This is a genomic window from Prevotella sp. P5-92 (assembly GCF_002251245.1).
Lineage (GTDB): Bacteria > Bacteroidota > Bacteroidia > Bacteroidales > Bacteroidaceae > Prevotella.
The window spans coordinates 1-57,671 of record NZ_NPJG01000023.1 but is presented as its reverse complement, the minus strand read 5'-3'; the positions used below and the strand labels follow the sequence as shown (position 1 = coordinate 57,671).

Annotated in this window: 34 protein-coding genes and 5 tRNA genes (1 of these 39 running past the window's edge); 27 read left to right on the top strand and 12 right to left on the bottom strand. The window is 49.8% G+C overall.

The genetic code is table 11. The features are described 5' to 3' along the window. The 3 genes from CIK99_RS02870 to CIK99_RS02860 form a co-directional block, all read right to left on the bottom strand. Positions 1 to 1,047: the 5' portion of a rhamnogalacturonan lyase gene (locus CIK99_RS02870; RefSeq protein WP_094379570.1), read on the bottom strand. Its footprint begins 882 nt before the window's first position; the window shows 1,047 of its 1,929 coding nt (coding positions 1-1,047); its start codon is at positions 1,045 to 1,047; the stop codon falls past the left edge of the window. A gap of 148 nt (positions 1,048 to 1,195) precedes the next feature. Next, the gene (locus CIK99_RS02865; RefSeq protein ID WP_254047701.1) at positions 1,196 to 4,102 is read right to left on the bottom strand and encodes a sugar-binding domain-containing protein; all 2,907 of its coding nucleotides are present in this window, start codon (positions 4,100 to 4,102) and stop codon (positions 1,196 to 1,198) included. Between the two features lie 200 nt (positions 4,103 to 4,302). Then, positions 4,303 to 5,166: a carboxypeptidase-like regulatory domain-containing protein gene (locus CIK99_RS02860; RefSeq protein ID WP_254047700.1), complete on the bottom strand. Its 864-nt coding sequence runs from the start codon at positions 5,164 to 5,166 to the stop codon at positions 4,303 to 4,305. 1,295 nt (positions 5,167 to 6,461) lie between these two features. Here CIK99_RS02860 and CIK99_RS15980 point away from each other — a divergent pair. From CIK99_RS15980 to CIK99_RS02750, 23 genes are all read left to right on the top strand, one after another. Beyond that, positions 6,462 to 6,692 carry an AAA family ATPase gene (locus CIK99_RS15980; RefSeq protein ID WP_371590822.1) on the top strand — a complete coding sequence of 77 codons (231 nt, stop codon included), beginning with the start codon at positions 6,462 to 6,464 and terminating at the stop codon, positions 6,690 to 6,692. Then, positions 6,689 to 8,053 carry an AAA family ATPase gene (locus tag CIK99_RS02855; RefSeq protein WP_371590821.1) on the top strand — a complete coding sequence of 455 codons (1,365 nt, stop codon included), beginning with the start codon at positions 6,689 to 6,691 and terminating at the stop codon, positions 8,051 to 8,053. Before CIK99_RS15980 ends, CIK99_RS02855 begins: the two co-directional genes overlap by 4 nt. A gap of 423 nt (positions 8,054 to 8,476) precedes the next feature. Next, a complete protein-coding gene (locus CIK99_RS02850) occupies positions 8,477 to 10,267 on the top strand; it encodes an aminopeptidase P family protein (protein ID WP_094379564.1) in 1,791 nt (596 codons plus the stop codon). Between the two features lie 181 nt (positions 10,268 to 10,448). Continuing rightward, entirely contained in the window at positions 10,449 to 10,640 is a 192-nt protein-coding gene (gene rpsU / locus CIK99_RS02845; protein ID WP_094379562.1) for a 30S ribosomal protein S21, read from the top strand. Positions 10,641 to 10,716: 76 nt separating this feature from the next. Continuing rightward, positions 10,717 to 11,598: a tyrosine recombinase XerC gene (gene xerC, locus CIK99_RS02840; RefSeq protein ID WP_094379559.1), complete on the top strand. Its 882-nt coding sequence runs from the start codon at positions 10,717 to 10,719 to the stop codon at positions 11,596 to 11,598. Positions 11,599 to 11,620: 22 nt separating this feature from the next. Then, positions 11,621 to 11,920: a ribosome hibernation-promoting factor, HPF/YfiA family gene (gene hpf, locus CIK99_RS02835; RefSeq protein WP_094379556.1), complete on the top strand. Its 300-nt coding sequence runs from the start codon at positions 11,621 to 11,623 to the stop codon at positions 11,918 to 11,920. Between the two features lie 102 nt (positions 11,921 to 12,022). Further along, positions 12,023 to 12,096: transfer RNA gene (locus tag CIK99_RS02830), tRNA-Thr, on the top strand. A 15-nt stretch (positions 12,097 to 12,111) separates the two neighbouring features. After that, positions 12,112 to 12,194, top strand: a tRNA-Tyr gene (locus CIK99_RS02825). Between the two features lie 49 nt (positions 12,195 to 12,243). Continuing rightward, a tRNA-Gly gene (locus CIK99_RS02820) sits at positions 12,244 to 12,316 on the top strand. 8 nt (positions 12,317 to 12,324) lie between these two features. Next, a tRNA-Thr gene (locus CIK99_RS02815) sits at positions 12,325 to 12,396 on the top strand. A gap of 57 nt (positions 12,397 to 12,453) precedes the next feature. Continuing rightward, complete coding sequence (tuf, locus tag CIK99_RS02810) at positions 12,454 to 13,647, top strand: elongation factor Tu (protein WP_094379554.1); 1,194 nt, start codon at positions 12,454 to 12,456, stop codon at positions 13,645 to 13,647. A 50-nt stretch (positions 13,648 to 13,697) separates the two neighbouring features. Beyond that, positions 13,698 to 13,770 (top strand) — tRNA-Trp (locus CIK99_RS02805). A gap of 15 nt (positions 13,771 to 13,785) precedes the next feature. Next, positions 13,786 to 13,977 (top strand): preprotein translocase subunit SecE, encoded by a 192-nt coding sequence (gene secE / locus CIK99_RS02800; protein WP_094379551.1) that lies wholly within the window; start codon positions 13,786 to 13,788, stop codon positions 13,975 to 13,977. Between the two features lie 12 nt (positions 13,978 to 13,989). Further along, entirely contained in the window at positions 13,990 to 14,535 is a 546-nt protein-coding gene (gene nusG / locus CIK99_RS02795) for a transcription termination/antitermination protein NusG (RefSeq protein ID WP_094379549.1), read from the top strand. 91 nt (positions 14,536 to 14,626) lie between these two features. Continuing rightward, the gene (gene rplK / locus CIK99_RS02790) at positions 14,627 to 15,067 is read left to right on the top strand and encodes a 50S ribosomal protein L11 (RefSeq protein WP_094379547.1); all 441 of its coding nucleotides are present in this window, start codon (positions 14,627 to 14,629) and stop codon (positions 15,065 to 15,067) included. A gap of 20 nt (positions 15,068 to 15,087) precedes the next feature. Beyond that, positions 15,088 to 15,780, top strand: a complete 693-nt coding sequence (gene rplA / locus CIK99_RS02785; RefSeq protein ID WP_094379545.1) for a 50S ribosomal protein L1 — start codon at positions 15,088 to 15,090, stop codon at positions 15,778 to 15,780. A gap of 20 nt (positions 15,781 to 15,800) precedes the next feature. Then, positions 15,801 to 16,319, top strand: a complete 519-nt coding sequence (gene rplJ / locus CIK99_RS02780; protein ID WP_094379543.1) for a 50S ribosomal protein L10 — start codon at positions 15,801 to 15,803, stop codon at positions 16,317 to 16,319. A gap of 51 nt (positions 16,320 to 16,370) precedes the next feature. Continuing rightward, the gene (gene rplL, locus CIK99_RS02775) at positions 16,371 to 16,748 is read left to right on the top strand and encodes a 50S ribosomal protein L7/L12 (RefSeq protein ID WP_094379541.1); all 378 of its coding nucleotides are present in this window, start codon (positions 16,371 to 16,373) and stop codon (positions 16,746 to 16,748) included. 165 nt (positions 16,749 to 16,913) lie between these two features. Beyond that, on the top strand, positions 16,914 to 20,726 hold the full coding sequence (gene rpoB / locus CIK99_RS02770) for a DNA-directed RNA polymerase subunit beta (RefSeq protein ID WP_094379539.1): 3,813 nt from the start codon (positions 16,914 to 16,916) through the stop codon (positions 20,724 to 20,726). 42 nt (positions 20,727 to 20,768) lie between these two features. Beyond that, a complete protein-coding gene (rpoC, locus tag CIK99_RS02765; protein ID WP_094379537.1) occupies positions 20,769 to 25,100 on the top strand; it encodes a DNA-directed RNA polymerase subunit beta' in 4,332 nt (1,443 codons plus the stop codon). Positions 25,101 to 25,244: 144 nt separating this feature from the next. Then, positions 25,245 to 25,559, top strand: coding sequence for a DUF3467 domain-containing protein (locus CIK99_RS02760; RefSeq protein ID WP_094379535.1), 315 nt, complete (start codon positions 25,245 to 25,247; stop codon positions 25,557 to 25,559). Positions 25,560 to 25,577: 18 nt separating this feature from the next. Next, positions 25,578 to 25,913 (top strand): 30S ribosome-binding factor RbfA, encoded by a 336-nt coding sequence (rbfA, locus tag CIK99_RS02755; RefSeq protein WP_094379533.1) that lies wholly within the window; start codon positions 25,578 to 25,580, stop codon positions 25,911 to 25,913. Further along, positions 25,910 to 27,136 (top strand): FtsX-like permease family protein, encoded by a 1,227-nt coding sequence (locus CIK99_RS02750; protein ID WP_094379531.1) that lies wholly within the window; start codon positions 25,910 to 25,912, stop codon positions 27,134 to 27,136. The genes rbfA and CIK99_RS02750 overlap by 4 nt, the downstream gene beginning before the upstream one ends. 65 nt (positions 27,137 to 27,201) lie before the next feature. On the opposite strand, the gene rhaD is transcribed toward CIK99_RS02750, so the two are convergent. Next, positions 27,202 to 28,011, bottom strand: coding sequence for a rhamnulose-1-phosphate aldolase (rhaD, locus tag CIK99_RS02745; protein ID WP_094379529.1), 810 nt, complete (start codon positions 28,009 to 28,011; stop codon positions 27,202 to 27,204). A gap of 239 nt (positions 28,012 to 28,250) precedes the next feature. On the opposite strand from rhaD, the gene CIK99_RS02740 reads away from it, so the two are divergent. The 3 genes from CIK99_RS02740 (at position 28,251) to CIK99_RS02730 (ending at position 33,333) form a co-directional block, all read left to right on the top strand. Further along, the gene (locus tag CIK99_RS02740; protein WP_094379664.1) at positions 28,251 to 30,809 is read left to right on the top strand and encodes a glycosyl hydrolase; all 2,559 of its coding nucleotides are present in this window, start codon (positions 28,251 to 28,253) and stop codon (positions 30,807 to 30,809) included. Positions 30,810 to 30,858: 49 nt separating this feature from the next. Further along, entirely contained in the window at positions 30,859 to 31,968 is a 1,110-nt protein-coding gene (locus tag CIK99_RS02735; RefSeq protein WP_094379662.1) for a glycoside hydrolase family 88 protein, read from the top strand. A 75-nt stretch (positions 31,969 to 32,043) separates the two neighbouring features. Next, positions 32,044 to 33,333, top strand: coding sequence for a glycoside hydrolase family 28 protein (locus CIK99_RS02730; protein ID WP_371590826.1), 1,290 nt, complete (start codon positions 32,044 to 32,046; stop codon positions 33,331 to 33,333). On the opposite strand, the gene CIK99_RS02725 is transcribed toward CIK99_RS02730, so the two are convergent. After that, positions 33,314 to 34,192, bottom strand: coding sequence for an AraC family transcriptional regulator (locus CIK99_RS02725; RefSeq protein ID WP_094379525.1), 879 nt, complete (start codon positions 34,190 to 34,192; stop codon positions 33,314 to 33,316). The two genes, CIK99_RS02730 and CIK99_RS02725, sit on opposite strands and share 20 nt — an antisense overlap. Before the next feature lie 270 nt (positions 34,193 to 34,462). Continuing rightward, the gene (locus tag CIK99_RS02720; protein ID WP_094379523.1) at positions 34,463 to 39,061 is read right to left on the bottom strand and encodes an autotransporter-associated beta strand repeat-containing protein; all 4,599 of its coding nucleotides are present in this window, start codon (positions 39,059 to 39,061) and stop codon (positions 34,463 to 34,465) included. An 854-nt stretch (positions 39,062 to 39,915) separates the two neighbouring features. On the opposite strand from CIK99_RS02720, the gene CIK99_RS02715 reads away from it, so the two are divergent. Further along, positions 39,916 to 41,511, top strand: a complete 1,596-nt coding sequence (locus tag CIK99_RS02715; protein ID WP_094379521.1) for an ATP-binding protein — start codon at positions 39,916 to 39,918, stop codon at positions 41,509 to 41,511. A gap of 76 nt (positions 41,512 to 41,587) precedes the next feature. Here CIK99_RS02715 and CIK99_RS02710 read toward each other — a convergent pair whose 3' ends face one another. The 6 genes from CIK99_RS02710 to CIK99_RS02685 form a co-directional block, all read right to left on the bottom strand. Then, a complete protein-coding gene (locus CIK99_RS02710) occupies positions 41,588 to 44,566 on the bottom strand; it encodes a glycoside hydrolase family 2 protein (protein WP_094379519.1) in 2,979 nt (992 codons plus the stop codon). Positions 44,567 to 44,888: 322 nt separating this feature from the next. Further along, positions 44,889 to 47,045: a hypothetical protein gene (locus CIK99_RS02705; protein ID WP_144007876.1), complete on the bottom strand. Its 2,157-nt coding sequence runs from the start codon at positions 47,043 to 47,045 to the stop codon at positions 44,889 to 44,891. A 118-nt stretch (positions 47,046 to 47,163) separates the two neighbouring features. Then, positions 47,164 to 48,990, bottom strand: coding sequence for a RagB/SusD family nutrient uptake outer membrane protein (locus tag CIK99_RS02700; protein ID WP_094379515.1), 1,827 nt, complete (start codon positions 48,988 to 48,990; stop codon positions 47,164 to 47,166). A gap of 18 nt (positions 48,991 to 49,008) precedes the next feature. Continuing rightward, positions 49,009 to 51,879, bottom strand: coding sequence for a SusC/RagA family TonB-linked outer membrane protein (locus tag CIK99_RS02695; protein WP_094379660.1), 2,871 nt, complete (start codon positions 51,877 to 51,879; stop codon positions 49,009 to 49,011). Positions 51,880 to 51,901: 22 nt separating this feature from the next. After that, positions 51,902 to 54,196, bottom strand: a complete 2,295-nt coding sequence (locus CIK99_RS02690) for a RagB/SusD family nutrient uptake outer membrane protein (protein WP_094379512.1) — start codon at positions 54,194 to 54,196, stop codon at positions 51,902 to 51,904. A 37-nt stretch (positions 54,197 to 54,233) separates the two neighbouring features. Beyond that, positions 54,234 to 57,551, bottom strand: coding sequence for a SusC/RagA family TonB-linked outer membrane protein (locus tag CIK99_RS02685; protein WP_371590819.1), 3,318 nt, complete (start codon positions 57,549 to 57,551; stop codon positions 54,234 to 54,236). Positions 57,552 to 57,671 lie beyond the last annotated feature (120 nt).

Sequence of the window (57,671 nt, the reverse complement as noted above, 5' to 3'; positions counted from 1 at the left end):
GGCGTGGAGCCATCGTGTTGAGAGATGCTTTCCGTCGAAATCTACTGCCCAGAGATACGACCTGGTATAATACCCGCGACACATCACGGCGCTGGGGTTCTTATCCATTCCGGCGAGGTAAGCCACACAGGCAAGATAGCGCTCGCCACGGTTGCCTTCCACCATCTTGTCGCCCCATCCGGCATACTCCGCACTGCCGCCGACACCATAGCCACGGTTAGGGTTATACCACACTGTATGTATGGCATCGCCCGTGAGTCCATTGAACACAGTCAACAGTTCTTCGCCGCTCTGTATGCGTCCCCGCTTGTTGCGGTGGTCGGCATGGTTGTCTATCTGTCTGATAGCCTCATCGTCGGCTACCTCGCTCACGTATCGACGTAAGGCGTCGAGCGAGCCAGGTGCAGTCTTGCAGATGAGTTCAGCGCGGCCGTCGCCATCGAAGTCATAGACAAGGAACTGTGTGTAATGTGCTCCAGCGCGGATATTCCGTCCGAGGTCGATGCGCCACAGCTGCGTGCCGTCGAGGCGGTAACAGTCGAGGATCACGTTGCCGGTGTATCCGTCGTGGGAATTGTCGTGCGCGTTGGTCGGTTCCCATTTCAGTATCAGCTCGTAGTCGCCGTCACCATCCACGTCTCCCACGCTACAGTCGTTAGGCGTGTAGGCATATTGTCGTCCGTCGGGGGTGACGCCTCCTTCCGGCCGACTGACTGGCATACGGAGGAAGAGGTCGTCCCATGGTGTGACCTTAGCTGATGCCGTCTCCCTCTTTCCCTTGGAGCGTGTCACTATCTGGTAGAAGCTGTCTTTCTTTCCGCCCTTGTCGGTATAGTTTGTGAGCTTTATACCTGAGGCAACAATCTGGGCGTCTCTCACCACGTCGAACACGGTATTGGCATCGTCGGTGGCGAGCATGCGCCAACTGACGAAGTTGCCTCCCTCTTGTGCAGGCAAGACAACCACGCCTCTTGAGAGTGTCTCTTGTGCCCCGGCAACCAATAATGCTGCCAATAAGAGCTGTATGGTGATAATAAGTCGTTTCATCGGTTTTGTCTATTAGATGCAATTGTCAATATTTTCGGCTGCAAAATTACACTTTTCCAACAGAAAATGACTATAATAATTGACATTTCTCTTTTGAATTGTGGTCATGGCAGGCGTAATATGCGTTCGTCTCACAGGTGAGCCGAGGTCATTTCACCAGTTTGGGCTTTAGTTCGTCGGGCGAGTCGTTGGTAAACATGTTCACTTCGCCTGCCACCTTGGTGAAGAGGTCGGCGACACGTGCGATATCTATCTCGTGTGCCGGAGCGAAGCGGTCAGACTGCATGTAACTCAGTATCGACTGCCTCATCTGGCGTGCGGCATGACGGGTGTCGAGGCCAGAGGAGAGATCCATGGTGGTCATCACCAGACGGCCCTTTCCCACCCTTGCTTCGAAGAGCATGCCTATCTTGCGTGACACAAACCACGTGTCGATGCTCTGCACCGTGGGCTGGAAGTCGGCGGGGAAGTCTGTGAACTGCATCACCTGTGCCTTGTTGACCAATTCCCACCACTGCAGATCGCTGTGATAGTCGGTGGGGAAAAGGGCAAGCATGGGATGACGGTCGTCGATGAGCAGTCCGGTGGTGTGCGGCGGACGCATCTTAAACCACGAAGTGTTCCAAAACACGGGCAGGAACTGCTGCTTCACCTCCTTGCCATAGCTCACCTTGCCTGCTGCTAACAGTAGCACCTTGCCTCCCTTAAGGAGCTTGCGACGAGCTTTGCTATCGAGTGTATCGGTGACATAGACGTCGCCCTCGTCGGCCAACAGATGCTGTGGATAGACCCAGAAGTCCCAGTGGTTACGGGCTTCGGTACCAGGTACGGTGACGGAAAGAGTATATTTCCCGGCACGGCTTATCCCGTGGAGCGGCACAGTGATGGAGCCCACAGAGAGAAGTCCCTCCTTCTTGCCGCCTTCGACGGCGATGCTACCGCCCACTCCGTGTAGGTCGTTTCCGCTGACGCTCCATTCCACTCTCTGATTCGTGCAAGGTTCCTTGGCAAACCATGAGAGCATCAGGTCGGCACGGAAGGTCTCGCTATTGTCGTATGTGAACTTGCTGATCTTTGCCAATGGCACGATGTCAGAACAAAACTCGCGGAACTCGGGTGCGGTGACATATCCCTTGTCGTCATAAAACACGTCGGTAAGTCCTACGAGAGCCGTTCCCTGTCCGCTGTAGTCGTTGAGGGCAAGGAGTTGGAATCCAGCGTAGTCGGGCGTGCGGAGATGGCGTTCCAACTCGTATTTGTAGCATAGTGCCTGCAACTTTCCTGAGGCGAGGAGGAAGTCGGAGGCACGGCTCGCCATGCCGTTACTGGCAAGCAGGTCGCGGAAGATCTCGAAGTTATAGGGCTTGTTGACGCCAGTGTATTTCGGCATCTCGGCGAAGTTGGGGAACACACACCATTGTCCTGTCTCATGACTGACAAAGGGGATGGTGATGGCCGTGCCCGGCATGTCCTTGCCGTTATAGGTATTGATCTTTGCAGAGAAGTCGGTCATGGCTTCGGGTTGTCGCTTTGTCCATGTGTCGAGACCACGTGCACCAGCCTTCACGGCAAACTGCGTCTTGGGTTGCCATGCCCATCCGCCGCCGACAGAGAATCCGGCATAGAGATGACGTGGGTCGTGACGCTCCATCACGGGCATCTTCTCGTTGCACCACTTTACCCAGTTGCCTGCCGGCTCGTTGCCGAAAGCGAAGAAGCAGAACGATGGATGATTGCCATAGGTGTCGGTGATGCTGATACTCTCGTCGAGGAGGTATTGGTCCACATACTCGCCCCTGCCGAGTTTCACGCCGTGGTTGGGCCACGACGGTCCTTCTGGCTGAAGGTAAATGCCCATGAGGTCGGCGGCTATGAAGGCTGCCTCTGGAGGACAATAAGAATGGAAACGCACGTGGTTGAGTCCCCACTCCTTGCACTTCCCGAACACACGTCGCCACGAGTTGACATCCGTGGGAGGATAGCCGGTGAGAGGGAAGCAGCAGTTTTCCACCGTTCCGCGCAGCTGCACGAGGCGGTCGTTGACATAAAACATCTTCCCTCTTATCTCTATCTTCCTCATGCCGAAATCAGTGGTGGAGGAATATGTTGTGCCGTCGGTTGCTACATCTACCGTGAGGCGGTATAACTGAGGCGAATACTCGTCCCAAAGCAGCATGCCGTCGCCCATGTCTATAGGAATTACAGTGGCGGTGGTGTCTATCACCACGGTCTGACGCGGCGCCGTCACCACATGGCTACGGCTGCTGTTGAATGCCTCTGCCCGCAAGGTGACGACGGCCTGTCTGCCCGCCAATGCCTTGTCGAACATCACCTTCGCCACAGCTTTCCTCTTATCTACGTCGGGAAAGACCTTCACTTGGCAGATGGCATTATACTCCTGTAGTTCGATGCGTCCCACCATTCCGTTCCAGTCGCCCTGTGTCTGGTCTGACACGGAGTGTGAGTCTTGTCCGACGTTGGCCACCATGGGGTCGTTGTCAACACAAACGGTGATGGTGTTATCGCCTGGTCGCAACACATTGTCGAGGGCATACACGTGTGGCACTGAGAGCGAGTTTTGTGTGCCAATGCGCTGGCCGTTTACCCACACCTCGGTAGAGATATGCGGACGTTCGAGAAAGAGGCGGTATCTGGCAGCCGCTCCTTCGGGCAGAGTGACGACACGCTCATACCATGCCTTACCGACATAGTGCTTGACAGGCGTGAGGAAAAACGGGAACTTGGCTGTTTGTCCCTCCCTGCGGTATTTCTCCATATAGGGATTATGATAGAAGCTGGAGTCGTAGATTGCTCCCACCCAACGGGTCTTAGTGTCGGGAGCGTTGCCCTTCATGCGCTGTGGCATCGAACCGGGCAGCTGTATCATGTCGGTCATCGACTTGTCGGTGCCGAAGCGCCATTGTCCGCTGAGGTCAATATGCCTTGGCAATGCTTTTGCCTCGCCACGCGATTCCCTTGCAGGAGCACTTGCAGGTTGTGCCATCGACAATGCCGAGCACAATAGAGCCATTAATATGGTGATGTTTCTCTTCATACAAAGTTATGCTATTTGAGTGGCTTTCATTATTTGGGTGGAAAATTTGACTTCATGTCGCAATTCGGGTGCAAAGGTACAAACAAAAGGACAGAAAACACTTAGCTTTCTGTCCTTTCTACTATCATATTTGGCTTTGTCTATTGCCAGATAAAAAATATTTCTCTTCCTGTTTTGTCTTTATCAAGGAGTCAACACCTTTATCTCACTACCCTGGTAAATTCTGGCCTCTGGTCCTTTGCCACGGTGACGTAAACCTGTGCCGACACGACGGTGCCTTCTCTCGACTGTGAGTTTACGGTGAAGAGATATTCAGTAGTGTCGCCAATGGTGCGCTTGCCAGCGCTGACGGGAGTGCCAATGGGCATGGGATAGTCGCCACACGCCTTGTCGAAGTTGCCGATGCACATGGACGAAAGCGACGAGAAGATGCCTCCGCCCAGGACGGAGATATCTGAGAAGTGATTAGGATTGGGTATCTCCATGTCTTCAAGGTGCCATGCCAGCAGATGCGGGGCATTGCCATGAATGGAGATACCATTGGTAGCACCTCCTGATGCCACTCCGGCGAAGGCCGTGGCAAGACGAGCGGGGTCGTCGAAGCCGCCTGCATACCGGCTGGTCTCTTCCACGCTGAACATTCTTCCTCCCGTAAGCACCATTCGGTTGAGCGCCTTCTCTTTCGTCACCTTCGGACGTATAACGAGGTTGCCCAGTTCCTTCACCGCCTCGCTGAGCAATATATCGACATACGTCTCCTTGGCTGAGGTGACGAGCAGTTCGTTCATCTCCACCGTCTCATATCCCACATACTGGCATCTGAGGTTATGTCTGCCCACAGGCACATCGCCTATCGAGAACCTTCCGACGCTATCGCTGATAGCCTTCAGCAGGGGATTGTCTGTAAGTATTATGGTAGCGTAGGCTACTGGTTCGTGGTTGATAGCATCCCTTACTGTTCCTCTCAGAGTCTGCGATGCTTTTTGTGCGCATACATTGACAGAAGCTGTCATTACCATCACTGTCAACATGAGTCTTAAAACTGTGTTTCTTAATACAATCATTACCTTTTTCATCTGTTTATTGTTACTGTTCATCTTGTTTTGGGGTACAAAGTTACACTTCTTTTCCCAGCCGCCCTCCTTTCCGCACCTATTTCTTTTCTTTCTGGGACACATAGCTCAAGGGCGTGACGAATGGCAACTAAATGTGACGAACGGCAACCCAAATGTGACGAACGGAAGTCATGACATGGTAACCATAGAACAGCATCCCGAAACTGACTTAGACTAGAAAAAGTGGTTCTTCTGCAATTTAGTTGAAGAGCACATGTTCAAGTATGAGTTTATTCTTCGACAGATTGATACGTCGATTATTATTACTATTGCGCAAAAATTAACATATTCGCACAATGGAAGGAATAAGAAAGCATCATCGTTCACTTGTCAACTGAATACCCTATTCAGTTGACAAGTGATTGCCTTATTCAGTTGACAACTGATTGCCCTATTCAGTTGACAACTGATTGCCCTATTCAGTTGACGACTGATTACCCTATTCAGTTAGCAACTGATTACCTGACTTATACTGGAACATGCGCTCTTAAACTAAATTGCAGAAGAACCACCTTTTTCAGTTGAGGTCACATACTTGCTGAAGTCGATGGCAAATATAGAGATTATTTCTTATACCACAAAATATTTCAGAGGGAAAATGTAAAAAATATTCTTTTTTTCTATAACAACCGTTTAATTATCAAACCCCAAAACATACCGCCACCTTATTACATATATGCGTACGAGATTCAATCATTACCTTTTTCATCTATTTTATAATTACTGTTCGTCCTGTTTTCGGGGTGCAAAGTTACACTTCTGTTCCCAGCCGCCCTCCTTTCCGCACCTATTTCTTTTCTTTCTGGGACACAAAGTCTATGGGCGTGACGAACGGCAACCAAAATGTGACGAATGGAAGTCATGACATGGTAACTACTTAGCATGCTAATTAATATTCTCCTTATGATTAGTTTTGGTGTTAGAGATTACACAAAGAATACTCTTGATTATAGGCAGATACTGACTCAAAAAAAAGGAGAGGGGTGCTATTTCGATAAGATAAAGTAAATATGCGGCAAGTTTTATGTGAGTCAATACCAAAGTCGGTGTAAGTCTGATGAAAAATGCCCCAATTATTTTTGTATTTTAGGTGTTATACTAATGTTTCGCATTAATTCTGAAACTGCAAAGGAAATCTAAAGGAAAATGGCAAATTATCTGGATATTAGTTGTTTTTTGCCGTATTTATTTTGTATTATCTTCATTATTTATTAACTTTGCCCACGAAAAGAATGGTTAAGCGTATGAAGTACCCTATAGGAATACAAGATTTCGCACAGATTATCCAGGACGGATATGTATATGTGGATAAGACGGACTTGGTGTATAAACTCGCCACGGAAGGAAAGATTTACTTTCTGAGTCGCCCAAGGCGATTCGGAAAGAGCTTGCTTTTATCCACACTCAAATACTATTTCCAAGGAAGGAAAGACCTGTTCAAGGGACTTGCCATCGATAGGCTCGAGACCAAATGAGCGGAATATCCTGTATCCATATCGACTTCAACGGAGGAAACTACGACAAGGATGGTGAACTCGAAAAACGCATACAAGGATATGTTGAGACTTGGGAGAACCAATGGGGCAAAGACCCTATAAACAAGGAAATGGGCGCAAGACTTGCCTATGTATTTAATCAAGCTCACGAAAAGTCTGGACGACGTGCCGTGGTACTTATTGACGAATACGACAAACCGCTACTCGACGTGATTGACACAGGCTATACAGGACTGCTAAATGGCAAGGAAACAAAGCTGGAGGATATACATCGTGGTATATTAAAAGGTCTTTACAGTATATTCAAACTTGCCGATGAGGACTTGCAGTTTGTGATGCTTACTGGTGTCACCAAGTTCTCGCAGGTGAGCGTATTCAGCGGTTTCAACCAGCCGGATGATATCAGTATGAACCGACGTTATGAGGCCTTGTGCGGAATCACAATAGAAGAACTTCTCACCGTCTTTGACTCATCTATCAGAGAGCTGGCCGACGACCTCGGCCTGAGCTATGACGAAACAGTGGGGCTCCTAAAGAAGAAATACGACGGCTATCACTTCGGAGAGAAAATGATTGACATCTTCAATCCATTCAGCATCCTCAACTGCTTCAACAACCTTCAGATGCGCAACTTCTGGTTTGCCTCAGGCACTCCATCCTATCTCATCCGACTACTTGCCCATTGCAACGAGAATATCAATGAACTTGTGGGCAAATACTACGATGCATCACAGTTCATTGACTACAAGGCTGATATGGAAAAGCCGCTAACGATGATTTATCAGAGCGGTTATCTCACTATTAAGGATTACAACAAGAGGCTTTCAACATACCTGCTTGACTTCCCGAATGAAGAGGTACGCAATGGATTTATCGACGCTTTAGCTTCAGGATATTTTCAAGGAAGTAATTCGCCGACATCTTGGGTCATAGATGTTACTACATCTTTAGACAATGGCGACACCGCGCGATTCGAGAAGCTGATGACCTCGCTTCTCTCCTCCGTCGCCTACCGCTTCCAGCTCAAGCAGGACCCGATAGAGTGCGAGCGATATTTCCAATACACGTTCTATCTCATCGTCAAGATGCTCGGTTTCTATTGCACCGTAGCAGAAAAAGAGACGAGCGAAGGGCGCATAGACTGCGTGGTGGAGTGTCAGAGCTACGTCTATATCATCGAGTTCAAGCTCAACGGCTCTGCCAAGGCTGCCCTCAAGCAAATTGAGGACAAGGGCTGTGCCAAGCCCTATGCCACCGACAACCGCAAACTGATTGCCATCGGGATCAACTTCTCGTCGGAGAAAGGAACAATCGACGGATTTCTGCCGAAGGAGCTATAAATAATCATAGAACAAACACAATAATTGGCAGAGTGATAGGACGTAACGATCTTATGGCTGACACATATTAATTGGCACTATGTAGTTTATCTATTCATGTTGACTACTTATCGTCTTATCTATAAAACAGTTTTCCAAGTTAATTAACTCGAGTTTCGGAAGTAATATTTGAACCACAGAGTTTAGGAGATTGAGAGATTTCAAATTCTTAAGAGTTTGAATGCCTTTGGCATTTAGAGTCCATAGAGGGCTGCGCATGACAACAGCAGCATGATTTCTTTTATCCGCACGTTATATAAAGATATCTGCGTCTATATACCACTTTTGTTAATAATCAATAACAGGAGAAATAAAAAGACGAATTAGTTTTGGCATGAGACAATTATTTACTACTTTTGCCATGAAAACTAAGAATTGAACTATATGAACAATATTACAGACAGACTCAACGCACTGAGACAACTGATGAAAGACGAAAGCATCGACGCCTTCATCTTTCCAAGCACCGACCCACACAACGGAGAATATGTGCCCGACCACTGGAAGGGACGCGAATATATTAGCGGATTCAACGGATCTGCCGGCACTGCCGTGGTGACCATGGAAGACGCCGCACTATGGACCGACTCACGCTACTTCATTGCAGCCGAGGAACAGCTGAAAGGCACCGGCTTCAGACTGATGAAACTGAAGACCGAAGGCACACCGACCATAGCCGAATGGCTCGGACAGAAACTCGCCGCCATAGACGGAGCCGTGGTGGGACTCGACGGAATGGTGAACTCGGTGAACACCGTGGAGAGCCTTGCCGACGAACTGACAAAGCAAGGAGGCATCACCATAAGAACCAACCTCGACCCACTGAAAACCATCTGGACCGACCGGCCAGAAGTGCCAGAAGACAGAGTAGAGATACACCCCATGAAATATGCCGGAGAAAACGCCGAGAGCAAGATAAGAAGAATAAGGGAAGAACTGAAAAGACAACATGCAGTGGGAATGCTGATGTCGGCTCTCGACGACATAGCATGGACACTGAACATGCGCGGCACCGACGTACATTGCAACCCCGTGTTCGTGGCGTACCTCCTCATAGACGAAGACGACACCACACTCTTTGTCAACCCCGAAAAGCTCGACACGGAGACACGCGGATACCTGAAGACCATAGGTGTGAAAACCGCCGACTACGAACAGGTAGAACAAGGACTGAAGAAATACAAAGGCTACAACATACTGTTAGACCCCGACGAAACCTCATACACTCTATATAAAGCATACGGCGAACGGCCCAAGGTGATGCTTCCATCGCCAGTGCCAGCGATGAAAGCCGTGAAAAACGAGACCGAGATAGAGGGATACCGAAGCGCCATGCTCAAAGACGGAGTGGCAATGGTACAGTTCCTAAGATGGCTGAAACCCGCAGTGGAAAAAGGTGGAGTCACCGAGATTTCGGCCGACGAGAAACTCACCGCCCTCAGGGCACAGCAACCACTCTTCCGCGACATCTCGTTCGACACCATAGCCGGATATGGAGAACACGGGGCAATAGTACACTACGAGGCCACACCCGACACCGACATCGAACTGAAGCCCGAGGGACTACTGCTGCTCGACAGCGGAGCACAATATATGGACGGCACCACCGACATCACACGCACCATAGCACTGGGCGACGTGACCGAAGAGCAGCGACATATCTACACCCTCGTGCTAAAAGGCAATATCAACCTCACAATGTGTAAGTTCCCCGCCAATGCAAGCGGCACACAGCTCGACATTCTCGCCCGCCAGGCAATGTGGCGAGAAGGACTGAACTACCTTCACGGCACCGGACACGGAGTAGGATCCTACCTCAACGTACACGAAGGGCCACACCAGTTCAGAATGGAATGGAAACCCGCACCGCTGAAGGCAGGCATGACCGTGACCATAGAGCCAGGCATCTATCTCGCCGGCAAGTTTGGCGTAAGAACAGAAAACACCTGTCTCATCCGCCACTACATGACCACCGACTTCGGCGACTTCCTTGAAATAGAGCCACTCACGCTATGTCCTATAGACAAGACACCTATCGTCGTGGCGATGCTCACCGACGAGGAACTCAACTACCTCAACACATACCACGCCAAGGTGTACGAGGCACTGTCGCCCTATCTCGACGACGATACAAGAGAGTGGCTGCGCGACGCATGCAGTCCGCTGAAAAGATAAAAAACACGCCAAATCGATGCAGAAAGGAGAGGGAAGCAATCATTTTGCCAGGCAAAATGCAAAAAAAAAGCCGAAAAACTTGCGTATCTCGCAAATTATCAGTAACTTTGCACCCCAAATCGGACAAGAACGTCCAAAATATTAACATTCAAAATTAATAAATTAAAAAAGTAAAAGCAAAATGATTATTGTACCAGTAAAGGAAGGCGAAAACATTGAGAAGGCCCTCAAGAAGTTCAAGAGAAAGTTTGAAAAGACAGGTGTAGTAAAAGAACTCCGCGCACGTCAGCAGTTCGACAAACCATCTGTACTTAAGAGACTTAAGATGGAACACGCCATTTACGTACAGAAGCTTAGAGCTACCGAGGAATAAAAAAACCCCGAAAAAATTTGGTAGTTTCGAAAAATTTCCGTAAATTCGCTGCTGAAAACTGAAAACGCAGTGAAAGATGGTTGAAAAGTTCCTTGAATACATGCGACACGAGAAGAACATGTCGCCGCTGACAGTCGCAAGATACGGAGATGATCTGAACGACTTCAGACAGTTTTTTGAGGCCATCGACGACCATCTGTCGTGGGAAACCATCGACCAGGACATCGTCAGAGGATGGGTTGAGCACATGATGGACAAAGGTCATGCAGCCACATCAGTCAACAGACGACTCTCCGCCCTGCGGTCTTTCTACCGGTTCGCACTGAAACGAGCATTGGTAAGCAAGAACCCCGCACATCTGGTGAAAGGACCCAAGAAAGCCAAGCCCCTGCCCAAATTCGTCAAGGAGACCGACATGGACAGACTCATAGACAACGAAGAGCTATGGGGCGACAGCTACAAAGAAGTCCTCGCGCGTACCTTAATTATATTATTATATGAAACAGGTATAAGAAAGGCGGAGCTGATAGGACTCAACGACGCTGACATCGATTTCAGACAATGCACCATAAAGGTGACAGGAAAGCGCAACAAACAGAGGATAGTGCCTTTCGGCAATGAACTCCGCGATGCCTTGACGGCATACATCGAGAAGCGAGACCGGGAGACAACAAGACAGACAGAAGGACTGCTTCTCAGTGCACAAGGGCAAAGACTAAGCCCATCCTTTGTAACCAAGGCGGTGAGAGACTCACTCGGCAAGGTGACCACGATGCAAAAACGATCGCCACACGTGCTCAGACACACTTATGCCACCGCCCTCCTGAACCACGGCGCAGGAATAGAAAGTGTAAAACAGCTGCTGGGACATCAAAGTCTATCAACGACCGAGATATACACCCATACGACATTCGAGCAGCTAAAGCGAGTTTATAAACAAGCCCACCCACGGGCATAACCTTTAAAAATTGGAGGTATCTATGGAAATTAAGATTCAGTCAATTCATTTTGACGCTACCGAGAAGTTACAGGCGTTTATCGAAAAGAAAATCGCCAAGTTAGAGAAAACATACGAAGATATTCAGAAAGTAGAGGTGCAATTAAAGGTTGTAAAGCCTGCAACGGCCCAAAACAAGGAAGTTGGGATTAGCGTCACGGTGCCTGGAAACACATTATTTGTGGAAAAGGTGAGCGACACTTTTGAGGAATCAATCGACCTTGGAGTGGATTCCATGCGGGTTCAACTGCAGAAATATAAAGAAAAAACAAGAAATTACTAAAAAAAACGCTGAAAAATTTTGGTAATTAAAAAATAATGCGTACCTTTGCAGCCGATTTCCGACAGTACTGCTTACCGAAAGGGATGCGGCTGCAAGGTACAAGCCTCTTTAGCTCAGTTGGCCAGAGCACGTGATTTGTAATCTCGGGGTCGTTGGTTCGAATCCGACAAGAGGCTCAAAACAAAAGGCACGGGTGTTTTCCAGAGTGGCCAAATGGGGCAGACTGTAAATCTGCTGTCTTTCGACTTCGGTGGTTCGAATCCATCAGCACCCACAAAAAGATGCCAATATGTTTTTTGGCGAAAGCCAATACAGAGTGATAAGCGGAAATAGCTCAGTTGATAGAGCACTAGCCTTCCAAGCTGGGGGTCGCGGGTTTGAGCCCCGTTTTCCGCTCTCTTGTTGCTGTATTAGCTCAGTGGTAGAGCACTTCCTTGGTAAGGAAGAGGTCCTGAGTTCAACTCTCAGATACAGCTCTAAATAAAAATCATCAAACAGATTATTCATTAAAATTAAATAAACAAGTAAAAGCTATGGCAAAAGAGACATTTGTCCGTACCAAACCGCACGTAAACATTGGTACAATTGGTCACGTTGACCACGGTAAGACTACTCTGACTGCTGCCATCTCTAAGGTTCTTCACGAGAAGGGCTTCGGTAGCGAGGAAATTAAGTCTTTCGATCAGATTGACAACGCTCCTGAAGAGAAAGAGCGTGGTATCACCATCAACACTGCTCATATCGAGTATGAGACAGCTAATCGTCACTATGCACACGTTGACTGCCCGGGACACGCTGACTATGTGAAGAACATGGTTACTGGTGCTGCTCAGATGGACGGTGCTATTATCGTAGTTGCTGCTACTGATGGTCCTATGCCTCAGACACGTGAGCACGTACTTCTCGCTCGTCAGGTAAACGTTCCAAAGTTGGTTGTATTCCTGAACAAGTGCGATATGGTTGAGGATGAGGAAATGCTCGAACTCGTTGAGATGGAGATGCGCGAGCTTCTCGATCAGTATGAGTACGATGGCGACAACACTCCTATCATCCGTGGTTCTGCCCTTGGTGCTCTTAACGGAGTTGACAAGTGGGTTGAAAAGGTAATGGAGCTGATGGATGCTGTTGACAACTGGATTCCACTTCCTCCACGTGACACAGATAAGCCATTCCTTATGCCTGTTGAGGACGTATTCTCTATCACAGGTCGTGGTACTGTTGCTACTGGTCGTATCGAGACTGGTGTTATCCACGTAGGTGATGAGGTTGAGCTCCTCGGTCTTGGTGAGGACAAGAAGTCAGTTGTAACTGGCGTTGAGATGTTCCGCAAGCTCCTTGATGAGGGTCAGGCTGGTGACAACGTAGGTCTTCTTCTCCGTGGTATCGACAAGAAGGAAATCAAGCGCGGTATGGTACTCTGCCACCCAGGACAGATCAAGCCATTCAAGAGATTTAAGGCTCAGATATATGTTCTGAAGAAGGAAGAGGGTGGTCGTCACACTCCATTCGGCAACAAGTATCGTCCTCAGTTCTACCTCCGTACAATGGACTGTACAGGTGAGATCACTCTGCCAGAGGGTGTAGAAATGGTAATGCCTGGTGATAACGTAACTATCACTGTTGAGCTCATCTACGCCGTTGCCCTTAACGTAGGTCTCCGTTTCGCTATCCGCGAGGGTGGACGTACAGTAGGTGCTGGTCAGATTACTGAGATTATCGAGGACTAATACTCAGATAATATAAATAGGTTCCCAAGACAACGCTTGGGAACCTAAATACGGGAATAGCTCAGTTGGTAGAGCATCGGTCTCCAAAACCGAGGGTCGTGGGTTCGAGTCCTCCTTCCCGTGCTAAAAGATAGCGATATGATTAAGAAATTCGTCAATTATTGCAAGGCGTGTTACGTTGAACTTGCACAAAATACGACTTGGCCAACAGGCCGCGAGCTTACACATAGTGCAGTGGTTGTTTTATCTGCTTCCCTAGTCATTGCATTGGTAGTGTGGGCTATGGACTTGGTATTTAAGTTTGTTATGAGTTCTATTTATCCCAACTAATTTTATTTGGAGATGTCTGAGACAGGTATGAAATGGTACGTCCTACGTGCCGTTAGTGGTAAGGAAGCAAAGGTCAAAGAATACTTGGAAAAAGCTATCGTGAACAACGATGTGCTGAAAGACAATGTAGGAGAGATACTGCTCCCGACAGAGAAGTATGCAGTGCTTCGCAATGGAAAGAGAGTGATCAAAGAGAAACTCTACTTGCCAGGATATGTGCTTATCCAGGCGAGACTTCAGGGCGAGGTGGCGCACACTCTTCGTTTTATGCCCAATGTCTTGGGTTTCTTAGGTGGTTTGGATAATCCTTCTCCTGTTAAACAAGCTGATATCAATAGGATTCTCGGTTCTGCCGAGGAGTCAACTATCGAAGTGTCGGAAGTTGCTGTCCCATACAATGTGGACGATGCAGTCAAAGTCACCGACGGTCCGTTCAGCGGCTTCAGCGGTATCATCGAAGAGGTGAACGCCGAGAAGCGCAAGCTGAGGGTTATGGTCAAGATATTCGGAAGGAAATCTCCTCTCGAATTAAGTTTTTCGCAAGTTGAAAAGGAATAAGCCGTGATTTGTTACGGTACGGCCGATGTCCTTTATACACGGCGGATGGCTCAGGCCAGACGCTTAACAATTAAAAAAATAAAAAATACAAATGGCTAAAGAAGTTGCTGGATTAATCAAATTACAGATTAAGGGTGGCGCTGCAAATCCCTCACCACCAGTAGGACCTGCACTTGGTTCGAAGGGTATAAACATCATGGGATTCTGCAAGGAATTTAACGCCAGAACACAGGATAAGGCAGGTAAGATTCTTCCTGTCGTTATCACCTACTATGCAGACAAGTCTTTTAGCTTTGTCATCAAGACTCCTCCTGCAGCTGTACAGCTTAAGGAAGCAGCCAAGGTGAAGAGCGGCTCTGCTCAGCCTAACCGCAAGAAGGTTGCAAGTGTGACTTGGGATCAGGTTAAGGCAATCGCTGAGGACAAGATGAGTGACTTGAACTGCTTTACTGTAGAGTCAGCTATGAAGCTGATCGCAGGTACGGCAAGAAGTATGGGTATCACTGTACAAGGGGAGTTCCCTGGTAAATAATTTAAAACTTCAATTTAAAAATGAGTAAACTGACAAAAAATCAAAAGTTGGTGGCTGACAAGGTTGAAGCAGGGAAAGCATACTCTCTAAAGGAAGCTGCAGAACTGGTTAAAGAAATTACAACAACCAAGTTCGACGCATCCTTGGATATCGACGTACGCTTGGGTGTAGATCCACGCAAGGCTAACCAGATGGTTCGCGGTGTCGTTTCACTGCCTAACGGAACTGGTAAGGTTACACGCGTACTCTGCCTCTGTACTGCTGACGCTGAAGCTGCTGCTAAGGAAGCTGGCGCTGACTATGTTGGTCTCGACGAATATGTAGAGAAGATCAAGGGTGGATGGACAGACGTTGACGTCATCATCACAATGCCTTCGTGCATGGGTAAGATTGGTGCTCTCGGTCGTATCCTCGGTCCTCGCGGACTTATGCCTAACCCAAAGAGCGGTACTGTGACAATGGATGTCGCTAAGGCCGTACGCGAGGTTAAGCAGGGTAAGATCGACTTCAAGGTTGACAAGGCTGGTATCGTACACGCTTCTATCGGTAAGGTTTCATTCTCACCAGAGAAGATCTACGAGAACGCTAAGGAGTTCATCCAGACTATCATCAAGCTGAAGCCTGCTGCTGCTAAAGGTACATATCTCAAGAGTATCTTTATTTCAAGCACTATGAGTAAGGGTATCAAGGTAGATCCTAAATCAGTTGAATAACTCGTTAAAAGTTTAGTAAAATGAAAAAGGAATTAAAGGATACTATAATCGTAGAACTCGGACAGAAGCTCAAGGAATATCCTCACTTCTATCTGGTTGACTTGACTGGATTGAACGCTGAGAAGACAAGCGATCTGCGCCGTAAGTGCTTCAAGAGTGAGATAAAGCTCGAAGTTGTTAAGAACACTTTGCTCCAGAAGGCACTCGAGGCTTCTGGAGTAGATTTCTCTCCACTCTATGACTGCTTGAAGGGTAATACCGCCGTAATGTTCACTACTACGGCTAACGTACCTGCAAAACTGCTCAAGGAATACAAGAAGGAAGGCATCCCTGCACTCAAGGCTGCTTATGCAGAAGAGAGCATCTTCGTCGGTGCCGACAGACTTGAGGAGCTTGCAGCTCTCAAGAGCAAGAACGAACTCCTCGCAGATGTTGTGGCACTGCTGCAGTCTCCTGCAAAGAACGTTGTTTCTGCTCTCCAATCAGGTGCAAACACCATCCATGGTGTGCTGAAGACTTTAGGCGAGCGTCCTGAATAAAACTTAAAGTCACAATTAATTAAATTAAAAACAATTAAATATTTAAATAAAATGGCAGATATCAAAGCTATCGCTGAAACATTGGTAAATCTTACTGTAAAGGAAGTTAACGAGTTGGCAACAGTCCTCAAGGACGAGTATGGAATTGAGCCCGCCGCTGCAGCTGTTGCAGTAGCTGCTCCTGCTGCTGGTGGCGCTGAGGCCGCAGCTGAGGAGAAGACCTCTTTCGACGTTGTTCTTAAGGAGGCTGGTGCTGCTAAGTTGCAGGTTGTAAAGGCTGTTAAGGAAGCTTGCGGTCTTGGTCTGAAGGAAGCTAAGGACCTCGTAGATGGCGCTCCTTCAACACTGAAGGAAGGTCTTTCTAAGGACGAGGCTGAGAACCTCAAGAAGACCATCGAGGCAGCTGGTGCTGTTGTAGAGCTGAAGTAATTTAGCACTTTATCGATACATATTGGTTAAGAATCTTTAAGTAGAAGATTCTTAACCTTTTTGTGTCTTTTATGACACTGACATCTCTTCTTCTCGTGAGACCGCACCGGTCTATATTCGACTTTTCACGGACTGTTCAGTCCATCCAAGACATATATTTATTTTATGGCTTCAAAACTAATAGACAACAGAATTAATTTTGGCAGCGTCAAGAATCCGATGCCTATTCCGGATTTCCTTGATGTGCAATTAAAGTCTTTCAAAGACTTCCTGCAGTTGGACACACCACCTGAGGAACGCAAGAATGACGGTTTGTATAAGGTGTTTGCAGAAAACTTCCCTATCACCGACACAAGAAACAATTTCGTTCTTGAGTTCTTGGATTACTATATCGACCCTCCACGTTACAGCATAGACGAATGTCTCGAGCGCGGACTTACATATAGCGTACCCTTGAAAGCCAAGCTGAAGCTTTATTGTACAGACCCTGATCATGAAGATTTCGGAACCGTGATTCAGGACGTTTTCCTTGGCCCTATTCCATATATGACATCTAACGGCACGTTTGTCATCAACGGTGCCGAACGCGTCGTAGTGTCGCAGCTTCACCGCTCACCCGGCGTGTTCTTCGGACAGAGCGTACATGCCAACGGCACTCTGCTCTACTCTGCACGTATCATTCCTTTCAAAGGATCGTGGATAGAGTTTGCCACTGACATCAATAATGTGATGTACGCTTACATCGACCGAAAGAAGAAGTTGCCTGTTACAACGCTGCTACGTGCTATAGGTTTCGAAGCTGACAAGGACATCCTTCAGATTTTCGAACTTGCCGAAGAGGTAAAGGTGAACAAGAGCAATCTGAAGAAGGTGCTTGGCAAGCGTCTCGCCGCACGCGTGCTGAAGAGCTGGAACGAGGACTTCGTTGACGAGGATACCGGTGAAGTAGTATCTATCGAGCGTAACGAGGTAATCATGGAACGTGAGACAGAGATTACGGAAGAGAACATGATGGAGATCCTCGAGAGCAATGCCACTACGATTCTTGTTCACAAGGACGAGAATACCGCCCAGGACTACTCTATCATCTTCAATACACTGCAGAAGGACCCTTCAAACTCAGAAAAGGAAGCCGTGCTCTATATCTATCGCCAGTTGCGTAATGCAGACCCTGCCGATGACGCCAGCGCGCGTGAGGTGATCCAGAACCTGTTCTTCTCAGACAAGCGATATGACCTCGGCGAGGTAGGTCGCTATCGTATCAACAAGAAACTCTCGCTCAATACCGACATGAATGTACGCGTATTGACAAAAGAGGATATCATCGAGATTATCAAATATCTTATTCAGCTTATCAATTCAAAAGCTACCGTGGATGATATCGACCACTTGTCAAACCGTCGTGTACGTACCGTCGGCGAACAACTCGGCAACCAATTCGCCATTGGTCTTGCCCGCATGAACCGTACCATACGTGAGCGTATGAACGTCAGAGACAATGAGGTCTTCACACCGACCGACCTTATCAACGCCAAGACCATTTCGAGTGTCATCAACTCGTTCTTCGGCACCAATCCTCTGTCACAGTTCATGGACCAGACCAACCCGTTGGCAGAGGTTACACACAAGCGCCGTCTTTCAGCACTCGGACCTGGCGGTCTGTCGCGCGAAAGAGCAGGTTTCGAGGTGCGTGACGTACACTACACACACTACGGACGTCTCTGTCCTATCGAGAGCCCTGAAGGTCCAAACATCGGACTTATCTCGTCTCTCTGTGTATATGCGAAGATTAATAACCTCGGATTTATCCAGACACCATATCGTAAGGTTGAGGGTGGCATTGCCGACCTCAACAACGACCACATAGTATATCTCACCGCTGAGGAAGAAGAGGATCACGTTATCGGTCAGGGTAACGCCCCATTGAACGACGACGGCACATTCATCCGCGACGTGGTGAAATGCCGTCAGGATGCTGACTTCCCCGTTGTGCCACCGGCACAGGTTGACCTCATCGACGTGTCGCCACAGCAGATAGCATCACCAGCAGCATCGCTGATTCCATTCCTCGAGCATGACGACGCACACCGTGCGCTGATGGGATCAAACATGATGCGCCAGGCCGTACCTCTGCTCCACAACGAGGCTCCTATAGTAGGTACCGGCATCGAGAAGCAGATATGCGAGAACTCACGCACGATGATTACAGCTGAAGGCGATGGTGTCATCGAATATGTTGACGCCACCACTATACGCATTCTCTACGACCGTACGGAGGACGAGGAGTTTGTAAGCTTTGAGCCAGCACTCAAGGAATACAGAATACCGAAGTTCCGTCGTACTAACCAGAATATGACCATCGACCTCCGTCCAATCTGTTCAAAAGGACAGCGCGTGAAGACCGGAGATATCCTCACCGAAGGATATGCTACCGAAAACGGAGAACTCGCACTGGGACGCAACCTCCTCGTTGCTTACATGCCTTGGAAGGGTTACAACTATGAGGACGCCATCGTCCTCAACGAACGTATCGTACGCGACGACGTGCTTACATCTGTTCACGTTGATGAGTATTCACTCGATGTGCGCGAGACAAAACGTGGAGTGGAAGAGTTCACTGCCGACATACCAAACGTCAGCGAGGAAGCAACAAAAGACCTCGACGAGAACGGTATCATCCGCGTAGGTGCAAGAGTAGAACCAGGCGACATCCTCATTGGAAAGATTTCTCCTAAGGGAGAGAGCGACCCATCTCCAGAAGAGAAGCTCCTCCGCGCCATCTTTGGCGACAAGGCTGGAGATGTCAAAGACTCTTCACTGAAGGCCAACCCGTCTCTTACCGGTGTCATCATCGACAAGAAGCTCTTCGCCCGTGCCATCAAGACCCGTCAGACTAAGCAGCAGGACAAGGTGCTCCTGGCCAAGATCGACGACGAGTATGCAGCAAAGAACGAGGACTTGAAGGATATCCTTATCGACAAACTCCTTGAGCTGACAGAAGATGAGGTATCTAATGGCGTAAAAGACTACACAGGTGCAGAAATCATCACCAAGGGAAGCAAGTTTACTCAAACAAACCTGCGCAACCTTGAATATGGTGATATCCAATTGATTAACTGGACCTCAGACGACCACAAGAACAAGCTTATAGCCCAACTCGTGATCAACTATCTGAAGAAGTACAAGCTGCTCGATGCCGAGATGAAACGCAAGAAGTTTGCCATCACCATCGGCGACGAACTGCCCTCTGGCATCCTCCAGATGGCAAAGGTATATGTTGCCAAGAAACGTAAGATCGGTGTCGGTGACAAACTTGCCGGTCGTCACGGTAACAAAGGTATCGTATCAAAGGTGGTACGTCAGGAAGACATGCCATTCCTCGAGGATGGACGTCCTGTTGACCTCGTGCTTAACCCTCTCGGTGTGCCATCACGTATGAACCTTGGACAGATCTTCGAGGCCATCCTCGGTGCAGCAGGACAGAAGCTTGGCGTGAAGTTTGCCACACCTATCTTCGACGGAGCAAAACTGGAAGACCTCGCCGAGTGGACTGATAAGGCAGGACTGCCACACCTCTGCTCTACATACCTCTACGACGGAGAGACAGGTGAGCGCTTCGACCAGCCTGCTACAGTAGGTATAACATACTTCCTCAAACTCGGTCACATGGTGGAAGACAAGATGCACGCCCGTTCTATCGGTCCGTACTCACTCATCACACAGCAGCCACTTGGAGGTAAGGCACAGTTTGGTGGACAGCGTTTCGGTGAGATGGAGGTCTGGGCTCTCGAGGCCTTCGGCGCAAGCCATGTGCTTCAGGAAGTGCTCACCATCAAGTCTGACGACGTCGTGGGCCGTAGCAAGGCATACGAGGCCATCGTCAAGGGCGACCCAATGCCAACTCCTGGAATACCAGAGTCACTCAACGTGCTCCTCCATGAGCTCAAGGGTCTCGGTCTGAGCGTCACCCTCGACTAATAACAGTAAACTCTTTACATAACAACATACAAAGAAGTAAATATGGCTTTTAAGAAAGATTCAAAGATAAAGAGTAATTTCACCAAAATTACCATTGGTCTTGCGTCGCCAGAAGAGATCCTCGAGAGCTCTTTCGGCGAGGTGACTAAACCAGAGACCATCAACTATCGTACATACAAGCCCGAGCGTGACGGACTTTTCTGCGAGCGCATCTTCGGTCCTCAGAAAGACTATGAGTGTGCCTGCGGTAAGTACAAGCGCATACGCTATAAGGGCATCGTGTGCGACCGTTGCGGTGTTGAGGTGACAGAGAAGAAGGTGAGAAGAGAGCGTACGGGTCATATCGACCTCGTCGTTCCCGTCGCTCATATTTGGTATTTCCGTTCTTTGCCAAACAAGATCGGATACCTTCTCGGACTTCCCACAAAGAAACTCGATGCTATCATATATTATGAGCGCTACGTCGTAATCCAGCCAGGCGCTATGGCAGGAAAGAAAGACAGTGAAGGCAACGACGCACTCGGTGCAAACATGTATGACCTGCTGTCGGAGGACGAATACAACGATATCGTTGACAACAAGATATCTCCAGACAACGACTATCTTGACGACAGCGATCCAAACAAGTTCATCGCCAAGATGGGAGCAGAGGCCATCTACGACCTTCTGACGCGTCTCGACCTCGACTCGCTCTCATACGAATTGCGCGACCGTGCCAACAGCGACTCTTCGCAACAGCGTAAGAACGAGGCTCTGAAGCGCCTTCAGGTGGTTGAGGCTTTCCGTAGCAGCCGCGACGTGAACCGTCCGGAGTGGATGATAATGAAGATTATCCCTGTCACTCCTCCCGAGCTGCGTCCTCTCGTGCCACTGGATGGAGGCCGTTTCGCCACATCTGACCTCAACGATCTCTATCGTCGCGTCATCATCCGCAACAATCGTCTGAAGCGTCTTGTTGAGATCAAGGCTCCGGAGGTTATTCTCCGCAACGAGAAGCGTATGTTGCAGGAAGCTGTTGACAGCCTCTTCGACAACTCTCGCAAGAGCAGCGCCGTAAAGAGCGAAAGCAACCGTCCACTGAAGTCTTTGTCTGACTCACTGAAAGGTAAGTCGGGACGTTTCCGTCAGAACCTCCTCGGTAAGCGTGTTGACTATTCTGCACGTTCGGTTATCGTCGTAGGTCCAGAATTGAAGATGGGCGAGTGCGGTCTGCCTAAACTGATGGCAGCAGAGCTTTACAAGCCATTCATCATACGTAAGCTCATAGAGCGCGGCATCGTGAAGACAGTAAAGAGCGCAAAGAAAATCGTTGACCGTCGCGAGCCAGTCATCTGGGATATTCTCGAGAACGTCATGAAGGGTCACCCCGTACTTCTCAACCGTGCTCCTACACTTCACCGCCTCGGTATCCAGGCATTCCAGCCAAAGCTCATCGAAGGCAAGGCTATCCAGCTGCATCCACTGGCATGTACGGCATTCAACGCCGACTTCGACGGTGACCAGATGGCTGTTCACTTGCCACTGAGCAACGAAGCTATCCTCGAAGCACAGATCCTGATGCTTCAGAGCCACAATATCCTCAACCCTGCCAACGGTGCGCCTATCACAGTGCCTTCACAGGATATGGTGCTTGGTCTTTACTATATCACCAAGATACGTCCGGGAGCTCTCGGAGAAGGTCTGACCTTCTACGGTCCCGAAGAGGCCATCATCGCCCACAACGAGCGCCGTTGCGACCTCCACGCATTGGTTAAGGTGGTTGTAAAGGACCTCGACGAGAACGGTAATCTCGTTGACAAGATGGTAGAGACATCCGTTGGACGTGTCATCGTCAATGGTATCATCCCAGAAGAGGTAGGCTTTGTCAACAAGGTCATCTCAAAGAAGAGTCTCCGCGATATCATCGCCGATGTTATCAAGACTGTCGGCTTTGCAGAAGCCTGCGAGTTCCTCGACGGTATCAAGAACTTGGGTTATCGCATGGCATACCTTGCAGGTCTTTCGTTCAACCTCGACGACATCATCATCCCAGAGGCAAAGAAAGCACTTGTGGAGCGTGGTAATGAAGAGGTACGCCAGATCACCGAGACATATAATATGGGTTTCATCACCGACACCGAACGTTACAATCAGGTTATCGACACATGGACACACGTCAACAACGACCTTGGCAATGTTCTTATGAAGGAGATGACAGAAGCCGACCAAGGATTCAACGCCGTATTCATGATGCTCGACTCTGGAGCGCGTGGTTCTAAGGACCAGATCCGTCAGTTGTCAGGTATGCGTGGTCTTATGGCCAAGCCACAAAAGGCGGGTGCCGAGGGAGCACAGATTATAGAGAACCCCATTCTTTCTAACTTCAAGGAAGGTATGTCAGTGCTCGAGTACTTCATCTCTACCCACGGTGCTCGTAAGGGTCTTGCCGACACCGCCATGAAGACAGCCGACGCCGGATATCTAACACGTCGTCTCGTTGACGTTTCGCACGACGTGATCATCAACGAGGAAGACTGCGGTACACTTCGCGGTCTGGTATGCACGGCATTGAAGAATGGCGACGAGGTAATCTCAACTCTGTCAGAGCGTATTCTTGGACGAGTGTCAGTACACGACATCATACATCCTACTACAGGCGAGCTGATTGTGGCTGCCGGCGAGGAGATAACAGAAAAAGAGGCACAAGAAATAGAGAACTCACCTATCGAGAGCGTTGAGATTCGTTCAGTGCTCACCTGCGAGAGCAAGCACGGTGTCTGCATGAAGTGCTACGGCCGCAACCTTGCTACACGCAAGATGGTACAGAAAGGCGAGGCTGTAGGTGTCATCGCGGCACAAGCCATCGGTGAACCAGGTACACAGCTTACTCTCCGTACGTTCCACGCCGGTGGTGTGGCAGCGAATGCTGCTGCCAACGCGTCTATCGTGGCTAAGAACGACAGTCTCATTGAGTTCGAGGAGCTCCGTACTGTACCTTTCGAGGAAGACGGCAACCCATGCGAGATGGTAGTAAGCCGACTGGGCGAAATCCGTTTCGTAGATCCAAATACGAAGATCGTTCTCTCTACAATGAACATACCATACGGTTCTTCACTCTATCACAAGCATGGAGACATCGTGCCAAAGGGCGAGAAGATTGCCCAGTGGGACCCATTCAACGCCGTTATCGTAACAGAGTACGCTGGTGTGCTGAAGTTCAACGACGTGGTTGAAGGTGTAACCTACCGTGCCGAGACTGACGAAACCACAGGTCTTACAGAAAAGATCATCACCGAGTCGAAAGACAAGTCAAAGGTGCCTACCTGCGACATCATAGACAAGAACGGCGAGAAGGTCGGCACATACAACTTCCCTGTAGGAGGTCACATCGTAGTTGAAGACGGCCAGAGCGTCAAGACTGGTGAGACACTTGTCAAGATTCCACGCGCTGCTGTCAAGGGTGGTGACATCACCGGAGGTCTTCCACGTGTCACCGAGCTCTTCGAAGCACGCAACCCGTCTAACCCCGCCGTAGTGTCAGAAATCGACGGAGAGGTGACCATGGGCAAAGTAAAGCGTGGTAATCGCGAGATCGTAGTAACATCAAAGACAGGCGAACAGCGCAAATACTTGGTTTCTCTGTCTAAGCAAATCCTGGTACAGGAGCATGACGCCGTACGTGCTGGTACTCCACTTTCAGATGGTGTTATCACACCAGCCGACATCCTTGCCATCAAGGGTCCTACGGCAGTTCAAGAGTACATCGTCAACGAGGTTCAGGACGTTTACCGTCTGCAGGGTGTGAAGATCAACGACAAGCACTTTGAGATTATCGTACGTCAGATGATGCGCAAGGTACAGATCAACGACCCAGGAGACACCTCGTTCCTCGAGCAGGAAGTAGTTGACAAGCTTGACTTTGCAGAAGAGAACGACCGTATATGGGGTAAGAAGGTTGTCACCGACGCAGGAGACAGCGAGAACCTCAAGGCTGGTCAGATCGTCACTGCTCGCAAACTGCGTGACGAGAACTCACTGCTTCGTCGCCGCGACCTCAAGTTGGTACAAGTGCGCGATGCTGTGGCTGCCACATCAACCCAGATACTCCAAGGTATCACCCGTGCAGCCCTTCAGACAAAGAGCTTCATGTCTGCAGCTTCATTCCAGGAGACTACAAAGGTGCTTAACGAGGCAGCCATACGTGGTAAGGTTGACCGTCTGGAGGGTATGAAGGAGAACGTGATTTGCGGCCATCTCATCCCTGCTGGTACTGGTCTCCGCGAGTTCGACAAACTGGTAGTCGGTTCGAAAGAAGAATACGAGCGCATGCAGGCTAATCGCAAGAACGTGCTCGACTTTGCCGACGAAGATGTTGTTGAGACAGAAAGAGATTGATTATGAAGTTGACGAGTTGACAAGTTGACAAGTTGACGAGTAAATAGAAAAGGTTGACGGGTTGGCAAGTTGTAGTCTATACGGACAAAACAGCTTGGTTGCCCGTCAACTCGTTAAATAATAATTCTAAAGACATAACATACTATGAACGAGAATAAGGAACAGGGAGCAAACGCCCAGATTGAACTGCCCTCAGAAATAGCAGAGGGGAAATACGCCAATTTCGCAATTATCACCCACTCAAGCAGCGACTTTGTAGTTGACTTTGCGAGCATACTGCCAGGAGTGCCGAAGCCACAGATTCGTAGCCGCATAATATTGGCTCCTGAACACGCAAAGCGCCTGCTTATGGCACTGCAGGAGAACATTGTTCGCTATGAGCGCGAGTACGGCAAGATACAGTTGCCAAACAGCGAGCCACGTACCGTTGCCCCTTTCAATACAAAAGGCGAGGCATAACACATAAAAATAAATATTATGCAAGAGACAAGACAAAATAAGATAGCCCGTCTGCTTCAGAAGGAACTGAGTGTCATCTTCCAGCAGCAGACAAGGGCAATGCGAGGCGTTATGGTGTCGGTCACAAGGACAAAGATATCCCCCGACCTAAGCGTATGCACAGCCTACCTAAGCGTCTTCCCCAGCGAACGCGGAGAGGAGATAATAAAAAACATCAATGCCAACGACAAGACTATCAGGTACGAATTAGGAACGAGAGTGCGTCATCAGTTGCGTATCATTCCTGAATTACGATTCTTTATCGACGACTCTCTCGACTATATTGACCGAATAGATGAGCTTCTGAAGAAATGAACTTTCCGTTTTTCATCGCCCGCAGGTATCTCTTCTCAAAAAAGAGCACACACGCCATAAACATCATCAGTGCCATCAGCGCCATAGGCGTAGCCGTGGCTACCATGGCCTTGGTAGTGACACTGAGCGTGTTCAATGGTTTCCACGATCTTGTAGCATCGTTTTTCACCAGCTTCGACCCTCAGCTGGAGGTATCTCCAATAAAGGGGAAGACCGTGGCTGCTGACGACCCCACGCTACAGAAGATCTGCTCACTCCCGGAAGTGGAAGTGGCAACAGAGACGGTAGAAGACATGGCACTCGCCGTGTATAACGACCGCCAGGCAATGGTAAGGATAAAGGGTGTGGAAGACAATTTCGACAGTCTTACCCATATTCGTGAGATTCTTGTCGGCGACGGAGAATATGCACTTCATGCCGCCGACATGAATTACGGCATATTGGGCATACGGCTGGCCGAGCGCCTCGGCATGGGTTATACCTTCCAGAACGAGCTTAGGATATACGCTCCTAAACGCGAGGGCCAGCTCAACATGGCAAATCCGGAAGAAGGTTTCGTGGCCGACAACCTGTATTCGCCAGGTGTGCTCTTCTATGTGAAACAAGGCAAATACGACAAGAACTATATACTTACAAGTATTTCGTTTGCCCGCAACCTGTTTGCCCAGCAAGGCATGGTGTCGGCAGTGGAGTTACGTCTGAAACCTGGTAGCGATTTCGACAAGGTGAAGTCAGAGATGCAGGAGATAGGCAAAGGCAAATTTCTGGTCAAAGACCGATACGAGCAGCAGGAAGACACCTTCAAGATAATGAAGATAGAGAAACTCATCGCTTATATCTTCCTTACGTTCATCCTCATCGTAGCTTGTTTCAACATCATAGGCAGCATCTCGATGCTGATCATCGACAAGCGTAATGATGTAGTTACGCTAAGGAACTTGGGTGCCAGCGACAAGCAGATAGTACACATCTTCCTCTTTGAGGGACGAATGATCTCCACCACAGGAGCCGTTGTGGGTATCGCCATAGGCTTGCTGTTGTGCTGGATTCAGCAGACATGGGGGATTGTTGGATTAGGACGTTCCAGTGGTTCGTTTATCATCGACAGCTATCCCGTCAGCGTGCATCCCGAAGACATTGTCGTCATCTTCTTCACGGTGCTCGCAGTGGGCTATGCAGCAGTATGGTATCCTGTAAGATACTTCGCAAGGAGACTTTTATAAATAATACAGAGCGAGGAGAGAGGTGCGTGTCACCTCTCTCCTCGCTCTATATTATTACATTAACCCTATCTTGGAAGATTGAAGGCTCGAGTCATCTCTGCCATCTCCTCTTGGCTCATGCCATCTGGCTCGAAGCCCATACATTTAGCGTTGATATAAATCTTTGCACTCTTCGACAGTACATCGATTTGGTCGAAGGCATCCATCACGTCTATGCCCTTTGCAAAAACTCCGTGTTTTTCCCACATCACCACGTCATACTCTTCCAATTCCTTAAGAGTCCTGTTGGCAAGTTCGAGACTACCGGGAAGAGTATATGGCACGATGCCGAGACCTAACGGACAGAAAGCCTTTGTCTCAGGAATCATACTCCAGAGCAGAGTGCTCAACACATCCTTGCCCATGAACGCCTTGTTGTGGCTCATCGAGATGAGTTCAATAGGATGAGTATGAACGGTGGCCTTGTAAGCAGAACCCTTTTCTATCTGACGTGCATGTACGCTTAGGTGACTTGGCAACTCAGAAGTAGGCATCACGGCATTGTCAGCGACAATAACGTATGAGGCGCAATCGTCCAATATCCTGATGATACTTCCATTGTCCATAGGCCATCTTGCGAGGTCACGCATGCGCTTTCCTGTACCTTTACAATAGAAATAGCAACCTTTCAACGCAGGCAACTGAGTGCCTATCTGAATCACTTCACTGATAGCGGGTAATGACTTTATCTCGTCATCCACATATTCAGTAATATTCACTGTAATGTTTCCGCCATTACGCTCAGCCCATCCATTTTGCCAAAGATATCCAGCTACTTCAGCAATCTTTTCTATTTCCCTTTTCAGGTTGGGACGACCTTCAAGAATACTTTTCATATATCAAATGTTGTTTGTTTTTCGTTTTCGGGTGCAAAAATAGTCTTGTTTTAAGAATCAAAGCATTTGATTTTGATATAGTACCTTTGAGTTTTGGCAACTCTTGCTAACCTTAACTTACGTTTTATATAATTGGATATTTTTCATATCATAAAGTTATGCAGAATCAGATGGATTTATTAATTTTGCATCCGATAACGAATCTACTTCCAAAAAAATACTAAAGACATTTTATGATCATGCGAATAAAACATCTGTTTTTATCACAGTCCGTGATATTATTCTCGTTGTTGGCAACGCCAAGTGAGACACTCGTCGCGCAGACGCTTCCACAACCCACCCGTGAAGCCAGGCCCGGCATACGCTGGTGGTGGTTAGGATCTGCCGTTGACAAGGAAAATCTGAAATGGAATCTCAGCCAATACAAGGAGAAAGGCATTGGTGCCGTCGAAATCACTCCAATATACGGGGTACAAGGCAACGACAAAAACAATATCCAATATCTATCCCCCCAATGGATGGACATGCTGAATCTTGTTGAGCAGGAAAACCAACGAAACGACATTGAGACTGGAATGGCTACCGGTACGGGATGGCCCTTTGGAGGTCCATGGGTTCCTATCGAAGAGGCTGCATGCAAAGCTATCTTTGTAGATACCATCGTTGACGCCAAACATCACGTTGACGCCATCAAGTTTACGTTGCCGGCAAAAGAGACGAAATACGCCACTCTGAGACTCGTCAGGGAATATCCCCTCGACGGCACATCCGACAAGAAACGTGTCATTGCCCTTTTTGAAAGCAGAACCCGCCAAATGGTAAAACGTGCGGCTCCCGGTGGAGAGGGATATGTGATAGACCATTTCGACTCTACAGCCGTCGCAAACTATCTCGCACACATCGAGAAAGCCTTTGTAGAGACGGGTACACCATTCCCTCATACCTTCTTCAACGACAGTTACGAAGTATATGGTGCCAACTGGACCCCCACCCTCTTCGACGAGTTCCGCCGCCGTCGCGGATATGCTCTTGAAGACAAGATAAAAGAACTTGTAGATGGCGACCCGCAGACAGTGAGCGACTATCGCGAGACGCTTGGCGACATGCTCCTTGCCAATTTCACTAACCAATGGACAGCCTGGGCACACCGTCATGGCGCAATAACACGCAACCAAGCACACGGTTCGCCTGCAAACCTCATCGACTGTTATGCCGCTGTAGATATACCAGAGATAGAAGGATTCGGCCTTACCGACTTTGGCATCCGCGGATTGCGAAGCGATTCAGGCAACACCCGTCGCAACGATTCAGACCTCAGCATGCTCAAATATGCCCCTTCAGCAGCCCATATCACGGGCAAGCGTTACACCTCCAGCGAGACCTTCACCTGGCTTACCGAACATTTCCGTACCTCACTCAGTCAGATGAAACCCGATCTCGACCTGATGTTCTGTGCAGGAGTCAACCACGCTTTCTTCCACGGCACATGCTATTCGCCAAAAGACGACCCATGGCCAGGATGGAAGTTCTACGCCTCTGTCGATATGAGTCCCACAAACAGTATCTGGCGCGACGCGCAAAATCTGATGGACTATATCACCCGCTGCCAGACATACCTGCAGTGGGGACAGCCCGACAACGACTTCCTTGTCTATCTGCCCGTGCGCGACATGTGGCGCAACGATACCAAGAACCTGCTCATGCAGTTCGACATCCACTCTATGGCGAAGAAAGCGCCCGAGTTCATAAAGACCATCCTTGACATCGACCGTGCAGGTTTCGACTGCGACTATATCAGCGACCACTATCTCATGTCCACCACCTTCCGCAAAGGGATGTTGGAGACAGCAGCAGGCACACGCTATCGTGGCATAATAATACCCAAAGACTGTAGGCTGCCCGAGACAGTGGCACGACATCTCGACACGCTGAAGAAGCAGGGAGCCATCATCATCGACGGCAACGACGAGAAAGCCATGGAGGAGGCAGCACGTCCCGAACATATCAAACGCGAACTCGGGTTAAAGATGATCAGGCGCAGCAACAGCTACGGCCACCACTACTTCATAGCCAATCTTACACCAAACGATGTTGACACAAGAGTAAAGTTAGCCATCGACGCCCGCCATGGACTATGGTACGACCCGTTGACAGGCGAGACCTACGTTGCCGACATTAATGGCGACGGCCTCTCACTCAGCCTCAAAAGCGGCGAAAGCCGTATCCTTATTTGTTCGGCCAACAGCCTCGACGCTCTCGCCACCACCTCTGCTCCAGCCAAGGTAGAATCAGCCAAGGAGATCGACCTGACAAGTCGCCAGTGGACTCTTTCCTTCACCGAGGAACAGCCTAAGGTAAACGAGACATATACGTTAGATGGCCTGCAGACATGGGAGTCGTTGGGCGATAGCGCAGCTGTGACGATGGGCACTGGCATCTATGAGACTACTGTGAAAATGACGAAGGCCGAAGCCCGCAGCAAGTGGATGATAGACCTTGGCGACGTCCGCGAGAGCGCCCGTGTATATGTCAACGACAAATATATAGGATGCGCATGGGCAGTTCCATATATTCTAAATTGTAAGGATGCCTTCCACAAGGGAAACAACACCATAAGAATAGAGGTGACCAATCTGCCGGCAAACCGCATTGCCGACCTCGACCGCCGAGGAGTGAAGTGGCGCAAGATGAACGAGATAAACATCGTCAACATCAACTACAAGAGAACCACCTACGACAGTTGGTCTCCCGTGCCGAGTGGCCTTGGCAGCAGCGTAAGACTGATAGAGACAATGTGAAAAGAAAACGAGATATAACCAATTGATAAAAAAAACGACAAATATGAAAATGAAGAAAACAGCTTTCACCATCCTACTCGCCTTCTGTGGCATCATCACCATAGAAGCCCAGGACAACATCCTTGACTTGGTGCACCGCACCAACGATTATTTCATGGAGAAATACAGTGACCCGACACTCGACACCTACGTCAACAAACGACGTACGAGCAACCTCTGGACGCGTGCCGTGTATTATGAAGGTCTTATGGCCCTGTATGAGATTGACAAACAACAACGCTACATCGACTACACCGACCGCTGGGCAGACTATCACAAATGGACGGCTCGCCATAGTGTTCACGACACCGATGCCGACAACCAATGCTGCCAGCAGACATACATCGACCGCCATATTCAGAGCGGCATGCAGAAAGACCTCTCAAAGGTAAAGGAGAATCTCGACTACCAGATGTCAACCAACAGATACGACTACTGGACATGGATCGATGCCATACAGATGGCAATGCCCGTATATGCCAAATATGCCAAACTCACTGGCGAACGCAAATACCTCGACTATGCCATGAACTCCTATCGCTGGTCGCGCGACACACTTGCCGGCGGTTTGTTCAACAAGCAAGAAGGTCTTTGGTGGCGCGACAAGGACTATGTGCCCCCATATAAGGAGAGCGACGGCAACAACTGCTACTGGAGCCGAGGCAACGGATGGGTGTATGCAGCGTTAGTGAGAGTGATGGAGACACTGCCAAAGAGCGACAAGGCATATAAGGAATTGAAAAAAGACTTCATCCTAATGAGCCGCGCCCTCGTGAAATGCCAACGTGAGGACGGCTTCTGGAACGTGAGCCTTGTTTCGCCCGTCACTTATGGCGGTCCCGAGATGACCGGCACCTCGCTCTTCCTCTATGGTATGGCGTGGGGCGTACGCAACGGCATCCTAAAGCAGAAAGACTATGCCACTGTGATGGAGAAAGCTTGGAAAGCCATGGCCTCCTGCGTTCATCCTAACGGATTCCTCGGCTGGAACCAAGGTACAGGCAAAGATCCTTCAGCAGGCCAGCCCGTCACCTTCACCTCTGTTCCCGATTTTGAAGACTACGGCACAGGCTGCTTCATGCTTGGAGCCATCGAATATTACAAGTTAACAAAGAAATAGAGTGAAGAGTGATAAGAAAGGAATGAGAAAACAAAAAAAAGACAGATGAAAAAACAACTCATACTATTAGCCCTGATGCTGACAACGGTAAGCGTCAGTGCCCGCGAGAAAAAAGACGTTTGGCCAGACGGCACCAAGATGGACCCATGGTTTAGTAATGTGACAAAGGTAAATACCGACACCTTAGGAAAGCGTTACATCTTGACCGAACACGGAGTGAAGTCAGACAGTACCATCGTGCAGACACAAGCCATACAGGCAGTGATTGACAAGGCATCAAAGGCAGGCGGCGGTGTTATCGTGGTGCCAGAGGGAACATATCTCAGCGGAGCCTTGTTCTTCAAGCCCAAGACCCACCTGCTTGTCGAGGACGGCGGAAAGCTGAAGGGAAGCGAGCGCATCGCCGACTTCCCCATCCTTGAGACACGCATAGAGGGACAGACCTGCAAATACTTCGCTGCCCTTGTCAATGCCGACAATCTCAATGGTTTCACCATCGCTGGTCATGGCACTATCGACGGCAACGGCTATCATTATTGGCAAGAGTTCTGGATCCGCCGCAAGTGGAATCCACAGTGTACTAATAAAGACGCCCAGCGTCCGCGCTTGGTATATATATCTAACTGCAAGAATGTCACCGTTCAAGATGTACGTTTGCAAAACAGTCCGTTCTGGACCAACCATCTCTATCGTTCCGACCACGTGCGCTTCCTCGACTGTCATATCTACGCTCCCACCAAGGGTGTGAAGGCGCCGAGTAGCGACGCCATTGACATCGACGTATGCCACGATGTGCTCGTGGATGGTTGTTATATGAGCGTCAACGACGATGCCATAGCCATAAAAGGCGGGAAAGGCACCTGGGCAGACAAAGCTCCGGAGAATGGTCCAAACAAAAATATCCTCATCCAGAACTGCCGTTATGGAGTGGTACATGGCTGTCTCACCCTCGGCAGCGAGAGCGTCTATGACCGTAATATAGTATTGCGTAATATCGACGTTGACAACGCCGACCGCGTGTTATGGCTGAAGATGCGTCCCGACACGCCTCAGCATTATGAATATGTCACCGTGGAAAATATCACTGGCACCACTGGCAGTTTCCTCGTCATACGTCCGTGGACACAGTTCTTCAAGCCCGAAGACCGCACCGACATGCCGCTCAGCCAGTGCAACAATATCGTGATGCGCGACATCGACATGAAGTGTAACAATTTCTTCGATGTAGGCACGAGCGACAAATACCGTCTTTACGACTTCACCTTTGAGGATATCAACGTGAGCGACAAGCGCAACGCTTTTGACGCTAAGCTGATAGAAAAGACAAAGGTAAAGAATCTGAAAATCAACGGTTCATCGCTCTAAACTCTGATGGTTTCATACCCGTCTTAGCCTTGAACTTAGAAGAGAAATAGTCTGGCGACTCAAAGTTGAGTCGGTAGGCTATTTCTTTTATGCTCTCGTTGGTAGCCGAGAGCAGTTCCTTTGCCCGTTGCAGCCGCAGGTCATGCTGATATGTGGCAGGCGCTATTCCTGTAATCTCCTTAAACAGTTTTCTGAAGCTCGAATAGCTCAGTCCCAAGCCCTGCGATATATCCTGTATGGTAAGATTCTTCTCCAGCGACTCCCTTATGAGTTTCTGTGCCCTGTTGATGATATCCACTTGCGCATGCGACGTGCGGTTGAGTTCGTTGTTCCTCTCCAACGAATACATCAGTCCTATGAGGTGATTCACTATGCCCGCCATTGTCTGCTGCGCGTATGGAGCCTCTTCGAGTGCAGTCCTGTATGCCTCTTGGTACAGTTGCTGAATCTCATGGCTGAAGCCAACGTGGTAAATAGGTTTCTCTTTCGATAGGAATCCCGCGCGCACCCTATCGTCGATATTCTTTCCCTTAAACCCTATCCAGTAGCTCTCCCATCCCTTGTCGTCAAGAGGATAATACGTATGCCATTCGCCAGGGAAGAGGAGGAACATGTCGCCTGGTTTTATCAGCGTCTCGGGCACCGAGGCAGATTTAAACACGCCTTCTCCTGCCGGATTATAGAGTAACTGATATTCATCAAGTGTCCTTCCTTTATCTACATAGAAATAATATCCGTAGGCATGCCCACGGGTAGGATAAGCTTCGCCAGGTTCTATAATCTCATGTCCTACAGTGCTCACGGTCAATCCCCATTCCAAGTCACGTTCGGACGCTACGAGGTACTTGCTATTCTGCATAAGGTAACATTATTGTTAGATAATTATGGGAACAAAGATATGTATTTTTCCTGAGAACGCCAAGTTATGCCCCTTTATTTTTGCATAAATTTACACTCTTGTGTTTTCATCTTCTTTTCCCATAAATACTTTTCTTTGTTTTTTAACAATCGGTTGCAAAATAAAACAGGCAGAAGTTCACGTGGAATCTTCTGCCTGCAAACCTAACGATGTCCCTTATAAACCTAAAAATATCCTTAATGAAAAAGGATGTCTTTCTTATGGAAAGTATTACTTTATCGATACTTTTATACCACCCTTGGCCGTACGGACGATATATGTGCCAGGAGCGAGACCTTGCTTTTTGAGGTCGGCAGGTATTGACGCCTTTGTGGTTTCAATACGAGTCAGCACCTTCATGCCGCCCATGGTAAAGACATCTGCCTCGAACGATGCCGTTGCCTCTATGTCGTCAATACCTGTGTCGATAATGACGGCGATGATGCCTTCAGAGAGCAGACGCGACGTATCCCAACCGAGACCGGCGGGAAGAGCCTGGAGGGCGAAGGCAGGAGAGCCGCTGATGGTTCCCTCACAGCTAACGACACGAACGTAGTCGCCGACAGCCGGTGTCCAGCCAGAGCCATAGGTGACGTGGATAGTACCGTCGAGCGCGGCATTGCCTTTCACTTTGAGGAAAGCCCAAGCTTGACTCTTCGCTCCTGTAATGCTGTTTACCGACAGCGAGTCGGCCTTTGTCTTGTTGACATAGATGTTTGATCCAGCTTCAGCCTTGAGATTTTTCTCTATGACAATATAGCCAACGTTCTTGTTCTGCGATTCGGCAGCATAAGTGCCCGGACGTAGCGAGCCACCATCCAGGAGGTTGACGCCGTAGCAATATCCCAATCCACGCAGTTCGCCTTCATCCTGCACATAAGTTATGGTCGGCGCCGTCATCGACATGGTGGCAGTAGCCTTATTAAGTTTCACGACACCCTCGACAATCTTCAGCGACTTGGCGTTGGCAAGCACATTCTCAGAGGCTATGGTCCATACACCCGTACCGTTCTTCACCACATTGCTTCCATTGATAGAGCCAGAGAAGTTGAAGTTGACGTTCTTTCCACCTATGGTGAGAGTGTTGGTGCTTGAACCATAATATCCGCCGTTGCTGATATATCCCGAACCCATGAGAGCGCCAATGGCGAAGTTCTTGCCGCTGGTATTGAAAGGCGTGTCTTTCGTAAAGCGGGCATCAACGTTGAGAGTGGCTTGCGGTATGCCGTGAGTATTGTTGAAGTCGAATACCGGTTCGTAAGCATTCTTTTTGCCACGCTTGGCATTGATTGTACCTGTAAAACCGCTCCAGTCGCCGTTAAATGGGCAGCGAACCCAAGTGGCGTAGATGTCGATGGTGCCAGCACCTGTGAGTTTTCCTGTATAGTCGCACCTGCCGTCAGGATACCAACTTGCCGTCGAACCCTCAGGCACATCGATGTTGACGTTGTCTGAGTTACTGCTGTAGATGGTGTTTTCAGCCTTGAGCACCACCTTTTTTCCGTTGAGCACCACCGTCTTACCATTGAAGTGAGAATCGCCGAAGTCATACACTGTTCCTCCTTCGATATACAGCTTGTCGTAGTCGGCAGAGCCATTGAGCTGCAGCGTACCCGTACCAGTCTTGTGTAAGTCGCGGTCTTTTCCGGTGTTGTTTTTCTTCACGGCACCGTTGAGGATGAGCGTGCCCGTAGTGTTTATCGTGCCGCCCTTGTCGCCTATGACGATGGTGTGTGAAGCCGTCATATTAGATGTGGTCTTCAGCGTACCGTTATCCTCGAGAGTGATGGTGTTAGACACATCGCCAAGAGCGCCGTATTGCAGGCCGTCGTTGTTGGCTAGCGATGCGGGAACAAGCGTACCGCCACTTACTACCGTACCGCCAGAGTACTTGTTCACATTATTTATATTCACGGTGCCGGAACCCTCAACGCGGAGTTGGATGTCGCCTTCAATGGCTCCGTCGCCCGAGACTGTATAAGTCTTGCTGTTGTTCTTAAACACTACGCTGCCTGGAGTGATGTTCTCGGCAATGTTGACTGATGTGGTAGAGGCATTGTCGTCGAAGGTCACATCGTCGCCCGTGACGAAGGTATTGTCGGAAGAAGAGAAATTGGCCGTGTTCATCAAGTCCCATGTAGAACCACCCTCGCCCGTCCATGTCACGCTCTCGCTCTCTCGGCCGTCCTGGATGGTCATCGTGATCTTTCCGTCAGCATAAGCTAACTGGTATTTCTTTCCCGAGAGTCCCTCGACCACGATGTCGGCAATGTTTCCTGTCAGTTCTGCTACCTCAGCCAGCACATAATCTCCAGCTTGCGGTGCAGAAGTGAACTCGAATACAGGCGCATCGTATTCAGGGCCGTTCTCCCAGTTCTTTTTCTCAATGGTCATCTTTGTTGCAACAAACTTATCGACGTTATTGCCTTCCGCGTCGAAGACTATACGTGCGCCGAAGCCCAGGTTGAGTTCTGAAGTGGAAAGCGAGCCTGTCTTGTCCATGCCGCCAAGATAGATTACAGAGCCGTAGTCGGCCTTGATGCCAGCATTAAACGTACCGTTAGAGTTCAACTTGGCAAAGCGGTTGAGCCATACGGGGCTCTTCTCCATGGTTCCGTCAAACTGCAGTGTTCCAGCCCACACGTCAGTGTTGCCGCTGTATGTCTCTTTCACGTTTGGCAAGACGAGTGTTCCGTCGCCCTGCTTCACCAGTCGCATATTTCCGGTAAAGGCGCCTCCCGTGAGCGTATGAGTATAATAGGTATAAGATATCTCTGTGTCTTTTACTGTGCACTCGCTTGGCGCGCTGCCCTGCACCCATGAAGGAGCATTGTCGATAAATACCGAAGGAGCGGCTCCGTCGGCTACGGCTACGGTAGCGTCGCCGTTAGTGGCCAGCAGCGCCTGCTTGTCATTGAGGTCGGTACCGAGTGCTGTCGTCACCTCTACGCGTCCTGTTGTGGTGAGAGGAGGAGGCGCGATGGTTATGCCTTCGAGTTCGCCGAGGAAGTAAGAGGCGTGAGGCGGCTGGTTGTAGCCGCAGGGTTGCCATACCATGGCGTTGCGGTACTGATGGTCATACCATAGCGAGTAGTTGCGCCACTCGGTAGGAATGGTAGAGGTATAGATGCGAATGTTATTGTCAGCCGTACGCACGATGACCTCCTCTCGCCAGTCGCCGAAGATATCGCCCTGATAGCAAGGGGTGGCCTTGGTGCTGTTGTTAGAGTAAGCTCCCGAGAAGGTTGCGAGTGTGCCCACTCCTGGTTTGGATACTGTGATATTGTCGTAACATTCCTCTTGTAGGTCGCCGTCCCAATAGATGCGGAAGTTCATCCCGAGTCCGTTGGTGTTCACGTTGACATGATCGGCAATTACTGTTGAGATGGGTGTATCGTGAGCTCCATAGCACACGGCACCAGGAAGAGAGTTATAGAAGTTTCCTGCAATGGCACGTCCGGCATCGTTGGTATCGGTCATGCGGTAGTATATCTTCGACGTGGTGGCGTCGCGGAAGTTGTTGGCGGGATTATCCTCGTTGCAGGCGAATATCTCCTGTCCGTGACGATAAGGGTTAAGGTCGCTGACATGGTGAGCATCGCCATGTCCGAGTCCTGTGGTGGAGAGTCCCATTCCGTTATCGTCAATCACCATCGAGCCCCATACTATCTCGTCGCGTCCGTCCCAATCCACGTCGGCTATTGAATAGTTGTGATAGCCCTGTCCATACCATGGCGAGCCTGGCTTGTTGTTAGTCCAATACCAACGTACGCTGAGCTCGTGTGACGTAGGATTCACGTCGTAGGCGATGAACTTATGTCTTGTATAAATACCGCGACCAAGGAAGATGCTCGGATGCTTGCCGTCGAGATATGGCGCACCGAAGAAGTTCTTGCTGCTTCGGTGGCCGTAGCCGTCGCCCCATGCAGCCTTAAGGTCAGTTTCGCCGCTCTCGTATCTTTTCAGCGGATACTCAATACACTGGTATGGCTTGCCCGTCGCTCCTTCGCAATAGTAAAGGAATTCATTGCCGTAGTATGTAAACCACTCCACTGAGCCAGAGCCTTTGGGTATGCGGTAGTTTGTCCACGACGTGCCGTTCTTACCGTCGGCACCGATTGTGTATGTTGTTCCGTCGGCCATGTGTACTGTTGAGCCCTCTTCGAGTCGCATTACAACCTCTGCCTTGCCGTCCATGTCCCAGTCATATCCTACTATGTTCTGTTCGTTGTTTTGGAAGTCGCCCATGTTTGGACCGCAGTTCACCCACCACAGCACGGTTCCGTCCTGCTTGAGGCATGCGAGCATGGAGTATTCCTTTGTCTCCACACCGTTGATGGTCGGTCCGTTCTTGGGATAAAGCTGTTCGCCTTCCTCCTTGTTGTCGAACTTCATGAGTATCTCCACCTCGCCGTCTCCGTCAACGTCGGCACAACAGGCGTCGTTAGGCACGTAGGTTGATTTGAGCGAAGCGTCGTGCATGATTTTTATTGTCTTGTAGTTGTTGGTGAGCACCTCGGCAGTTTTCGATGCAGCCTGTTCCACGCCGTTCACCACAGCCTTCACTGTATATTTGCTGCTGGCAGAACCGGCGGCATCAGTAAAGTTCGACACGTTGAGCGGTTCGCTGTTCACCTTGGTGCCGTCGCGATAGAGATTGTATTTCACGTCAAAGTATTCATCGGCTTGTATTCTCCACGAACAATACACGCCACCTGTAGTTTGCACGGCAACAAGACCGCGGTCAAGCCTGTCCGTAAATCTCTGTGCCATAGCCACGTTATACGATGCGAATGCAGCGATAACGAATGCGATAAGTTTCTTTTTCATAAACAGTATCTATTAGGTTTCTTATTTTGGGTGCAAAGTTAATAAAAAAAATATAACAAGACACTCAATTTTCTGATTTTCACCTATACTTTTTGGCACAAGGCGTAATAAAAACAAGTCATCAAGACACACTGACTCTTACCAGCATCTTTCATTCTACAATGACGATGGATGTACTGAATAAAATGGAATCTTGGTCATAACGATAGAAGCCTAACTACTCAGCTGCTATCTGACTAACTATTATAACTTATTCATTACAGCTGAAATGATTTCCTCACGATGACTGCTTGAATATGATGTGAATACGCTTTCGTTTTATGTTCCGCAGTGCGGAACGTACATTCCGCAGTGGCGAACGTATATTCCGCAGTGGTGAACGTACGTTCCGCACTGCGGAACATAAAACGAGAGCCCCATGGTATTAAATTACAATAGCTTTCGTGAATATTTATAGATGCCTGCCTTCACATATTTATAACAGGCAAGTAGATGCTGTCACTCTCGCGATCGTTCGCATTCTATGTTTTTTCATTTTCTTCTATCACTTCTATCACAAACCATATTAACAATCTTACTGATAGACAGTTGGATAGTGATAGAAGGAGTGATAGAAGCGTGATAGAAGTGATAGAAGAAAGGTTTTTAACTACAAAATTGCAGGAATTTACTACATATATAATTGACTTAATGGGTAATGGAGTCAGGTATCCAATGAAACTTAAAGATTGAATGTTAAGCATTATAAAACTAATATAAGAGCGAAAATCAGGAAAAACGACAATAAATATATGTTTTTCTTTGGAGAAATAGTTTTTTTTTGTATCTTTGCCGAAAAATTAAAGAGCACAACTATGAAGTACCCAATTGGAATACAAAGCTTTGAGCGAATACGTGAAGACGGTTACGTTTATGTTGACAAGACGGCATTGATTTATGAGCTTGTCAGCAAGGGGACTATTTATTTCCTCAGCCGCCCTCGCCGCTTCGGCAAGAGCCTGCTCATCTCCACACTCGAAAACTATTTCCTCGGACGCAAGGAACTATTCCATGGGCTTGCAATAGAAGCGATGGAGAAGGAGTGGAAGGAATATCCTGTGTTCCATATTGACTTCAACGGTGGTAACTACGACAAAGACGGAGAACTCGAAAACCGTATTCTTGGAAATCTTGAGACATGGGAGAACCAATGGGGCAAAGACCCAATAAACAAGGAACTTGGCGCAAGGATTGCCCATGTGCTTAAACAAGCGCACGAGAAGTCTGGACGACGTGCCGTTGTGCTTGTCGACGAATACGACAAGCCGCTGCTCGACGTTATTGACACTGACTATACAGGATTGCTCAACGGGAAGGAAACAAAACTTGAGGACATACATCGAGGGATATTAAAAGGTCTGTACAGCGTGTTCAAACTCGCCGACAAGCATCTGCAGTTTGTGCTGCTCACGGGAGTGACGAAGTTCTCGCAGGTCAGCGTGTTCAGCGGTTTCAACCAGCCGAAGGACATCAGTTACGACTCCCGTTTCGACACACTTTGCGGCATCTCGAAGGACGAACTTCTCACGGTGTTCAAGGAGCAGATAAGGGAACTTGGCGAGATGAACGGCATGACAGAGGAAGAGACAATAGAAAAACTGAAACGGAAATATGATGGTTATCATTTCAGTAAACAGATGAAGGACATCTTCAATCCGTTCAGCATCTTGAACTGCCTCGACTCTAAAGATTTCCAAAACTATTGGTTCTCCACCGGCACCCCGACGTATCTAATGCGTCTCTTGGCAAACAACCATGAAAACATCAACGAACTGGCAGGCAAGGAATATTCAGCCGCAGAATTTGTAGATTACAAGGCAACAAAGCAAAAGCCGCTGCCAATGATCTACCAAAGCGGATATTTTACCATAAAGGGCTATGACCCCACCTTCGATGTCTATCGTCTCGATTTCCCCAACGAGGAAGTACGTAGCGGAATGGCATCGGCTCTTGCATCTGATTATTTCAGTTCTGGAAACTACTCGGATTCACGGATTGTTGACGTGACCCGTACTCTTCTTAGTGGCGACCTCGAAAAGTTCAAACTTCAACTTACTGCCTTCCTCGCCAACATCTCCTATCGCTTCCAGCGCAAGCAGGACGCTATGGAGTGCGAACGTCACTTCCAATACACCTTCTATCTCATCATGTGCTTGCTTGGCAGATATAACACATATATTGAGAAGGAGACGAGCCAAGGGCGCATTGACTGCATACTCGAGTGTCCCGATTATGTATATATCTTCGAGTTCAAACTCAACTCCACGGCGGAAGTTGCCTTGAAACAGATAGACGAAAAGGGATATGCCCAACCATACGCCGCCGACAAGCGCAAGATATACAAGGTAGGCATCAGCTTCTCTTCCGAAACAGGCACCGTAAACGACTTTGCCTACAAGCCTTGCGAGTAATTGCATAGATGGAGGAAGTATCAGTCTTCAAGCATCAAGCGGGAGTCAATTCGGGTGAACACCCTGATGGCAATAATTAATTTGGCTTAATCCATTGCAGCAAGTCACACTCCACTATTCGCAGTTCATTGCGAACCTTGTCGCCATCCTTTGCCTTGAAGAGGTCAAGCTCGTTGGCCACGGGGGCGGCAAGCTCCTTGATATTGCCAAACTTGTCGGAGTCGGAGGCTGTGCCTTGCAGTTTGATGGTTATGCTGCCCGCAGGTTGGGATGCGGCAAGGGGAAGGTGAACGTAACCTAATGACACGGGAGTCTTACCCTCCCAAACGAGGGTGTCGTCGGCGAAGATCTGCAGGGGATACTCCCTCTTGCGCCATCCCGTAAGTTTGAGCACCACCTCATCCACGCGCGCCTTTTCCGCAAGCTCATATCTTATCCATGCCGTTGACATCCTGCCGTCGTTCTTCCATTCTGTGTCCTCACTGTCGTCGTAAGAGCGGATGGCATCCTGCTGGTTGCATCCCGCAGTGGCAGACTTGCACTGTATGGTGCGCTTGATGTCCTTATAGGAAGGAGTGGCGGGAGTCTCTGCCCTAACAAACTCGAAGGGTGCGTTTGCGGCATCCTTCTTGGCATCAAGGGTGATGGACGATGCAGGCATACCGTCGCAGGTGACGTTTACACGCACAACGCCCTCTTCGCCGGTGCTTCTCAGTAGAACACGGTTTACGCCACATTCAAGGGGCAGTGACTTGGAACGGATGCAGTTGGTGTCATGGCTATCCTTGCCTATGCCGCCTATCCATTCCGCCGGACCCTCCACTGAGAAGTGAAGCATATTGGTGGCTAGAGGATTGCGGCGACCCTTGTCGTCAAGAGCCTCTATCTCCAAGAGAACCATGTCGGCACCGTCGGCAACGAGCTGGTGGTTCTTTATATTGCTGATGCGAAGCGAGGTGGCCTTGCCTGTGGTCTCTATGCAATGCTCGGAGAGAGCCTTGCCGTCGGCACTGTATGAAATGGCCTTGATGTTTCCCGGCTCGAAGGCTATGTTCTCAAAGACATGCAGGAAATGGTAAGCCACGGAGTCGCGTCCCGTCTCCTTACCATTGACAAAGAGCCTTACCACTGGAGCGTCGCTCACTACATATACCGTCTTCTTGAAATCCATGTTGCCGTTGTTCCTGTCACGGCAGTATTCCTCATAGTTCCAGTGTCCCACGATATGCGTCATCGACTTGTCTGGCGTAACCCATCCGTTCCACATCACCTGGTGTGCATAGAAAGCATCCTTTGGCAGACGCATGGCATCCACCACGCCCGATGTACGGTAGTTTGACTCACCACGGTTATGGGTGTTGGTGTCGGAGAAGATAATCTTCGTGCCACCATTTGACACTCGCAGTCCCGTTCCTGGGCGTTCCATCCAGTAGTCATACCATCGGCGCACCATCTCCACGGCAAACTGGTCGTTGTTCTGATTGTATGCCGAGGCGTCGGCATCCCTGTAGAGAGGACCGTCGCCATGCTTGTGATATGGATACGACCAGTCGTCCCAATAGCGGCGCAGAGCCTCGTCGCGGCAGTATTCCATTGCCCACACGGGCTTTCCCGCCGACTTGTTGATATATAGCATCTCACCGCCATATTCGGCACATGTCGTCTTGTTGAGCATCTCGCGGCATCCTATGGCACGGCCTCCGTGCGGATCGTACTTGTCGCGCAGTTGTTTCATCTCCATCTGGTGTTCCTCGCTGATGCCCTTGTTGCCACATTCGTAGAAGAGGATGGAAGGGTTGTTGCGGTTGTATATGATGGCGTCCCTCATCAGTTCCACCCTCTGTTCCCAGTGTCTTCCCCTCACGTCCTTCTCGGCGTCTCCCGCGGGCATAGCCTGTATGAGTCCCACACGGTCGCACGACTCGATGTCCTGCTTCCATGGACATACGTGCATCCATCTCACAAGATTACCGCCCGAGAGTACCATCAGCTCATTGCTGTAGTCGCTCAGCCATGCCGGCACCGACATTCCCACTCCAGGCCATTCGTTGGATGTGCGCTGCGCATATCCGTGCATCATCATTACGCGATCGTTCAGGTAGGTCATTCCATCGCGGAAGGCAGTCTTGCGGAATCCTGTCGTGGTGGTCTGCCTGTCTATTTCCTTTCCCTTGACCGTTATGCTGGTGTTCACATCATACAGATAGCCATATCCCCACGACCAGAAATGCAGTCCTTCCACCATCTTCTCCGCACTGACAGTGCGTGTCTCGCCCTTGTCCAATGTGACTGGAGCTGAGGAGAAGGCAGACAGTGTGGAGCCGTCACGATCGATGATTTCCACATTATATACAAAAGTCTGTTTCTTGCCCGTCTCGTTTCTCACCTCCGACTCGGCATGTATGATAGCCTTCCTTCCCCTCACGTCGTGATTCTTGGCATAGACGTAAGTACCCGTTGTTCCGAGAGCGGAATAAAGTGGAAGTGTCTGATAGAGGCGGTCTGTCACGTGCAGCTTCACGTTCTTGGGCAGTCCGCCGTAGTTGGCGTTGAAGTTCTTGTTATTCCATTGAAATGAAGCCGGACTGAGGGTATTGTTCGGAAGGTTGTTGCCGTCTGCAACAACCTCGCCGTCAGTAGGTGTCCCCTTTTCCTTGTATGCCCATGAGTTGTCGGTTTTCACCTCGAGGACATTCTCTTTCCCTATGCGCATGTATGGAGTGAGGTCGAATCCGAATGCCATCACTCCGTTTTCATGCAGTCCTATTCTCGTACCGTTGAGGAACACCTCGGCAGCCTGTCTTGCGCCCTCAAACTCGATGAACACCTTCTTGCCCTTCCAAGTCTTGGGGGCAAGGAATGTCTTGGTGTAAGACACCTCCGCGTCAGGCAGTTTTTCTATAGGCGCCTTGAAAGCATACTCCTCGTTCCATGCCCGTGGCAGTGTAACCGATTTGTCGCCTATCTTCCATTCGGCATTAAAGTTCTGCGAACGCTGTGCATACGCCGCCGCGATGTTTAGGGCGGCAATTGCTATTATCGAAAGTTTTCTCATTTACTATCAAGATTAATATACTCCTTCTTTCATGGCATTTAACCTGCGTCTGAATGTCATTATAATGTTTTCTCCTTTTTGTTGGCAAAATTACAGAATTATTCTTTAATGACCAAACTTTTACTGAAAATTTTATTAAAATCTAATTTTTCGCCAAAAGTACAAAAAAAAATAAGATTTGGCAAATTATTAAATTTTATTTTTCACCAAATCTCACTATTTTCACTTCTTTTGGCTGATTTAAAATAAAAACGACGACCGGGACCGTCGCTATAGTAGCGCAGTCCCGGTCGGAAAAAGTATTTTATGAGAAGTGTGAATATTACTTCATTTCAGCACCTGAAACAGAGTAAGCCTTCTCGCCCTTAACGATAACGATACCGTTCTTGGTAGCGATCTTTCTTACCTTTGCTACAGTCTCCTCACCATTGATAGAAGAGATGCCTGCGCTGCCAGGAACGAAGCCCTTGTATGTCATAACCTTTACGCTGCTGATAGCAGTGTCATAACGATAGAGCTTGAATGTCTCGCCAGCAACAACAACCTCTGAAGAAGTGCAGTCGCCCTTGTCAGGACGGTTGTAACCACCAGTCTTGTTAACGATGAAGAAGTTTGGCTTGCTTGCATCGTCGCTTGTGTACTGAGGATCGAGGTGCATGTTGAGGTAGTTAGAACGTACAGCGCAGTCGCCGTCAACCTTTGTGTTTACATCGTAGTAAACCAATCCCTCGAATGGCATCATACACCATGCATAGTGATCGTTGAACACCTTGTAGAGAGCTGCATTTTCCTCAGATGGGATAAGTGGGAGAGCGCAAGTGTAAACATCGTTAGGACAGAGCACGTTCCACTTTGCATTCTCAGTACCGCAGTCAGTGTCGGCGAAGATGCCATGGCCTTCCTTAACCGATGTATAGGAAGCGGCATTGTCTTCAACATAAACCTCGTTTGTTCCGTCAGCCTTGTAACCACGCTTCTCAGATGACATGATACGATCCCAGTGTGACTTACCTGCAGCGTCAACAAGCTCTACCTTATCCCATCCAGACAATCCTGCATTGATCTCGTCGTATGTCATGATGTAGCTCTTATCCACAGCAACAACATACTCAGCGTTGTTAGTGATAGTAACCTTCTCAGATGGAGCATACCATTCTTGAGGGTGAGTACCGTCGAATGAGTACATCTCAATGGAACCTGCATCAGTGAATTTAACTTTCTCGCCAGAGAGGATGTCTTTCTCTTCGATTACAGAGCCAGAAGCATTCTTTACGATGCACTTGATGGTAACCACTGGATTCAAGAGAGTGTTAGAGTTGTCGGCAGTGATAGTGTATTCCTTACCATAGCCAGCCTCAACGTTGGTGATCTTTGCAACTGGAACTGGCATTGCTATAGTCTCGCATACTACAGGAGTAATGATTTCGTCAGAAACCTTTGCCTCATCATCATCGAGAGAAGTCCAAACCTTCAGGTCGCCAGACTTTGTACAATAGATAATCTTCTTTCCGAAGTATTCCTCAGCGTTCTGCTCAAACTCGCGAGTATCGTTAGCGTCACCATAGCCTACAGTATATTCCTCACCGTCGGCATAAGCATTACCAAGAGCGTCCTCAGCATCGCCCACCTGAATCCAGTGAAGTGTATGACCCTCGCTGAAGTCAACATAGTATGCACGCTGCTCGCCGATAGCTGCGAGAAGATCTACAGAAGGTTCAACAGCGAATGGACCCTCAGCCTTGTAAGAGAGACCCATGTTAGAGAGCTGAATTACAGAGTTGGCACTGTTGGTTGACATTACCCAGATACCAGCACGGTTCTCTTCGCAAACATAGTTGTGAACACCGGTCTTTACCACATTACCCTCTTCGTCAGAGATAGTGTAAGTGGCAGTCTTATCAGCAACGTTTATCTCAACTGCGAAAGAATACTTAACACCGACGTTAAGAGTAGCTGTTTCAGATTCCTCTGTAGGTGTGGGCCAATCGCCACGTGCAGTAGGATTCTCGTTGATAACGATGTCAGCGGTCTCAGCTGTGGAAGCTGTTACACGATAACGGAAGAAATAGTCCTCACCCTCGTTGTTAAACCAGTGATAGTTGTGTGAAGACACGCGAGAGTCTGTAGCTGAACAAGCGTTGACAGGGAGAAGCACGAACTCCATGTCAGTACGTGTAGCATTGACGGTCATCTTCATGTCCTTAGAGAACTTGTAAGTGTTGTTAGGCAGAGAAGCCACGTCAACCTTCTTCCAAGCATCCTCGTTCCAGAAGCGGTTAATCATACGACCACCATTGTTGGTGAGTTTTACCTCAAGGTAGTCCTTGCCAGGAGTGAGGGTCATACGACCTGCATCCTGAAGAGTCCATCCGTCAGCCTTGTCGGTTGGAATCTTGAAGAAGAACTTGTCCATCAACTCTGCTTTTGCCATCGTACAGCAGATGAGCATAAGCAATGAAATTAAAGTAAACTTTTTCATTTTACATTGTTTTTAGTTAATATTAAAAAAAATTGTTGTCTCTTATTGTTTAAATAATTGAGTATGGAGGGAGGAGAGGGAAATCAACGTCCCCGCTCCTCACTCCACTCTCAGTATATTACCATCCTGGATTCTGCTGAATAGCGTTGCCAGACTTCATGATCTCGGTCTGCGAGAATGGGAAGAGGTTCCACTTCGCCTGCCACTGGCCATCACCACGAGTCACAGCCACCTTATTATATGTGAAGGTGCCATCCTCGTTCTTGGTAATCTCCATGCGGTGGATGTTCATGAACTTGTCACCATCCTCCATCCAACGGCGCACGTCATAGAAGCGATGTCCCTCGAAGGCGAGCTCTACACGACGTTCGTTCTTGTACTTAGCCCAGAACTCGTCGTTGTTCATGCCGATGGCAAAAGCAGGCATGCCAGAGCGTGTTCTTGTCTTGCTCGCCATCTTGGCGGCTGTCTGTGAAGCAGGCACAGCCACGGTCTGGGGCTGTCCCTCAGCGTCGTTGAATGTCACACTGCCACTTGCGTCAGCTGCATTGCCATTTCCCGAAGCCTTGAAATACTGGAAGAGAGCCTCGGCGTAGTTGAGGTACATGGCACCCATGCGGAAGGTGAGCCATCCGTGAGGCGATGTGGTGACAGCCACGCCTGAGCGTGCGCGCAGTATCTGGTTAGGATTACAGAACTTCTTCAGATAGTAGCCGGTAGGTGTGGCGTACGACTTACCTGCTGCATTACCTGTACGAGAGTGATATCCGCCGATGTATGTCTCCACTGTTGGGTGGTCGGCGCTGTAATCGGCGAGGTCGTTAGGCCATGCATCTCCATTGAGCACGACGGTCTTGGTGAGACGTGGGTCGCGGTTGTCGTAAGGGTTAGCCTCGTCATAGAGATCGCTCTCGGCGATAGTCTTACCGTCGGTACACTCGAAGGCATCGACGAGGTCCTGTGTAGGGCAGTTGCCGCCCTGACCTGACGAGTAGCCTACCGGGAAGTTATATCCCTCGAAGGTGTTGGCAGAAGCTGTTCGGCGAGCGAAGATAATCTCCTTGCAACTCTGGGTGTTAGAGTAGTAGTCGGTAGCCCAGAGAGTCTCGATGTCGTCAGCCAAGCCCATTCCCTTAGCCTCGGCAGCGTCGATAAGCTCCTTGCAAGCGCCAACGGCGGCAGCCCAGAGGGCTTTCTTCTCGTCGGCAGACTTACCCTGGGTGAAGAGAGGAGAGGCATGATAAACGGCAGCCTGAGCCTTCAGAGCGAGCACAGCATACTTGTTGGCGCGGCCAGTCTCAGCCTTGGCGAGGATAAGTTCCTTGTCGGCAGAGTAGTCCTCGATAATCGAGTCCTTGATGGCGTCACACTCCTTTGCGATGAAGTTGAAGATGTCGTCGGCACTTGAGCAAGGCAGTGCTGTCTCCTCTGTACCTGTGGTATTAGTGGTCTTGAAAGGGACGCCACCATACTGGCGGAGCAGTGTGAAGTAGAAGTAAGCGCGAGCCCAGCGAGCCTCATACACATAGTTTTTGTAGAGATACATCTGCTTCTCGTAGTCGAGGTTGAGCTTAAACTGCTCAAAGTCGAGGTTCGACCAGTTGTCGATCACCTCGTTGCAGTAAGTGATGCCCTCGTATGCCGAGGTCCAGATGGTCTGATGAGGATTGGCGGCGCTCCAGTTGCCGTTATAGAAATCCTCCACCGAGTTTCCGTCATGGCTGTATTCCGACTCGTCTGTTGCCGACGAGAGCATGGCTCCCGAGAGGTTTCCCCAGTCGGTGTCGATGTCGTTGTATATCATTGTCATGAGTCCTCCCACGTAAGCGAAAGAACGCTGTATATACTCCTTGTCGTAGGCAGTGTATTCATTGTAGTCCATGTTGCAGGACGACAATGTCACCGCAGCCATTGCAAAGCCTAATATATTCTTTTTGAATTTCATAATCGTCGTGTATTAAGTTTAGAATGTTACGGCAGCGCCGAGCTGCAGGCTTCTTGTCAGAGGCTGTGTGGTGCCGTAAGCGGCAGCGTCAGCTTCTTCGAGATTGTCGATAGTGAAGAGGTCGGTACCACGCACATAGAGTTTCACGTTGTTGATCACGCTGAGTTTCTCGAGCACGCACTTTGGCAGGTGGTAGTAGAGTTCCACGTAGCGCAGTTTGAGATAGCTGCGGTCAAACATGTTGAGAGTGCTGTTCACGTCGTTGTTGGCGTTTGATGTGGTAGAGAGGCGTGGGAATGCCGGGTTCTCGGTGTTGCCACGTTCAGCCGACCAAGAGTTGTCGTAGAGATACTGCGACAGTGTGTTTGTAGCCACAGCCGAGCGGTAGAGTCCGTTGGTGTTCATGAATCCTGTCCACTTGCCCACTCCCTGGAACATAGCGTCGAGACCGAAGCCCTTGTACTCTGCTCCGAGGTGGAAGTTATAGTAGAGGTCAGGAGCGGTGGTGCTGTAGCCGATGGCCTTGCGGTCGTTGGCGTCGATGATGCCGTCATTAGTGAGGTCAACATACTTCACGTCGCCAGGATAAACCGTGGTGAACGATTGTACAGGATAGCCTTTCTGCTGCATTTCGGCAGCCGAGATGATGCCGTCGCCGTTGACGTCGTCGCTCTTCTGGAAGAATCCGTTAGCCACATATCCGAATGCCTGTCCGTAACGCTCGCCGGTAGAAGAGGTGTTGGCAAAGAGCTGTGGAGCTTCTGCCTGTTCCTTCACGATGCTCTTGTTGAGAGTGAGCGATGCGCCGAGGCTTACGGTGAGGTCTTTGTTTATCTCCTTGGTGTAGTCGGCTGAGATGTCGAAGCCCTTGGAGTCGATCACGCCGACGTTCTCGTATGGAGCTGTCAGACCGAACACGCCTGTGTAGCTGCCAGCCGTAGAGTACCATATATTATAACGGTGCTGGTAGTAGTAGTCGAGCGAGAGGTTGAGCCCGCCGAAGAGTGTGGCGTCGATACCTACGTTAAACCTGCTTGCCTGCTCGTGTCCGAGCGACTGTGTCATAGCGGTAGAGAGATAGGTGTTGCCCCACTGTGTACCGGTGTATGTGGCGTCGAACGGATAGGTGTTGGCGTTCATGAGATAGAACTGGTTGTAGTATGTCCATACGTCGTCGCCTGGCAGCACGTCGAGAGCCTTGTTACCCCACGATGCGCGGAGCTTGAGGAAGTCAACCCATGTGACGTCGTTCATGAATGCCTCGTTAGAGATGTTCCATGCAGCCGACACGTTGGGCGAGAATGCCCACTTGCTGCCTGGAGCCAGACGGCTTGAGCCTGACTCTACGAGAGCCACGTCAAGGAGGTAACGGCGGTCATAGCCGTAGTGTGCGAAGAGCGAGATGTTGTGGCGATAGACGGTGGTGTTGGTACCGGTCTTGTCGCTGAACTCATAGTCGTACTTCAGCTGTCCATACACGTCGTGCTTCTCGGCGAAGGTGCGGTTGTAGTTGAGCGAGCCGTTGAAGATGCAGCGGCGTATCCATGCGTCGTTGCCCGAGGCGGTGCCCATGTTTGAGTCTGAACCTTCTACAGAGGCGAGTGTGGCGTTGCCGTCAGCGATGACGTCGCCGTTGTTTGTCACCTGATAGTTGCTGTAACGGTAGGTCTTCGAGTGGTTCTCATACACGTTCGACCATGTGTCGTAGCCGAGCTGTCCCTGTGCGCTGAGTCCCTCGGTGATGGCAGAGAGATCCTGCTCGAGCACGAGGTCGGCATAGAGGGCGCGCTGGTGGTTCTTGTAGTAAGCGGCGCCCTGGCTCTGTGCCACGGGGTTGCTGGTGGTGAACACTGAGTTACCGCCCCATACGGCGTCGTTGACCTTCACGGGGAAGGCGTTGGCAGGCACCTTGTAGATCATCGACCAGAGGTCTGCCTGGTCTCCAGGCTGCGACTGCTCGGTGAGCAATCCGAAGAGATGCGTGTGTAGCTTTGTCTTCGGGCTGAGGTCGATATCCATATTAGAGCGGAGCGTACCGCGTGTGTATTTGTTCTGTGTAGAATATCCGTCGTTCTCGTAGTTCTTCACGAAGCCCTTGTTGGTAAGGAGCTGTACGTTGGTGAAGTAGCGGAAGTTTTTTGTACCTCCCTTGAACTCGAGGTTGAGACGGTCGTTGTTAGACACGTTGCGGAAGGTCTCGTCGGCCCAGTTCACGTTAGGATAGTAGAGCGGGTTGGTGCCGTTCTTGTAAGCGTTGATCACCGCATCGCTGTAAGCCGCGTTACCGCCCTGGTTGCGGTAGGCCTCGTTGACTGCCGATGCGTATGTGGCGGCGTCGGCCATCACGGGTTTGTTGGTGAGGAACGAGAACACGTGGTCGTAAGAGAAGGTGAACGACTTGGTGTTGTACTGTCCGTGCTTTGTGGTGACGAGTATCACGCCGTTTGCGCCCTTATATCCGTAGATAGCTGTTGCGGCGGCATCTTTGAGTATCTGTACGCTCTCCACGTCTTCAGCCACTACGTTCTCTATAGCGCGCTCCACGCCATCGACGAGGATGAGCGGAGTGCTGCCGCTCGATGTCTGCAGGCCGCGTATATAGAATGTGGGATTCTGTGCGTGGAAGAGTCCCGAACCGTCGAGGCTGACGAGTCCCGAGCCTTGTCCGAGGATATTGTTACCGATGTTGCGTGCGCCACGCTTGTTGACGTCCTTGTTGGTGATCACGCTGACAGCGGCCGTCGATTGTTCGCGTGTGAACAGTCGGTTGGCGCCGATGTCAACCGTCTGGTCCTTATATGCAACGGAGTCAGCTATGTCACGCTGTGCCATTGCAGGCAGGGCAACGCCTGCGAGCAATGTCAGCATAAATATATTCTTTGTTTTCATATACGAATTCATTTTTCAGTTATTACTCCCAACCTGGGTTTTGGACAAGACCATATTTCTTGTTGATCTCTGCTTGTGGCAGTGGTTCAAACAGCCACTTCTTCACCTCGTCGCTCTTTGGGTCTTTGTTCCAGAGGTAACGGCTGTTGCCTGTGATGTTCTTTATAGAGTTGAGGAAGAACAGTGGCTGTGTCGATGACGCGTCGTTGTCGCGGTCGGCGCCAACCCAAGCCACGTGGCGGCTGACGAACACCGTTCCCTGCTGTATCAGACGATACTGCTCGAGTCCGTGCAGCTGCTTTGTCATCCAGTCGGTACGCTTCAGGCGTATCATGTCAAACCAGCGTGCGTTGGTGAGTCCGAGCTCGCGTACACGCTCGTCGAGGAGCTCTTCCATAAACTCTGTCGATGTCTCACCGTTGGCAAGTGTGACAGGAGTTGTGGCGGCAGCTGCCACTGAGGTAGCTGTATATCCCTTAGCCTTGCGCCATGTAGAGTTGGTCCAGTGGCGTGCTGTGGTGGGCAGACCCACGCGTGAGCGAACCATGTCGATCATCTTCACCGCCTTGTCGTAGTCGGGTGTTGAACGCATCACGAGAGCCTCTGCATACTGCAGGTAGAACTCTGGCAGCGACAGTGCCACCCACTGTGTCGGGAAGCGGTAAGAGTCGGCACTTTGGTCAGCTGTATATGAGCCTGTACCGAGATAGTACTTGTTGAAGCCGTAGCCCGAGCCAAACATGGTGTTCTGCTGTGTGAGCACGCCAGTACCGCCGTTGTTACCGTTGTACCAGAGCTCCCAAGGATAACCAGTCATAGAGGCTGTTGTCCAGTCGAGGTTCATGTTCTGTCCGTTGACGATACACTCCTCGTAGAGTCGTGGGTCGCGTGTGAGCGTGGTGTTGATCTGTCGTCCGCCGGCAGGCACGTCGCCGCTTACAAACATGGTGTGGAGCGACTTGGCATTACGTGTGATGGCACCAGTGAGCTTGTTGGTCACGAAGTTTGTCACAGTGTATTTTGTGCTTCCGTCCTCGAGTTCCTCAACGGTCATGTCAGGCTCGGTAGCCTGGTCTTTGTAGGTCTTCTTGGCAGCACTCTCCCAGTTGAAAGGCTCGCCGTCGTTCCATGCGAACTTCTCTACGTACTCGTGAGTTGGGCAGTAGGCATTACGTGGCACGTCTTTCGAATACCACTGGTGCCAGCCATAGCGTGCGGTCTGCATAGGGTCGTTACCATATACGCGCACCTGATGGAGAGTCTCGGTAGAGGCGTTGAGGAAGTATCCCTGACGGTAGGCGAGACGATAGTAAGGCACCTTCTTTGCCGCTGTGTTGGCAGAGGAAGGTATCTGTGCCTGTACCAGCTCATACTGTCCGTTGCTCTGCAGGGCGTTGTAGAAGTCGTCGCAAGCCTTTGCGAAGGCATCCCAGCGCTGTTGGTATTGCGATGGGTCGAGATACATGATGAATGGCTTCACCTCTTCCGAAGCACCTGCGTAATAAGGCTTTCCGTCTTTGGGGTTGAGCAGTGGAGAAGCTGCAAACTGCAGGATCTTACACTTCAGCGCCATCGCGCCGGCCTTTGTCCATCGGCCGTTCATTGTGGCAGGATTAGAGGTGATCCAAGGGAATGCACTCTCGTTGATAGCCTGGTCGAGCTCGCCTATCATCCAATCTACACACTTATCCACAGAGTCGCGTGGCATCTCGTTGTTGGCTTCGCTGGTCTCCAGGGCGTGGTCCATGATAGGAATGCCGCCGTAGTGCTGGAAGGTGTTGAAGAAGGCATCAACCATGAGGCAGCGTGCCTCGGCCTTGAGACGGTTTTTCTCGTCCTGTGTCATGTCGGCCTCTGGAGCTCTATCTACATTGTCGATGAAGATATGTGCGGCACGGATGCTGTACCACTGAAACTCCTTGTCGTAAGAGTAGAGCGGACCGTCGAGACCGTCAGAGCGGTTGGTAGTGGCGGTCATGGCGCCGGTGTAATACTGTCCATATACGGCTGCACCGTTCCAGAAGAGGTGCCAGCAGTCTGTCAGCGCGTCCATCTTTCCTGTGTAGGGGTTGCCTGAGTGTGGCATGTAAGCGCCACCGTTGGCATAGGGCAGACCATAGTACTGCTTTGAGTAGATACCTACAAGAAACTGACGCGTATATTCTGCATTATTGAATACGGTATCAATAGTTGCTGTAGAGCTGGTAGCCTTGTCGAGGGCGGCGTCGCCCACGGCGATGTTGTCGGTACAAGCTGTGAAGGCTGCTCCGGCAATCAGCATGGCTATCGCACTACGTGAAAATATATTGTGTTTCATTTTTATACCTTATTGTATTTATACCTTATTATATATATTAGAAGCCCACGTTGAGACTTATAGTGTATGTACGCTGCAGTGGGTATGAAGGCGAGTTTGAGGCTCTTGTCTCAGGGTCGCCCCACTCGTATGGAGTGAGTGTGAAGAGGTTGTAGCCAGAGAGAGTCACCTCACACTTTGTCATACCGATCTTCTTGAATGCTGGGTTGATAAAGTCGTAAGAAACCGATACGGTCTTCAGACGCAGGTATTTAGCGTCTTTCTCCCAGAGGTCTGAACCAGCATAGTTCTGCACGGCGTTGCTCCATGTGGCACGTGGGTAGAGTGCGTTAGGATCTTCGTTGGTGCCTGGAGTCCATGTGTCGTTGACGTGATAAGAGAGCAGACCGCCCTGTGTGGTGTTTGACGAGCAGAAGAATGGCTGACGGAACACGTCGGTGATGTAACGTGACACGTTCCATGCGCCGGTGAGCTGTGCGTTGAATGTGATGCGCTTCCAGTTGAAACCGAAGTTAAAACCTCCCATATACTCTGGGTCGTCGGTAAAGCCGTTGTCGCGAGTCATGTCGTTCTGGTCAATCTTTCCGTCTTTGTCAAGGTCAACATACACGCAGTCGCCTGGCTGGAGGTTAGTCACGAGCTGTGTAGGGAACGGAGTGCCGAATGTCTGCTCGTATTCTGCCTTTGTCTGTTCGCCTTCGTAGTACTTCCAGAACTGATACATCGAACGTGCGCCGATACGATGGCCGCGGCTCAACATGTAGTCATTCTTCTGTGGAGTCTCTTTCATCTCGATGATTTCGTTCTGGTTGTAAGAGAGGTTGAGCTTGGTCCAGAAGCGGAAGTCCTGACCGATCTTGTCGTTATAAGACACTGACACTTCCCATCCCCATGACTTTGTCTCACCGGCATTGGTGTATGGCATGGTGAAACCGAGCGACGAAGGTACGGTGGCGTCGCGCAGAAGGATGTCGGTACGATGCTCACGATAGTAGTCGAATGTGGTGCGGATGCGGTCGCCGAAGAAGTTCATGTCAAAACCGTAGTCCTGCTTGAATGCCTTTTCCCAACCTATGTCAGGGTTGTTTTTCACTGCCTCGTAAGCTCCGGCGATGCCCGAGATACCTGCATCGGTACCTGACTGTGCGTTACCGAAGAGGTAGCCGTAGGTGTCGGTGAGAGGCTGTGTCAGACAGTTGGTCATAAGTCCCCATGAGCCAGTGATATATGGGTCGGCGAGATACATGAAGCGGATAGCCTCGGTGGTCTTGTCGTTACCTACGAGACCCCACGATGCGCGGAGCTTGAAGAAGCTGATCACCTTAGACACTGGCTTCCAGAATTTCTCCTCGCTGGCAATCCATCCGATAGATCCTGCTGGGAAGGTACCGAAGCGGCGACCAGGAGCGAAGTTCTCAGAGCCGTTGTAACCCATATTGAACTCTGCCATATACTTGTTGGCATAGTCGTATGTCACACGACCTACCAAACCTACATACGAGCGTGGCACGTCGGGATAAGAGGTGCCTGAGTAGTAATACTGCTTCGACTGGTTGTAGAGCAACAGCGCGTTGACGGTGTGCTTGCCGAACACGCGAGAGTAGTTGAAGCTACCTTCGAGATACCAGTCGCGTCCCTTGCCCTGCGAAGCCTTGTAGGAGGGCTCGGTGTCGTTGCCGTTCTGGCGATATACTATATAAGGTGTGCCGTCGGGGTTGAGGATGACGTTGCCAGCCTCGTCATACTGCACGAGAGGGTTGAACGTAGCCACGCCACAGTTACCCTGCTTGTTGACGGTGAATGCAGAGTTGTACGAGCCTTTCACCTTGAAGCTCAAGCCCTTGGTGATGAAGTCGAGTTTCTGGTCGAGCACGAGGTCCATCTGCAGCTTGTTGACGTTAGTCTGCATGAAACCATTGCCGTAGTATGCCATACCCGAGCCGCCGAGGAACGGAAGGTTGAGACCGTCGGTATAGTCAGTGGTGCAATATACCATCTTGCCGTCAACGATACCTGGGCTTGAGAAAGGTGTAGCATAATAGATGTTCTTGATCATACCTCCTGAGCCTTGTCCGGTGTAAGGCTTGTCGGCGTCGTTGACGTTACCTGCAACGTTGAACGACAGCGTAGTGGTCTTCGTGGCCTTGAGGTCGAGGTTACCACGATAGTTGAAACGCTGATACTGGTATCCGTAGTTGTAGCCACGGTCGAACTCCTTGAACAGACCGCCCTGTGCGTAGTAACCAGCAGAGATGAAGTACTTCACGCGGTCGGTACCACCCGAGATGTTGAGGTTGTGCTGCTGCTGGAGGGTGACGTCCTTCATGATGTAGTCTGCCCAGCTGGTGTTAGGGAAGCGGATAGGGTCGCTACCGTCCTTAAACTTCTGGATGATGCCCTGCGAGAAGCTCGGAGTGAAGGCGTTTTCTGCCATGAAGGCATCTACGCTTGCATACTTTCCGTTGGCAACAGACACGTTGGCGTTCTGCAGGTAGTCGTTGTACGACATCTGGTTGTAGAAGTTAGCATACTCATAAGAGCTGGCCTGCTCCACCATCTTTGTCGGCGAGAGTGCGGTCCACGAAGTAGAGACGCTGATCTTTGCCTTGCCCTCAGTACCGCGCTTGGTGGTGATGAGCACCACGCCGTTAGCACCGCGCACACCGAAGACGGCGGTAGCAGAAGCGTCCTTGAGCACTGTGACGCTCTCTATTTCGTTAGGGTCGATGTCGGCCATCGTACGCTCCACACCATCCACCTGGATGAGCGGGCTGGAGTCGCCCCATGTGGCCTTACCACGCACGAAAATCTCGGCGGCGTCGCTACCAGGCTCACCCGAATACTGCACCGTGGTGACACCCGAGAGCTGTCCTCCGAGCACGTTGTTTACCGAACCCACTGATGTTCGGATAAGGTCTTCACTCTTGACGCTCGAAACGGCACCCGTCATCGTGACTTTCTTCTGAACGCCATACGCCACAACCTCGACGCCTGCAAGCTGCACACCGGCGGCAGCCTTCAGCTGTACGGTCATTCCCTCTTTTGCGGTAACGATTATCTCGTCGTAACCGATGTAGGTAATCTTGAGTTTCTGACCTGGTTTGGCATTAACACTGAAGTTACCGTCGAAATCGGTAACAGCACCATGTGTGGTGCTTCCTCCCACCACAAGGATGGTAGCACCAATAACGGGTTCGTTGTTTTCATCGACAACCGTACCCTTGATTGCCTTCGCCTGCTGCATGTTGTGCACTTCGGCTTTGACGGTCTGTCCTCCGGCAAGAGGAGCCATCGTCATAGCCATACAAGCCACTGTGAACTGCAGGAAGGGGTTCAACTTATTTTGTTTACTCATATTTAATTAAAGTAGGTTTTAATCACGCTACATGTTAGTTTATAGAAATTTTGCTGCAAAGGTACGGTTATTTAATATACCAATGCTTTAGTTTTTGCTAAAATACCGATAATTTTTGAT

What these genes read in the sequence shown, in the direction of transcription:
- CIK99_RS02865 (WP_254047701.1), bottom strand. Translation starts at nt 4,102, where the DNA reads ATGAAGAGAAACATCACCATATTAATGGCTCTATTGTGCTCGGCATTG.
- CIK99_RS02860 (WP_254047700.1), bottom strand. Translation starts at nt 5,166, where the DNA reads ATGATTGTATTAAGAAACACAGTTTTAAGACTCATGTTGACAGTGATG.
- CIK99_RS15980 (WP_371590822.1), top strand. Translation starts at nt 6,462, where the DNA reads ATGAAGTACCCTATAGGAATACAAGATTTCGCACAGATTATCCAGGAC.
- CIK99_RS02855 (WP_371590821.1), top strand. Translation starts at nt 6,689, where the DNA reads ATGAGCGGAATATCCTGTATCCATATCGACTTCAACGGAGGAAACTAC.
- CIK99_RS02850 (WP_094379564.1), top strand. Translation starts at nt 8,477, where the DNA reads ATGAACAATATTACAGACAGACTCAACGCACTGAGACAACTGATGAAA.
- rpsU (WP_094379562.1), top strand. Translation starts at nt 10,449, where the DNA reads ATGATTATTGTACCAGTAAAGGAAGGCGAAAACATTGAGAAGGCCCTC.
- xerC (WP_094379559.1), top strand. Translation starts at nt 10,717, where the DNA reads ATGGTTGAAAAGTTCCTTGAATACATGCGACACGAGAAGAACATGTCG.
- hpf (WP_094379556.1), top strand. Translation starts at nt 11,621, where the DNA reads ATGGAAATTAAGATTCAGTCAATTCATTTTGACGCTACCGAGAAGTTA.
- tuf (WP_094379554.1), top strand. Translation starts at nt 12,454, where the DNA reads ATGGCAAAAGAGACATTTGTCCGTACCAAACCGCACGTAAACATTGGT.
- secE (WP_094379551.1), top strand. Translation starts at nt 13,786, where the DNA reads ATGATTAAGAAATTCGTCAATTATTGCAAGGCGTGTTACGTTGAACTT.
- nusG (WP_094379549.1), top strand. Translation starts at nt 13,990, where the DNA reads ATGTCTGAGACAGGTATGAAATGGTACGTCCTACGTGCCGTTAGTGGT.
- rplK (WP_094379547.1), top strand. Translation starts at nt 14,627, where the DNA reads ATGGCTAAAGAAGTTGCTGGATTAATCAAATTACAGATTAAGGGTGGC.
- rplA (WP_094379545.1), top strand. Translation starts at nt 15,088, where the DNA reads ATGAGTAAACTGACAAAAAATCAAAAGTTGGTGGCTGACAAGGTTGAA.
- rplJ (WP_094379543.1), top strand. Translation starts at nt 15,801, where the DNA reads ATGAAAAAGGAATTAAAGGATACTATAATCGTAGAACTCGGACAGAAG.
- rplL (WP_094379541.1), top strand. Translation starts at nt 16,371, where the DNA reads ATGGCAGATATCAAAGCTATCGCTGAAACATTGGTAAATCTTACTGTA.
- rpoB (WP_094379539.1), top strand. Translation starts at nt 16,914, where the DNA reads ATGGCTTCAAAACTAATAGACAACAGAATTAATTTTGGCAGCGTCAAG.
- rpoC (WP_094379537.1), top strand. Translation starts at nt 20,769, where the DNA reads ATGGCTTTTAAGAAAGATTCAAAGATAAAGAGTAATTTCACCAAAATT.
- CIK99_RS02760 (WP_094379535.1), top strand. Translation starts at nt 25,245, where the DNA reads ATGAACGAGAATAAGGAACAGGGAGCAAACGCCCAGATTGAACTGCCC.
- rbfA (WP_094379533.1), top strand. Translation starts at nt 25,578, where the DNA reads ATGCAAGAGACAAGACAAAATAAGATAGCCCGTCTGCTTCAGAAGGAA.
- CIK99_RS02750 (WP_094379531.1), top strand. Translation starts at nt 25,910, where the DNA reads ATGAACTTTCCGTTTTTCATCGCCCGCAGGTATCTCTTCTCAAAAAAG.
- rhaD (WP_094379529.1), bottom strand. Translation starts at nt 28,011, where the DNA reads ATGAAAAGTATTCTTGAAGGTCGTCCCAACCTGAAAAGGGAAATAGAA.
- CIK99_RS02740 (WP_094379664.1), top strand. Translation starts at nt 28,251, where the DNA reads ATGCGAATAAAACATCTGTTTTTATCACAGTCCGTGATATTATTCTCG.
- CIK99_RS02735 (WP_094379662.1), top strand. Translation starts at nt 30,859, where the DNA reads ATGAAGAAAACAGCTTTCACCATCCTACTCGCCTTCTGTGGCATCATC.
- CIK99_RS02730 (WP_371590826.1), top strand. Translation starts at nt 32,044, where the DNA reads ATGCTGACAACGGTAAGCGTCAGTGCCCGCGAGAAAAAAGACGTTTGG.
- CIK99_RS02725 (WP_094379525.1), bottom strand. Translation starts at nt 34,192, where the DNA reads ATGCAGAATAGCAAGTACCTCGTAGCGTCCGAACGTGACTTGGAATGG.
- CIK99_RS02720 (WP_094379523.1), bottom strand. Translation starts at nt 39,061, where the DNA reads ATGAAAAAGAAACTTATCGCATTCGTTATCGCTGCATTCGCATCGTAT.
- CIK99_RS02715 (WP_094379521.1), top strand. Translation starts at nt 39,916, where the DNA reads ATGAAGTACCCAATTGGAATACAAAGCTTTGAGCGAATACGTGAAGAC.
- CIK99_RS02710 (WP_094379519.1), bottom strand. Translation starts at nt 44,566, where the DNA reads ATGAGAAAACTTTCGATAATAGCAATTGCCGCCCTAAACATCGCGGCG.
- CIK99_RS02705 (WP_144007876.1), bottom strand. Translation starts at nt 47,045, where the DNA reads ATGAAAAAGTTTACTTTAATTTCATTGCTTATGCTCATCTGCTGTACG.
- CIK99_RS02700 (WP_094379515.1), bottom strand. Translation starts at nt 48,990, where the DNA reads ATGAAATTCAAAAAGAATATATTAGGCTTTGCAATGGCTGCGGTGACA.
- CIK99_RS02695 (WP_094379660.1), bottom strand. Translation starts at nt 51,879, where the DNA reads ATGAAAACAAAGAATATATTTATGCTGACATTGCTCGCAGGCGTTGCC.
- CIK99_RS02690 (WP_094379512.1), bottom strand. Translation starts at nt 54,196, where the DNA reads ATGAAACACAATATATTTTCACGTAGTGCGATAGCCATGCTGATTGCC.
- CIK99_RS02685 (WP_371590819.1), bottom strand. Translation starts at nt 57,551, where the DNA reads ATGAGTAAACAAAATAAGTTGAACCCCTTCCTGCAGTTCACAGTGGCT.